Genomic DNA, 57,671 nt, shown 5'->3' with positions numbered 1-57,671 from the left:
TGCGCAGGGGATTGGCCGCGCGGTCTGTGAAGTGTTGCGCAGGCAGGGCGCGCGCATTGTCATCTGGGATGCGGATGAGGGTCTGGCCCAGCAGACGGCCGCTGAACTGGGGGACGACAGCAGTGCGATTGGTGTCGATATTTCTGATTGGGACAGTGTCTGTGCGGCGCGCGATGCAACGCTGGCTGCTGCGGCGCGCATTGATGTCGTGGTGAATTCTGCCGGCGTTGCGGGAATGAATGCCACCGTCGAGGACTATCCGGTGGAAGAATTCGCCAAGATCGTGGCGATCAACCTGCTCGGTACGTTCCACGTCAACAAGGCGGTTGTGCCTTCCATGCGGGATGCGAAATACGGACGGATCGTCAATATCGCCTCAGTCGCAGGCAAGGAGGGGAACCCCAATGCCTCCGCCTATTCAGCGTCAAAAGCGGGTGTGATCGGTTTCACCAAATCGCTGGGCAAAGAGCTGGCAGACCTTGATATCGCGGTGAATTGCGTCACACCTGCGGCAGCGCGCACCCGTATTTTCGATCAGATGAGCCAAGAGCATATTGACTACATGCTGTCGAGAATCCCGCGCGCGCGCTTCCTTGAGGTGACTGAGGCCGCCGAGATGATCGCCTGGCTTGTGTCGCGCGAAAACAGTTTTACCACCGCTGGTGTGTTCGATCTGTCCGGCGGGCGGGCAACCTATTAAAGCGTCATGCGAAAGGTCTCGACCACGTAACGCTGCCTCAAATCAAGGTTTTCAACGCGTTACGTGGTTCAGGCATTTCGTCAGTTGCTCCAGACGGGCCTCAGGCTGCCGCAGGATGACGTGCGGCAGCCCAGGAGATTATTCCGCCGGTTCGGCTGCTTTTACGCCGCGGCTGTCTTTCTCCGCCGAGTAAATCTCCTGCGCGGTTTCCACGGCCTTGGCATGGACCGCCGCCAGTTCGGGGCGCATCTTTTGGGCCCGCATGGCGGCATTCATCGTGGAGTGGTGCTGGCCCTGGAAGTGCGGGAAGACTTCACGTGCAATCAACTCATAGCTTCTGCGCGTGGCATCAAAGTTCGCCCAGTTGTGCGCCAGCATCAGATAGGCACCAAACCCGCCGTTGGATTGCTTCCACAAACGGTCGATCTGCGCCCTGCACATCTCCGGCGTGCCGATTGCGCCAAAGCCGCTGTCGTTGATGAAATCAATCATCTCCTTGGCGTTCTGGCCTGGCATGGACATCTGCGGGAAGGCGGCGATTTCCTGGAAATAGTGGAACCAGTGTTCAATCCCGTATTCCACATCGCGGCGCGCCTGTTCGGCGGTTTCCGCGATATGACACAGGCCCACGAGCCGCCATTTTGAGCGGTCCACCTGTTGCTTGTGATGGCGCGCTTCTTCCTCGATCACGTCCCAATGCAGGGCAAGGGCATCGAACCCGGCGGCCGTTGTCGCCCCGATGGAAATCAACCCGGTCCCATATTTTCCGGCCAGTTTCGGCCCGGTTGGCGAGGCAACGGCGGCAGTGGCCAGATCAAAGTTGGAATAGGGCCGCAGGTGCAGGCGGGCATCTTTCAACGTCCAGCGGTCGTTCTCGAAGTTCACCGGTTCGTCAGAGCGCAACAGACGTGTGATGATGTCCAGCCCATCTGCCAGCAATCCACGGGTGTCTTTCTGGCTCAGCCCGATCATGGCGGCGTCGGTTGGCAAGGATCCGGGCCCAAGGCCCAGCATGGCGCGGCCGCGTGTCAGGTGATCCAGTTGCACGATCTTTTCAGCGACCCAAAGCGGGTTGTGATAGCTGACGGAGACGACACCCGTGCCCAGCTTGATCCGCCGGGTGCGCGGTGCGGCACTGGCGATCATCAGTTCGGGACTGGCGGATATCTCGGACCCGGCGGAATGGTGTTCGCCAAACCACACCTCATCATAGTCGCATCGATCCAGCCATTGCACCAGTTCGAGGTCTTGCTCCAGCGCCAGTGTCGGATTGATACCGGGCTTGTGAAACGGTGCCAGAAAAATTCCAAAACGCATTCGGTCGTTCATTCATGGTCCTCCCTTGATCGCCGCCTGCAAAAGAGGGGCGGCGTGGACGGATGTTAACGGCATAGTTGAAATGGTCAAAATCTTTTCAGGGACGTTCTGGATGGATCTTTGGTATCGGGTGTTGGCCGTGTTGGAGATGAGAGCGGTCAAAAGCCCGCGATCCTGACCGGAAATGAGTGCCATCGCCGGGACAATCCCCGGCGCAAGACTGCCGTATTTCATTCCAGTATTTGGGTCAGTATCCAAGCCCGTCGGCAATTGCGTCGATCAAAAGCGCATGTGTTGCTGCGCGGTCAACTCCGGCAGGGTCTGTGCAGATCGGGTCTTCTCCTTCCTCTTCCAGCATTTGGACGGCCCCCGTTTTGCAGGTGCTCAAAAAGGTGAAATGATGCGCTGAAGCGATTTCGATGTAACGGGCATCGGGCAAGCGTCGGGCCAGATCATTGCCATTTGGCCCTACATCGGCCGCCGCCAGACGATCCGCATCGCCCAGATTGATCAACGTGATGCCGGGCAGCGCAGTGGCGAGGCTGGCAGGGTCAGCGGAGCCGCCAAACCCCGGGTCGATGATCACCGCGCCGCTGATGCGCCGGTCGCGGGTATCTGCGTCAAAGCCGGGATAGTCGGCAAACCGCACACCCCCGAGCTGGAAAAAGGTGCAATCGGCGGCCTCTGGCTCCGTTGCGCAGTTTTCATCCTGCCATGCGCCGATGAATCGCACCCCGGCCAGCCCAAGCGACGTCGCCCCCCCAAGCGAGAAACCAACGGTGCTGATCCTGTCCCGGTCGATGTGGCGCGCGAAGGCAGGATCCGCAAGGATCATGTCCAGCGCTGCCGACAGATCGGAGGCACGCGCTTCAAGATCGACAGAGCGGCGCGGTGAGCTGTCCCCGCTGGTGGAGCCGGGATGATTGACCGCAAGCACCATCGCCCCGCGATCCACCAGACCGCTTGCCAGCCAGCCCAGCGTTTGCGCATTGCCGCCCGACCCGTGGGACAGCAGGACAAGCGGGTGTTGGCCCTGCGCAACCGCAGGACCAATAAAGGCAAAGCTCGGCTCGAAAATCGGGCCGTCCCCGACAGGGGCGCGGTAGGTTGGATTGGCCGCAGGATACCAGATCGACGCTGCAACCGGGGTCGCGCGATGGGCCGCGAACAGATCAAACCGGTCATAACCGGGCAGCATATCCGCCGCGGCGGCATATGCGTGCGACAAGGACAAAAGCGACAAGAGTGCGATACGTTTCATGGGAACCTCCGTTGATGAACGTTGTTGCCCTGATGCGCCAGATCGCGCTCGGCCCGCGTCCTATATTCGGGATTGAGGTCGCCATGATCCGGATTTCGGATAAAAGGGGCTCATGCCGATGTTGCCCATACCCGCCTTCGTGGCGCTTGTTCTTGCCTATCTTGCTGTGCGTCGTTTCCTTGCGCAGGGCAGGCCGGTGCTGGTCATATTTTTGCTGGCCTGTGCCGTGCAATCCTGTCTCGTGGCGCTGGTCCATGGGTATGGTGTGGAATGGTTGCGTCCGGTCCTGCCGGTGAGTGCGGTTGCGATCCCGCCATTGGCATGGATAGCCTTTCAGGATGCCTTGATCGCGCGCTTGCCGGGGCACAAGCTGTTCCTGCATGCTGCTGCACCGGCCTTTGCGCTGTTCTGTCGCCTCTTTGCCCCCGAAACGCTGGATGTGGTCGTGCCGGCGATCTTTGCGGGCTACGGCGCTGCGATCCTCTGGCGCATCAGCACATTTTCCGACATGCCGCTCGCACGGCTGGAGGCCGCAGAAATGCCCGCCATGATCTGGAAAGTCCTCGGTTGGGCGCTGATCGGTTCTGCTCTCAGTGATGTTCTGATCGCGCTGGCTTTCATGACCGGTCACGACGGCTGGACGGGCTGGATGATCACCGCCTCGTCATCGCTCGCGCTGTTGTTGCTGGGCTTGCTCAGCGGCAGCGCGGCAGCATCTGGTGCGGAAACCGATGTGGCCGCGCCGCGCGCAGTGCCCGCGCAGGCGTTTACGGAGGAGGATCATGCAATCCTGAAGCGCCTCGAAGGGTTCCTGTCGCGAGAGCCTTTGCATCTGGACCCGAATCTGAACCTGACGCGCCTTGCACGGCGTTTGCATCTGCCGGAAAAGCGGCTGTCCGCAGCCGTCAACCGCGCCACGGGGTCCAACGTTTCACGCTATATCAATGCCTGGCGCATCCGCCATGCCTGTCGCCTGATTGAAGCAGGGTCCTCCGTCACCGATGCGATGCTGGGGAGTGGCTTCAATACCAAATCCAACTTTAACCGGGAGTTTCGCCGCGTGACCGGGGTTGCGCCATCTGCGTGGCGGGGTGGCGCGGATGCAGCACCTGCCGTGACAGAAATATCTAGATCGCGCAAATCCATGTGATAGGCGCAGCTTGCCTGCGGATCATGCAAGGCGGCGATCTTTCAGACCGAGTAAGAAGCGCCATCAATATCACCGACCCAGCCCCATAGTGCGAGCAATGGCTCATCCGACGTGATGATCCTGTGCGGCTGCTGTGATTTATGGTGCACGAAATCACCCGGTGCCCGGGGGCCGGGCGGTTCATCCTCGATGCCCCAGCAAGCGGTGCCTTTGAGGATCAGATACAACTCCGCTGCGGCGTGCTGGTGTTTGGGGTAGTGAAAACCACCCGTCTGTATCAACAGGCCAATCCGTATATCGGGGGCTGGAAACATGCCGTTTGGGCCGATCAATTCGGTGACCGCGAGCTTTTGCGCCGCTGGCTCAGGCAGTTTTCCAAACCCCGCCTGCCGCCAATGCAAATCGTCGCGACAGCCGGCCAGATGCGACATGAGATCGGACTGCGGGTCTGACAGTAGCTCAGGCAAGATGTGACAGGCTGGGACGGTTGCCGGGGGCAATGTGGGCGGGTGTGATTGATCCACAGCCAGTGCGGCACTGATGCGGCGGGCAATTTCGATGTCATGGCGGCGGACCACTGCGGCTGCGGTCTGCATGAATGCGACCAGCCGGCCAGCGGCGCGCGCAGTGGGTGTGCGCGCGCCTGTCATGCGGCGCGTTGCATGAGCGCTGAGCGGATGCGGGTATGCATTTCCAGGACCGCGCGGCCGAGCGGCAGCCCCTTTGCGGTGATCACGGCGAGGTCATTGTCGATGCGCGGAACGAACGGACGCCACACAACATTGTCCTGCAAATCCGCCTTGCCGTTGATCGGGTCAAGGATCGCGACATAGTCGCCGGCAGCCACGAGGTTGCGCGCAATTGCAAAGTAATAGGCGGTGGCGTTGCGTGTGATGACGGTGTTGCTGTCGGCCAGAAGCGTTTCAAGCTGACGGTCAATCTGGTGATCGCCGGTAATGCTGACAACGGAGCGCCCGGCAAGGGACGTGGGGTGTATCACCTCCTGCGCGGCAAGCGGGTCGTCCTTGTGAACCGCGCAGACACATTCAAAGTTGAAGATTTCCGCATGAAGCCCCGCCACCGGCACAGGCAGGTCAATGAGGCCGATATCGATCTGATGACCGGCAACCCAAGTGGCGATCTGGCGCGAGGAATGGACCTTGATATCCGTCTTGATATTGGGGTGATCTCGTTGGAACGACGCCAGCAGTTGCGGCAGAAAGTTGAACGCGAGCACACCATTCGTCGCGATGCTGATGTGACCGGTCTGGCCTGAAAGAATGCCTGCCGCGCGCTGTTCCACCAGCGAAATCGCCTGCAAGCCCTTCATGACCTCTTCATGCAGCAGCATCGCTTCGGTCGTTGGCGTGAAAAACCCGCGTTCGCGGTGAAACAGACGAAACCCGAGGTCTGCCTCGAAGTTACTGAGCGCGATGCTGACGGCGGGTTGCGTCAGGTTGAGCTTTTCAGCCGCGCGGGACACGGAACCTGCCTCGATCAAGGCGTTGAACACTTCCATGTGCCGGAGCTTCATCGTGCCCACTAGGTCGCTTTTTGCATAAGTGAATCGAATACTTTGATAATTGATTTTAAATTGATTTAATCTCTTCTTGTTTCTAACGTCAACGGGCAGATCCTTTTTCGAAAGCGTGCGCATACATCCCGCGGCGCGATTGATAAGGGCAACCGGGCGTTTGGGGGAGCGTGAGATGGCGTCGATCACGGTGTTCGGGCGGGAGTGCAAGGACAGTTCGTTCTGGCTTGACGGCTTGCCAGCGCTGCCTGTCTTGCCGGATACACCGCTGAAAACTGTCGATGTTGCCATCATCGGTTCGGGATACACGGGCATGCATGCGGCCATCGAAACGGCGCGGGCGGGGCGTTCGACCATGGTTCTGGATGCGCAAGACCCCGGCTGGGGGTGCAGCACTAGAAACGGCGGCCAGATCAGCACCAGCATCAAACCGTCCCTCGAAAAGCTGACGGCCAAATACGGGGCGGCGCGCGCGCGCGCGATCCGCAAGGAGGGGGAGGCCGCACTTGAATGGATCGGTGATTTCGTTGCGACGGAGGGGCTTGCGTGCGATTTCCTGCGCAGCGGCCGGTATCATGCCGCACATACGCCCGCCCATTACGAAGAAATCGCGCGCGGTGCAGAAACCCTGAACCGGACAGAAGGGATCGAGGCCTTTGCCGTGCCCCGTCAAGAACAGCGCCGCGAGCTTGGATCGGACACCTACCATGGAGGTGTGGTCTACCCGCGCCATGCGGCCATCAATCCGGCGAAATACCATCGCGGCCTGTTGGCTTTGGCGCAGGCAGCCGGGGCGCATATCGTCGGGCATTGTGCGGTAACTCAAATCAGGCGAGACGCTTCCGGTTTTGTACTCGCGACCGCAAAAGGGCAGGTGTGCGCGCGCGATGTGGTCGTGGCAACCAACGGCTACACAGGCGGCGTGACCCCGTGGTTGCAGCGCCGCGTCATTCCGATTGGCAGCTATGTGATCGCAACGGAACCCTTGCCGCGGGACCTCGTGCGCGAGCTTTTCCCGACCTTCCGGATCGCCAGCGATACGCGCAAGGTCATCTATTATTATCGCCCGTCACCGGATGGCACACGCGTGCTCTTTGGAGGGCGTGTGTCTGCCAATGAAGCCGATGCCGCAGTCAGCGGGCCAAAACTCTTTGCCGATATGTGTCGGATCTTTCCACAACTTGCGCCATACGGGATCACCCATTCATGGACAGGGCAGGTGGCCTATACGTTCGATGAACTTGCTCACACCGGCACGCATGATGGGGTGCATTATGCCATGGGCTACTGTGGGTCGGGTGTTTCCATGGCCAGCTATCTGGGCAAACGGCTGGGGCAAAAGGTCCTCGGCAAGCCGGAAGGGGTAACGGCCTTTGATGGTCTGACGCACCCGACGCGCCCGTTTTATACCGGGAAGCCGTGGTTCCTGCCTGCGACCGTTGCATGGTATCGCAGACAGGACCGGATTGAGAGTGAACGTGCCGCTGCATCATCTTAGGGCAAGAAGGCGCGGCGGCCATGATGCCGAGTCGCCCCGCAAAACGAAAACAACAAGGAGGAAAATCATGAAAAGAACACTTGGTTTGACACTGGCCGCAACATTGCTGAGCACCGCCGCGCATGCACAGGAAAAGACCGTTACGGTTGCATCGTGGGGCGGGTCATATCAGGAGGCGCAAAGCAAAGCGCTCTTTGAACCGGCGGCTGCAAACACGGGCATCGTGGTGAAACAGGAAACCTATGGCGGCATGTCTGACGTGCGCCTGCAGGTTTCATCCGGTGCCGTGTCCCTTGATATTGTGGCCAGCGGGTCAGGTTCTGCCGCGCGTGCCGCTGCTGAGGGGCTTCTGGAGAAGCTTGATTACAGCGTGATTGATGTCTCGAATTTCTACGAGGGCCTCTACACGGATTACTGTGTCGGTGGGGATGTGTTTTCCACCGTCTATGCGTGGAACACGCAAACCTACGGCGATGACGGCCCACAAAGCTGGGCGGACTTTTTCGATGTGGAAAAATTCCCGGGAAAGCGTGCGTATCGCAACAGGGTCGCCGGCGCGCTTGAGCCTGCCATGATGGCGCTGGGCGTGGCACCTGAGGATGTTTACAAGGAGCTGGATTCTGAAGAAGGGATCGAACGCGCGCTGGACAAAATCCGCGAGCTCAAGCCGAACATCGACGTGTTCTGGTCCTCCGGTGCACAACAGGCACAGCTTATGAAGGACGGTGAGGTTGACATGACCACCGGCTGGAACGGGCGGTTTGACAATGCCGCCAAGGACGGTGCGCAGGTCAAATACAGCTTCAATCAGGCGCTGTTGGATTACGACTGTTTTGCAATCCCGCTTGGTGCGCCCAACAAGGATGTGGCGATGGAATTCCTCGCCGAGATCTCAAAACCTGAGTATCAGGATGATCTGCCTACCTACATTACCTACGGTCCCACCAATAAAGCCGCCTATGAAACCGGTGTGATCACGGCGGAAATGGCGGCGGGCCTGCCATCCTCGCCTGAAAATGCCGCGATGCAGCTGCCGGTTTCGTTGGAATGGTACGCAAAGTGGGAAACCATCGCGGATGAGATGTATCAGGAAATGCTGACTGAGTGATCACAGTCGCCCATACCATGATCTGCGGGCCGTATCGCGGCCCGCAGAATGACCTGAGGAACAGAATTTGAACAACGCACTGCCCATCACGGCCCGGCATGTGACCAAAACCTACGGGTCGGTGCATGCGCTTGATGACGTGTCGCTGGATGTCAAAAGCGGCGAATTCCTGACCCTGCTGGGGCCATCGGGTTCCGGGAAAACCACGCTGTTGATGGTTCTGGCGGGGTTCACACGTCCCGACAGCGGCAGTCTGAAATTCGGCGACGAAGAGGTCATCCGCACCGCCCCCCACCTGCGCGGTGTGGGCATGGTGTTTCAGAACTATGCGCTCTTTCCGCATATGACCGTGGCCGGGAATGTGGGCTATCCGCTCAGGCTGCGTAAAACACCTGCGGCTGAAATCGCGCGGCGGGTCGAAGAGGCACTGGAGACGGTGCAACTGGGCGGTTTCGGGGCGCGGCGCATTGATCAACTCTCCGGCGGGCAAAAACAGCGCGTCGCACTGGCGCGTTCCATCGTGTTTGAGCCGCGCATCCTGTTGATGGACGAACCCCTGTCTGCGCTGGATAAAAAACTGCGCGATCAGATGCAGATCGAATTGCGCAGCCTGCACGAAAAGCTGGGCATGACGACCGTCTATGTGACCCATGATCAGCGGGAAGCGCTGACGATGTCGGACCGCATTGCGGTGGTAAACCACGGCAAGATCATGCAACTGGCCACGCCACGGCAGCTCTATGATTTTCCGGCCAACCGGTTCGTGGCGGATTTCATTGGTGATTCCACCTTTTTGCCGGTGGAGCGGCGGGGCAATCAGATCACATATGCCGGGATGGCGCTGAAATACGCGGGCGATGTGCCATCTGCAGGGCCGCTGCTGTTGATGATCCGCCCGGAACGGCTGCGCCTTGCTGCGGCATCTGAGACTGCGAATGTTTTTCAGGCCAGCGTGTCCAATGTCGTTTATCAGGGCGACAGCTACCTGATGTATGCAACGCTTGCCGATGGCACCGACATCAGCCTGCGGGGCGGTGTCCGTGGCGATATCGTCGCGCATTTGCCAAGCGTTGGTGATCCGGTCGCCCTGTCGCTTGAAGCGGCCGATACTGTGTTGATCAGCGCTGATGACTGACGCGTCCCTCGATCCCCATCAATGCGAAGGCTTGCGGCGGGACGGCGCGCTGGAGCGGCTGAAGCTCTTTGGTCTCAGTTCGCCTGCGCTGTTGATGGTGCTGGTTGTTCTGGTAATCCCGTTGGGGTGGCTGTTCTATGTCTCCTTCATCGGGGCGGACGGGCAATTTTCGCTGGAAAACTACGAACGCATGATCAAGCGCAAATCCTATTCCAGGATTTTCGTGACGACCTTTCAGGTCAGCCTGCTGACCACGGGCTTGTGCATTCTGATCGGCTATCCTCTGGCCTATTTCATGTCACAACTGCCAAACCGCTGGGCAAACCTTGCCTTGATCACGGTGCTGGTGCCGTTCTGGACATCGCTGTTGGTGCGGACATATGCGTGGCTGGTGCTTTTGCAAAAGCAGGGGCTGGTCAACCAATGGGCCATTTCGCTGGGGCTTTGGGACGAGCCGATCAAGATGGTTCACAATATGACGGGCACCCTAATCGGAATGGTGCATATCATGCTGCCTTTCCTGATCCTGCCCGTCTACAACGCGATGAAGGCGATTGACCACGACTACCTCAAGGCCGCCGCCAATCTCGGCGCGAGCCCACGCCGCGCGTTCTGGACGGTGTTCTTTCCGCTGTCGATCCCGGGGCTGTTGGCCGGGTCGTTGATGGTGTTCATCTTGTGCCTTGGGTTCTTTGTAACCCCTGCCGTTCTTGGCGGCGGCAAGGTGATCATGGTGTCGATGAAGATCGTGTCCAATATCGAGTTATTCGTGAACTGGGGCGCTGCGAGCGCGCTGGGTGTTGTGCTTCTGGTGTTGACGGTCGGCATCCTTTGGCTGGCGTCGCGTTTCGTCAACCTGCGCAGTGTAACGGGGGGCGGGCATTGATGCTGAAGTGGTTGAACAGCCGCGCCTCTGAGACCCAGGTCACGCATGGTCAGCGCCTGTGGCTCTATGTTTTTGCCGTGATCGTGATGCTGCTTTTGGTGGCACCGACGCTCATCGTCATCCCGATGTCATTCTCGGAATCCCAATATCTGGAATTCCCGCCTGAAACATGGTCCTTGCGCTGGTATCGCAACTATTTCGGCTCACCTGAATGGATGCAGGCCACGGCCACATCGCTCAAGGCGGCGGTTCTGACCATGCTGGTGGCGACGCCGGTCGGGGTGTTTGCCGCCTATGGCTTGCATACCTCCCGCGTGCGCTTTGTGCGGCTGGCCTATCTGATGCTGATCACCCCGATGATGGTGCCGGTGGTGTTGGTGGCGATCGGTGCATTTTATGTCTTTGTTCAGATCAAACTGCTTTATACCCTCACCGGCCTTGTTCTGGCGCATTCGGTGCTGGCTTTGCCGCTCGTGGTGATCGTGACGGGTTCTGCGCTCAAGAGCTATGACATGAATCAGGAACTTGCCGCGCGCAGCCTTGGGGCGCCGCGGTGGAAGGCGTTCTTGACCATCACCGTCCCGCAAATCCGCTTTGCCATCGTGACGGCGGCGCTCTTGGCGTTCCTGACGTCCTTTGACGAGGTGGTGGTGGCAATGTTCATTTCGGGCGGGGACAACCCGACCCTGACGCGCAACATGTTCAACGCGCTGCGTGATCAGATCGACCCGACGATTGCCGCGATCTCAACGATCATGATCATCATTACCTCTCTGATGATGATCCTTGCGCAGATCTTTGGGCGCAACCCGTCGGATAAGTAGTTTGGATACCGTGGACTATGTCATTGTCGGTGCAGGGTCAGCAGGCTCGGTCCTTGCCAACCGCCTGACGAAAAGCGGCAGATATACCGTGCTGCTGCTGGAGGCGGGGGGAACCGACAGAAACCTGTGGGTCCAAATGCCCATCGGCTATGGCAAGATTTACCATGACGCACGGGTCAATTGGAAATATAACACCGAACCCAATGCGCAGCTTGAGGGTCAGCGATCCTATTGGCCGCGCGGCAAGGTGCTGGGTGGGTCCAGTTCGATAAACGCCATGGTCTATGTACGCGGGCACCCGCGCGATTATGCCGAATGGGAGGCGGTCGCCCCGGGCTGGGGTTGGGATGACGTGGCCCCGCTGTTTCGGCGCATGGAAGACTGGGACGGCCCGCCAGACCCGGCGCGCGGCACGGCGGGCCCTCTGGCGGTGCATGATGTGTGGGGCGAGGTGCACCCGCTGACCCATGCCTATCTGCGCGGCGCTGAGCAGGCGGGTATCCCCCCAAACCGCGACTATAACGCGGGCGAGATGGAGGGTGCGAGTTGCTATCAGATCAATACCAAAGGGGGCCTGCGCGCCTCTGCCGCGCGCAGTTACCTGAGACCTGCGAGAAAGCGTGCGAATTTGGACATTCGCACCCGTGCCCATGCCACGCGCGTTTTGTTCGAGGGCAAGCGTGCGGTGGGGGTCGAATACCGGCAAGAGGGCCAAATCAGAACCGTAAGGGCACGCGCCGAAGTGATCCTGTCGGGGGGGGCCATCGGCTCACCGCAGATCCTGCAACTGTCGGGGGTTGGTCCGGGCGCCGTGTTGCAGGCGCAAGGCTTAGAAATCGTGCAGGATGCCCCCGCAGTTGGGCAGAACCTGCAGGATCATCTGGGTATTGATCACCTCTACCGCGCCCGTGTGCCGAGCCTTAATCAGCAGCTGCGCCCCCTGCCGGGCAAGATCAGGGCGGCGTTGCAATACGCGCTGAAGCGCAAAGGGCCGCTGTCGCTCAGCCTCAATCAGGGGGGCGGGTTCATGCGCCTGTTCGACACATCGACGGGGCCTGACCTGCAGCTTTATTTCTCGCCGCTCAGCTACGCACGCGCGCCTGTTGGCGTGCGCCCGCTGATGAGCCCGGACCCGTTTCCCGGCTTTCTGATGGGGTTCAACCCGTGCAAGCCGACAAGCGTCGGGTATTTGCAGATCCAATCGCCCGACCCGATGGTCGCCCCTTTGATATACCCCAACTATCTGGACACGGCACAGGATCGTGCGCTGATGCTGGCCGGGATCAAATTGATCCGCGAGATCGCTGCGACCCCGGCGATGCAGGCGGTGATCGAAAGTGAAGATTTGCCCGGCGAAGCATGCACGCGCGACGAAGACATCGCTGCCTATATCCGGGAAAAATCATGGACAGTCTTTCACCCCTGCGCGACCTGTCGGATGGGAATGGACCCCGCCGCATCAGTGGTTGACCCGAGGCTGAAGGTGCACGGGGTCGAAGGCCTCAGAGTGGCAGATGCTTCCATCTTTCCAACCATCCCGACCGGCAACACAAACGCCCCCGCGATCATGGTGGGAGAGAAAGCATCCGACCTTATTCTTGCCGATGCCAAACCCTGAAAGGATATCAGATGAAGCTGAAAGCGATTGAGACCTTTACCAATGACGCCGTGGGTTTCGTGCGCGTCACAACGCAGGACGGGGCGCAGGGGTGGGGGCAGGTGTCGACCTATCACGCTGACATCACCTGCACGGTCTTGCATCGGCAGGTCGCGCCCTGGATGCTGGGTCAGGACATCACCGATCTGGATGACCTGCTCGATATCGTGACGGAACGCGAGCATAAATTCCCCGGCTCCTATCTGCGCCGTGCCATGGCCGGTGTGGATACAGCGATCTGGGATTTGCGCGGCAAGCAACAGGGCAAACCTGTCGCTGAAGTGCTGGGTGGCACACCGGGGTTGATCCGCGCCTATGCCTCCTCCATGAAGCGCGACATCACGCCGAGGGACGAAGCGGAGCGGCTGAAAAGGCTGCGCGATACACAAGGCTTTACCGCTTTTAAAGTGCGTGCCGGGGCGGAGGTCGGGCGCAACAGGGATGAATGGCCCGGCCGCACAGAAGAGATCATCCCCACCATGCGCCGTGAATTGGGCGATGATGTGGATCTGCTGATCGACGCCAATAGCTGCTATACGCCCGACCGCGCGATCGAAGTGGGCCATATGTTGCAGGATCATGGCTTTTGCCACTTTGAGGAACCCTGCCCCTATTGGGAACTGGCGCAGACAAAGCAGGTGACCGACGCGCTGGACATTGACGTGACCGGGGGAGAACAGGACTGCGATCTGCCAACATGGCAGCGCATGATCGACATGCGGGCGGTGGATATCGTGCAACCCGATATCCTTTATCTCGGGGGTATCTGTCGCACGCTCAGGGTTGTGGAGATGGCGCGGGCGGCCGGCTTGCCGGTCACGCCGCATTGCGCGAACTGGTCGCTTGTGACGTTGTTTACCATGCACCTTTTGCGCGCCATTCCCAATGCCGGGAAGTATCTGGAGTTTTCAATCGAGGGGCCGGACTATTATCCATGGCAAGAGGGGCTGTTTGTTAAAACACCCTATGAAATCGAAGACGGGCATGCCCGTGTCACGGATGCGCCCGGTTGGGGTGTCGAGATATCGCCGGAGTGGTTGGCCCGGTCGCAATATCAATCGAGCGAAATTTAATGACGATACTGTGTTTGGTTAACATGTTGCGAATCGCGCGTTGTTGTTCTTGTGATGGGTGCCATTGATCGCCCGCGTGTGCTCTGGACCAACGCCGTGATGGGGTTTGCGCATTGCGCAAGGGGGGCGCAAAACAGCCGCGCCGCTGAGGACCGGGCAACACAGGCCGTGATGCAACGAAAACGCCTGCGAATATGTTAAAATGCTTGCAGAAACTGCGCCACAGGTTTATTCGTAGGAATAAATATTTATTCCGGTCGTGCAAAAATAGCTGGGAGACTGCGCGTTATGCTTGATGAGATTTATTCAAAGGTGCGCCCGGGGCCACCGTCGCCCAGCAAAATCTATGTACCGTCGCAGTTTACCTTGCCCCCCGGGACGGAGCGTTACGTGGTCGAGGGCATGGGCGCGGTTTTGATACCCGTCTTTGCGGGCGATACGGTATCCCTGACCAATGACGAAGGTGCGCAGGTCTGCGAAGTCATTGCAGCGGGAAAAGGGGGCAAGATCGACCCGGCGATCCTGAATGCGCCAGCCAATGCACAGGCCGAAGGGCTGCGCCGCTTGTTGGTAAGCAGTGATCAATCCCTGCGCGGGCTGCGCATGGGTCTTGATGCGCGCGGTATCGACCTTGCAGATGCGCCAGCCTTGCAGATATTCGCCAGCGACACGCCCGCCGGAACGCAGGAAAGCCTGCGGGTGGCGCGTGACGGCAGCCTGATCATCGCAGCGCCGGGCGAACCGATGGACCTCGAGCGTCAGAACACAAGCACACCGATCACCGTGATGGTCAAACGCGCCATCATCAAGCCGCACACCAGCTTTGAACTGCCGGACCCGCTTGCCGACCCGGTAGATGACATTCGCGTCCACACCCAAACCGCGGAGGCCTATTTCGTCAAGGCCGGGGACTACATTCAGATCATTGATGTGGATGGCAGGCAGTGCACGGATTTCGAGTGTTTCTCGGCCCGCAAGCTCGACAAGGGGATCGAACATGCCCTGGACGTGACGACCACGCGCACGCTGATGGAGCATGCCTATCCGATGCCGGGATTGCACGCGAAATACTATGATCAGGAAATGCTGCCGCTGGTTGAGGTCGTACAGGACACCTGCGGGCGCCATGATGCCTTTGCATTGGCTTGCTCGGCGAAATACTATGATGATATCGGCTATCCCGGCCATGTGAATTGTTCGGAAAACTTCAATGCGGCGCTGGCCAAGTTCAACGTGACGGGCCGCCCGGGTTGGATGGCGATCAACTTCTTCTTCAACACCTTTCTGGATGAGCACGGGGTGATGTATTCGGATGAGCCGTGGTCCCGCCCCGGTGATTACGTGCTGCTGCGGGCGCTGACCGATATCGTCTGCGTCTCATCTGCCTGCCCGGATGACACGTCTGCCGCAAACGGATGGAACCCGACCGATATCCATGTCCGCACCTACTCTGGAAAAGAGAAATTTCAACGCGCGATTGCGTATCGTCCCACCCCTGAAGCAGAGCCAAAAATGACAAAACAAACCGGATTTCACGATAGCTTTGCCAAGCACACACGTAACTTCATCGAATACAATGGCTATTGGTTGGCCAATTGTTTTGCCGAGGCCGGACCGATTGAGGAATACCACGCCTGCCGCCAGAAATGCGTGATCATGGACCTCAGCCCCTTGCGCAAATTCGAGATTATGGGACCCGATGCCGAAGCGCTGTGCCAGTATATCTTTACCCGCAACATGAAGACCCTGGCCGTGGGCGGGGTTGTCTATACCGCGATGTGCTACGAACACGGCGGGATGATTGACGATGGCACGGTGTTCCGGCTGGCCAAGGACAATTTCCGCTGGATTGGCGGCAGCGACTATGGCGGTGAATGGATCAGGGAGCAGGCTGAGAAACTTGGCCTCAAGGTTCTGATACGTTCGTCCACCGATCAGTTGCACAACGTGGCGGTTCAGGGCCCTGAAAGCCGCGATCTGCTGCGCAAGCTCGTCTGGACAGCGCCCCACAATCCGGAGTTCGACCAGCTTGGATGGTTCCGCTTTACACCGGCGCGCCTGCGCGATGAAACCGGCACGCCCTTTGTTGTTTCACGGACGGGGTATACCGGTGAATTGGGTTATGAGGTGATGTGTCATCCCAAGGACTGCGCAGAGATTTTCGATGCCATCTGGGAGGCCGGGCAGGCGCATGGGATCAAACCCATGGGGCTTGAGGCCCTTGACATGGTGCGCATCGAAGCGGGCCTGATTTTCGCAGGCTACGACTTTTCCGACCAGACCGACCCCTTTGAGGCGGGCATCGGGTTTACTGTGCCGTTGAAGTCAAAAACGGATGATTTCATTGGCCGCGATGCGCTGATCCGGCGCAAGGAAAACCCGATGCGCAAGCTGGTCGGCCTTGAGATCGACAGCAATGTGGATGTGGGCCACGGCGATTGCCTGCACGTGGGCCGCGCGCAGGTCGGGGAAGTGACCTCGTCCATGCGCTCCCCGCTTCTGGGCAAGAACATCGCCCTGGCGCGCGTTGACGTGGCCCATGCCGTTGCGGGCACAGCACTTGAGGTGGGCAAACTGGATGGCCACCAGAAACGTCTGCCTGCGGTAATTGCGCCCAATGTTGCGGCCTATGACCCCGGCAAGGAACGCCCGCGCTCGTGACGCGCTTCATCTGTGATCAAATCGCGGGTCAATCGCAGCAGCAGCGGCACCATGCGGGAAACGGCATTGTCGCTGCCCAACGCTGGCGCGGTGGCGCACCGATGAAGGCGATCAGCACCTTGTGCGCCGTGGCGATCGCGGTTTTTGCTGCGCTGCCAGCCACGGCACAGGCGGTCAAGCTGAAGGCGTATGAGATAGAGATCCTGCTGTCTGGGAACACTGTGTTTGGCCAATGGGACGGTGTTGAGTACCGTCAGTTTTTTGGCGAAGCGGGAGAGACCATTTTCGCATCGTCAGACGCAGGTTCGCTGCAAGGGGACTGGCGCGTAGATGCGCAGCGTGACGAACTCCAGAGCATCTGGCGCAATGCTCCGGAGTGGAAAAGCTGGTTCGTGATGGAATGGGACGGTGATTTCTACTGGGTCAGTAAATCAACCCCGCCGACACCTTTCCGCGTCGAAGAAGGAAACCAGATGGTCAGCGAATAGCATGCGCCATCGGGTTTGCCGTCTCATTTGCCTTCTTGTCGCAGCGTGCATTGGTGGCGCGTCACTGGCCGATGGTTTTTGCGCCGCGCTTGAGGAATACGAGACGTCTGAACAAGGCGATCTGTCGCTTTTTGATGCGGCGGGTCTGGATACTGACCCTGTCTGCGGGGCGTCGCGGGCGCTCTCCGGTTCAGTGTCCAACCACTGCTACTGGGCGTTTCCCTATCGCGCATCACAAAGTCATCTGGCCTTTGACGCCATGGTAAAACGCGTCGCGCTCTGTGCCGATGGCAACGCCCGGGCTGATGGTGATGCTGGGGTCAACCACCCCGACAGCTACGATTTGCGTCGCTTTACGGTCGGAGGCAATATCGTGGATGTGTCGCTCAAGGACAAAGCCGCCTTGCAACAAACAATCGTGTTTCTGCGTGTGTCCGGCGCGCCGTGACGCCAGATTGATGCCCGACGTTACCAGCGGTATCCCTCAAGGCCACGCGGCAGAATGGATCATCCGGCCCGCGCGGTGCCTACTTGTTCTGCGGGTAACTGATGATGGCCAGATAGCGCGCCGGTAGTTTGATCAGCTTTTCCGGGCCGTGAGGGGCATCCGCATCGAAGAAAAGCGTATCCCCCGGTTTGAGAGGGTGCACATCGTCACCGTGACGATAGTCAACCTGGCCTTCCAGCATGTAAATGGTCTCAATCCCGCCATGCATGAACGTGGGAAAAACGTCAGATTCGGCCGTGAGCGTGATCAGGTAGGGTTCGACAATAACGCCGGACGCATTCGAGCCGATATGTCCCAGCAGGTTATACTGGTGGTTAGCGCGGGTGCCTTCGCGATCAATTTCAACGCCTTCGCCGGCGCGGGTGTGTACAGCGACCCGGCTTTCCTCAAAGCGTCGGAAGAAGCTGGTCAGCGGCACGGAAAGGGCGTGTGCCAGCGTTTGAAGCGTCGTCAGCGATGGCGAGGTGTTGCCGTTCTCGATTTTGGAGAGCATCCCGATGGATATACCGGTCAAGGCCGATAACTCGGCGACCGTGATGCCATGTTGCTTACGATGGCCGCGTACTTCCCGGCCAATCGCCACTTCGAGAACTTTTTCACGCTCGCCCTCGCGGATGCTGTGCGGGTTCTGCGCCAGTTTGACTGCCATATCGTGACTGGTTTTTTCAATATTCACAGCTGAGGCGCTTTCTCTTTTATCCCGGCACAAGGTGTCTTTCAGACGAATGGGCCCTGCACCAGACTAGCCATAATTTTCCTGTGATTGCAAAAACTACTATCACGGGTAAACAAACCCAGTGGTCGTATCGTATCTTTTCAGGGGTACCTATCCGTTTGGTCAACCTCAGCTTCGATTGGATTGTGGGCTTGCATCTGTCTTGTGACACCACACAGGACGTTGCTCAAAACGGTGCGGTGAAGGAACTGAACAGAACATGATGTCGCGACCTCTTGCAGCCTTGGATTGACCGAATCACCGAGGTCCGCCGCCGCCGCATACCGCTGCGCGCACCAGACCTACGCGCCCGCTGGGTTCCCAAACGTGTCCAATCGGGCCCATTGACGTAAAATTAACCACTACCTATGCGGGAAACTGCTAATATTTGAGTTTTGGCAACTTTTCGCTTTCGTTTGACTTAAAATTGGCCGAAAAAAGGTTAAGGATTAGTTAAGTTCTTTAAATGCATGTTTAGGGAGACGGTGATTATGGCGATGTTCCACTCTGCTGAAGTCAAAAAGCTTGAGCACTTTGAAGAAGCCCGTGACGGCTTCGCCCCCTACAAAAAAGCCGGAAAGCGTGTTTTTGATCTGGTGCTGGCTTTGGCTCTGATGCCGGTGCTGGTGCCGTTGATTGCCGTTTTGTGGGTTTTGACAAAGCGGGACGGTGGCAGCGGTTTCTTCGGACACAGACGGGTGGGGCGCAATGGCAAGGTATTCCGGTGCTGGAAGCTGCGCACCATGGTGGTGGATGCAGAAACAAAACTGCGCGAGCATCTGAGGGACAACCCCGCCGCCGCCGAGGAATGGGCGAGAGATCACAAACTGGATGATGACCCCCGCATCACCCGGTTGGGGCGTTTCCTGCGCAAAACCAGCCTCGATGAATTGCCGCAAATCTGGAACGTGATCCGCGGCGAGATGAGCTTCGTCGGTCCACGCCCCATCGTGCGCGTTGAATTGCATAAATACGGAACGCACCGCCCTGTCTATTTGTCGATGACACCGGGCATCACGGGGCTTTGGCAGGTGTCTGGCCGCAATGACGTGACCTATGATGAGCGTGTGAACTTCGACGTGGAATACGCCAAGGACATATCGCTGCTGACAGACCTGCGACTGATCGCAAAGACCGGCCTGTCTGTTGTGGGCGCGACGGGTCGGTAGAGGATACTTCGACTGATCACCCGCCTGCCCAAAAACGACCGCATGAGACCCAATTGAATTTGCCTGTGGTATTGCCGGTTCGACGGTTTTAAACAGACCGTCGAAAGGTTTAACACAGATGTCGGCCCAATCTCCTTCCATCTCCGGTAAGATCGAACGCTACTTTTCCCTGTGGCGCAAAGTCATCGCGCTGCTGAAGTACAGCAGCAAGCGACTGGGCATCTTTGTTTTCGTGGCGGCATTGCTGGAAATCATGCTGGCACTTGGCGCGCTGCTGGCCATCAAGCTCGCCGTTGACGATATCACCCAATCTGCAAATTCAGGCGATGGTGTCGATATGGGCCGCGTTCTGGCGGCAATCTCGATCGTACTGGGGTTGTTTTTGGCTGGCCGTATCATGCATTCGGTGGCGAATTATTATCGCGCAGCCCAAGGGTTCGTCGTCAGCGACTACGTGAACAGAGCCATTCAGGAACGCGCGGTCGCGGCTGACCTGAGCTTTTACGACAGCGCGCTTTACTACGACAGTCTTGAGCGCGCGCGACAGGCAGGTGCACAGCGCCCCGCACAGGTCATCGCCAATGCGCTGAACGTGTTTCGGGGCGGCATGATGCTCGCAGGTATTGCGGTTGTCCTCTTCATCGTTGAATGGCGGTTGTTGCCCATCAGTCTGATCGCGGTTGGTTTGATGCTGGTTGTGCAGGTGCGGTTTACCCGGCAGCGGTTTTTGCTCCAACGCCGGCTTGTGCAAAAGGAACGCCACGCTTCCTATGCGGATTGGCTGATGACATCGCAGCCCTTCGCCAAGGAAATCAGGCTATGGGATATTGGCGCGTATCTGCGCGCGCAATACATGAATATCCGCAAGGTCGTGCGCAAGGATTACCTCGCGATTGAGCGCCGGAAATCCATTGCGGAAAGCCTCGTGTCGGTCGTGGGGACGCTGGTGGTTTTTGCGTCTGCTGCGTTCATTCTGTACCGGTTTTCCACAGGGCAGGCACAGCTTTCGGACCTTATCATGGTGGTGCTGCTCCTGGTGCGGGCGGAAACCGCTGGCCGGGATTTCGTGATGAGTCTGTCGCGTCTTTATGACGATCAATTGTTCCTGAACCAGCTCTTTGTATTTCTTGAACTGAAACCCGTCATGGCGAAGGGCGAGGTGGCGCAACCGCTCCCGGCGCAGGCGAAAGAAGGTGTTGCGCTCGAACATGTGACTTTCTCTTATCCGACCTCGGAGCAGCCGGCTTTGGAGGATGTGTCGCTGCGCATCAGGCCGGGGCAGTTCACGGCACTTGTCGGGGGCAACGGGTCGGGGAAAACCACGCTGATCAAGCTTTTGTGCCGCCTTTATGACCCGCAGGAAGGCAGTGTGACCTATGATGGCGTGAATGTTCAGGCATTCGACCCGGTCGCCTACCGCAAACAGTTCAGCGTGATTTTTCAGGACTTCGTTCAATTCGCCTACACCGGGCGTGATAACATTCGGCTGGCGGATCTGGGCCGGGACGGGAACGACGCGCGGCTGCATGATGTTGCGCGACTGACCGGCGCGCATGAGGTTCTCGAAGAACTGCCGCATGGCTATGACACGGTTCTGTCGCGCATGTTCGATGGTGGTGTTGAGCTTTCGGGGGGGCAGTGGCAGAAAATAGCGCTCTCCAGAGCGATGTTCCCCGAATCGAAATTCATCATTCTGGATGAACCAACCAGTGCCATCGACCCGAATGCGGAGGCGGAACTGTTTGACGGCTTCCGTGACAAGCTGGAAGGGCGCGGTGCCCTTGTGATCAGCCACAGGCTGTCGACGATCCGACAGGCAGACTATACTTACGTGCTAGACAACGGTAAAATTGTCGAAGAAGGCACCCACGCGCAACTTATTGGTCAAAATGGGCGCTATGCCGAAATGTTTGAACGGCAGGGGCGTGGCTACCGAAGCTAGACGCTACGTGTTAAACTTTAGGCATGGCGCAGTTTTTAGGCGGAAAACCGACAAATCCTGAGAATAAGCCTTGAGAATTGCTCTGTAAGACCGATATAGTTAATACGCGTTAACTATTTCTGGTTAATATTTAAGGAGAAGTCATGACTAAAGCTGTATACGAAGCGCCTGTACTGCGCTCGCATGGCAAAGTTGAGGCCGTAACAAAAGGTGGTTCCACAGGTTCCAGCCTTGACGCGGCATTCCCAGCTGGCACGCCATTCACAGACTTGACACTGTCCTAAGCGACAGGTCGGGCGTCCTTGTGGCGTCAGTCTAATATAACTCCGCCGGAGTCCGGGTGAACCGGTCTCCGGCATTTTTTTGGATGTTTCAGGAACGCTGTTTTTTGGTTTACGCCATCCCTTTTTCAAGCGATCTTTAAGCGTGTTCTGTTTCTGGTGTCGTACACCAAATATAATTAAAGTGGATCGGCCTTATGGTATCTGAAAATTGTTATGTCGCGCAGTCTGATGTGGTGGATTGCGATATTGGCGGGGACAGGGCGTTGCTGCATCTCCAGACCAACACCTATTTCACGATGAATGCGACCGCGTCGGCCTTGTGGCTGGGCTTGTCCGAACCTAAGTCTTTGAATGAGATGGTTCAGATTGTGACAGAAAAATTCGATGTGACGGATGATCAGTGCAGAGCAGACATCGAAACCCTTGTGGGTCAGATGGTTGAGGCGAATGTGGTCAAGGTCGTGGCGGATGAGGCCAAGTGATACATGCGCGCTATTCGTTGGGCAGGAATTTACACCTTAAGTCTGCTGGTTGTACTGGTGGTACGTGTCGGCCTTTGGGTCACGCGTTATCAACGCATCCGGGCGGCGCTGGTACGTCCATGCCCGGATGACCCGCAACTGGAACGGCGCGCCACGGTCGCGCGCGTGACGCATGCGGTTGCCCGGATCGCGCGATTTATCCCCGATGCCAGCTGCCTGACGCAGACGATTTCCTGTCAGGCGATCCTGTCGTGGAAGGGCATCCCGTCAACCATCACAATGGGTCTGAAGAAAGAGGATGAAACGACGCTCAAAGCGCACGCATGGCTGACTTGGAACGGGCAGGTTGTTCTTGAAGGTAATGAAGGCACCTTGCTCGATTTCAACAAGATCCTGGATCTGCCAACGCCTGTCAGATCGTCCGTCTCTTTATGACGCATTGTTTTGTCTCGCGGATCTCCCTTGCCGGGACCGCTTCACACGCCGCGCCTGCGCGCATTGCGCGTTTGCAGGATCAGGGCTGGCATCTGACGCAGCCAGTGGCTGGCGTGGATGGTGCGACAACCGGTGATGCAGGGGTTTGTAACGCTGCCGGTTGGGTCGCCTTTGGCCTTGCGTTTTTGCATGACCGTGAGAGTGTGGCCCACCACGGTGATGCATCGCCCCAGCAGGCCGCTGAACAGTCGGACCTCGAATTGCTGCTCGCTTTGCGCGTGGCCAAGGGGCCGGATTTTGTGCATGACGTATGTGGTGCATTCTCACTTGTGTTCGTTCACAAGGAGACTGGTCGTTTTGAGGCGTACCGGGATCATTTCGGCATCTTCCCGTTCTATTACACGGTGTCTGATGGCGCGGTGACATGCGCGTCCGATTTGCGCGCGTGTCTGCATGTGTCCGGTATCGCGCTGAATGCCGATGCGACGCGACTTGCCGATTACATCCACGGCGAGGAAGTCGATTTCGACCGCACAGCCTTTGAACAAGTGCTGCGCCTGCCACCAGCGCATCGCCTTGAAGCGGCAGGTGAAGGGGTGACGCCGCGCCGGTATTGGCAACTGGAAATCCCTGAGACTACGGTGAAAAGCGATTGCCCCGCGCGCTTGCGGGACACGCTGCAGACGGCCACCGGTTCATGTCTGCGCCCCGAAGGACGTGTCGGCGCAATGTTGAGCGGTGGGTTGGATTCCTCGGCCCTTGCCGGGTTGGCGGCAAAGGCATCGGTTGCGCCTTTGAAAACCGTCTCTTTCGTATATGGTGCGGATAAGGCATATGACGAAACGCCTTACATCGACGCGGCCAATGAACTCTTCGGCAGTGTACCGCATAAAATTGCGATTTCGGGTGCGCCCCCGCTCGATGACCTTGGCCCGCTGATCGACGAACAGATGGATTTGTTTCTCGCACCAGGCCTTGCGAAATCGCGGCGTATCTACAGCGATGCGCGCGCGTTGGGGTTGACGGCGGTGATTGACGGGCACGGCGGCGATGAGGTCATATCGCATGGATACGGGCGCCTCGTGGAACTGGCGACACGCCGGAAATTCTGGCAGCTTTATCGTGAGGCGCGTGGCGCGGCGCAGGTCCATAGCCTGCCGTTTCTCACCCTTTTCGCCAGCCATATCGCCCATTACAGCGGAATGCGCCCCAGAAATCCGCTGCGCCGCCTGTGTCTGAAGCTGGCACGCTACCAAACAAAGCGGTCTTCCATCGCTGGCTGGTCGGAAAAGCCCATGGCGTTGATCGCGCCCGACCTGCAGCGAAAGATCGGCGCGGAAGAAAGATACGCGCCCGACCCGTTGTTAAAGACGCAGGCGGATTTCAATAGGGCCGAAAGGCTGACGCACCTGCGGGCCTTGAAAGCGCCACTGATGGCGCAGGCGTTTGAAGTGCTCCACCGTTCGGCCAGTGCCGCCGGTGTTCTGCCAAGATATCCTTTTTTCGACCGCCGTGTCGTATCCCTGTGCCTGTCATTTCCTGCAGAAATGAAACTGCGTGATGGCCGCAGCAGATGGGTGCTGCGCGAGGCGATGCGCGGGATCCTGCCAGAGAGCATCAGAACACGCGCGGACAAAGCGGAATTCGGGGATGAGATTTCTGCCGTCATCCATGAGTTTTACAGTGATAAAGACATTGGATTTTTCGCGCCGCTGGGTGATTTCGTCAATGCCGATGCCGCAGAGCGAGTGCGCCAACAGGTGATTGTGCGCGAAGTCACAGACGTGGCTGCGATTAGAGCGTTGTGGCGACTGGCCGTTTTAAGTTATTGGTTTAAAGGGCTTACTGAATGGCGTGAAGCACAGGCCAAGGGGATGCTGATTTGATGGAACCGCATTACTACGCCGTGTTCGGGCTCACGCTCGCGTCTGATTTCATCTGTGATGTGCTGGAACTGGTTGATCCAGCAGAGGCGGGCGACGTGGTGCGTGTGGAACGCACAACAGGCCTTTCCCCGGCCCGCGCCCCCGAATTCGACCCCTATTTCGATATCCAGCCTGACCGGCAATATATGCACTGGAACGCGGTCGGAACATTTTGCATCGATGATCCGTCAACGGTCAGGATCGAGCCGAAGGAAGGCGTATCGGATTATCTCGTGTCGCAGGCGCTTCTGGGTTTGGTGATGTCGCTGGTGCTTGAACGGCGGGGCGTTCTGTGTCTGCACGCTAGTGCGGTATCGGTGCAGGGTCATGCGGCGCTTTTTCTGGGGGACAAGGGGGCCGGCAAGTCAACGACCAGTGCTGCATTGGTGGCGCGCGGGCATGTGCCGATTACCGATGATCTGGTCGCCGTGGGCCAGACCCTGTCTGAAGATGAAACGCTGACGGTGCAGCCGGGTTTTTCGAGCATGAAGCTCTGGCCGGATTCCATCGAGGCGCTCGGCCTTGGCGATGAGGCAAGCGATCGGTTGATTCATCCCTCGCTGCCCAAGGTACAAAAGCGGATGGCAACTCCGATTGCGGAGGATGCGGTGCCCTTGGGCAGCCTGTTCATGCTGCGCAGGAGCGATGAGGTCAGCGCGCCCAAGGCCGTTCGCCTGCCCCCGCACAAGGCGCTTGAGACAGTGTTGCGCTATACCTTTATGGCGCGCTACGGCGAAACGCGGTTGGGGCAGGCCCATCTGATAAGCCACCTCAAACGCTGTGGTGCCGTTGTCTCACAAGCGCCTGTCTTTGAATTACTGGTGCCTGCGGACCTGACCCGCCTTGATGATCTGTCCGAAACGATTGAGCAATTCGTCGATCAGACCACCTGATGCGCGCACCGCCAGTCGCAGACTCCAAACGGTTGACCTTTGTGGCTGCTTGAAGACACGTGCGCGCAATTGTTGGCCACGCTTACATGCGTTTCGCGTCCATCCTGCATCACATGTGCGCTGCCTTTGCCTTTGGTCGCATGCGAGAAGCAATCTGGCATGCCTCAGGTTAAACCCGAAAAGCTATGACCGTGCGCGGTACGGATATCCTAACCGGGCGTGCGGTGGGTTCTCACTTTGCAAGGATATTTGAGGGCATAAGTCCACGCAGAAGCCGTCAATCCTTCAAACCAAAGTGAGTGAACATGTCTGATCCTTTCAAACACCATAGTCCTGGCCTGAATGCACCTGCTTTCGGAGCTTTCGAGATTACGCCGGATGATGCCACACCACTTTTGCATGTGACCCGCGCGGTCTACGTCGGAGCCGAAGGCAACCTGACGGTTACGATGGCACATGGTCAGACCGTTAACCTCGCATCGGTTCAACCCGGCATGATTTACCCGCTGCGCTGCACGGTCGTGCATCAGACGGGGACGACGGCGTCCGGCATTGTCGGGCTCTACTAGAGCGTCTGACGAAATGCCTGAAGCATCAAACATCACGTACCGCGTTGAAATCCTTGGTTTCAGGCAGCGTTGCGTGATCAAGGTTTTTCGCATGACGCTTTAAAAGCGTTTCGCTTTTACTGCTTGTTCGCTGCATTTGCCTGCGGTTGAACGCGAAAACTGACGTGCCTCACGGTAGACGCGACGCGCGACGCGGCCCGGTTCGCGTCAGCCCTGCGCGCAGGCGGTCTGATACACGCGTATTGTGTCCTCGACCATAACCTGCACCGTGCGTGTCATGGCCATGCGTTGGGCCTCAGCGCCAAAAGCATCGCGTTGCCCGGCGTCTGTGGCAAGCTTGATCAGCGGTTCTGCAATCTCGGCTGCGGTGCTGTCTGTCGGCAGCACAAATCCGTTCACGCCTTCATTCACGGTTTCTTCGACGCCGCCAACAGAGGTGGTCACAATCGGCACGCCCGCATGCAGCGCCTCAAGCAGGGTGTAGGGCATCGCTTCGTAGTGGCTGGTCATACAAAAGACATCGAGGCCGGGAAACAGCGCCGGTCCATCCTGCCACCCCAGAAACCGAACCGCGTCTGCGGTGTTGAGCGCTTCTGCGTGCGCACGCAGTGACCCATCGCCGATCACGAGGCCGCGCAGGTGGGGCGCCTGCTTTGCGGCCAATGAAACCGCCTCGACAAAGCGCAGTGGCGCTTTTTGTGCGTCGAGACGTCCGATGAATCCGACCGCCACGTCATCGGGCCCAAGCTCCATGAAGGCGCGCGCCGCAGCACGATCCGCCTCACCGTGCAGCGTCGCTCCATTCACAACTGTCGTCAGCTTTCGCGCGTTGATCCCCAGTCCGACGGCGTGCTGATATTCTGCGGAACTCACAGTGATGATTTGATCCCCACGCGGCGCGAGAATCCGTTCGATCATGCCATAGACGCGCCGGGCCCGGCCGCCCATATCCGGGTCCATCGTGCGAAAAGCATGCGGCGTGTAAATGCGCGCCCCGGGGATACTGCGCGGCAGCAGGCGGATCAACGCGCCTGCCTTGGAGCTGTGACCGTGGATCACATCAAACGGGCCATGCGCCTTCAGCAGCGATTTGAGCGCACGCAGGCTGCTTGCATCGGCCAACCCTACAGCGCGATGCATCGTCAGTTGCAGGTTTTTAATAGTCGGCATGGCCAACAGCCGTGTCTGAAAATCTTCCTGTGCGCGCACCGGTGACCAGATCACGGTGACGTCATGGCCGGACAGGGCCAGCCCTTCGGCAAGATCAAGCGCGTGGCGCCCGGACCCTCCGCCAGAGGTTTCCAGAACAAGCGCAATGCGAAGCGGCTGCTGCATGGTATCAGATGTCCTCAAAAGTTTTTGTCCGGGCTCTCAAAGCGTTCCAAGGGGAGAAGGTCAACCATGCGCCTGTCCTTCGTGATGGGCTCAGGGTTTATTCTGCTTTCTTGCCGCCCCGATCCCGCGTTCTTTCCAACAGGTGCATGAACCTCGGGAAGACATAAAGCCATCGCAAGCCGCGCGGCAGGGGAAAGCGGGTGTATTGTCGGATCGTCGGCTGCCACACGCGCAGGGAGTGGCGCAGCCGTGCTTTGCGAATGAGGCTGGGATCTGCTTGCCAGTCAAACATGAATTCCGCGCCCTTCATGTTGAACCCGATGCGTTTTTCCAGATCGAGGTCACCGGAGAGGTTACGCAGACTGAGTTCCAGAAACTTGAAGCCCCGCCACATTTCCGGGGCGTCATCCCAGGATTGCGCGGGCGACATGAGGCGCTGCATCTCAAGGCTGGCCTCGACAGTACCGCTCTGATTGAGCTTTTGGGCCAGCGCGACGGCCTCATCCACATCAAATTGGGGCGCATTGACCAGCGCATCCAGATCGCTCAGCCAGTGCAGCCGGGACCAGACATGCCGTGCGTGGTGGTGGCACAGGTAGTTGAACAGAAACGCAGGCGGCATGGTCATGAACTCTTTGCCACCGAGCACGGCGGGTATGGCCTGCGCAAAGACATCCTCGCGCGAGAAGATGCCGGAGTATTTGTCCAGCTTGACCTGCAGGTCAATCGCCATGCCTTCCGGCGTCAGAAGGCTCGCGTCATTGCGATAATGGAGTGCGGCGTCAATTTCCGAGGGTTCTGTCAGCGGATGCTCGGCCTGGCCGGGCACGACGAACTTATAGCCTGCGTCGATTGCCGCCAGCACAACGGGGCGCAGCGTTTCGGGGCGCACCAGAACGTCAATGTCGCGGCAAGGCCGCAGGCCGAGATCCGGGTAGTACTGGCTGACCAGGCTGATGCCTTTGAAAAACAACGCCTCGGCCCCAAGCGGATCAAGGCACCTTTCCTTGAATTTATGCTGGGCGGATACCAGCAACATGTTCCTGATGGCCGACGCATTGGCTGCGGTGTTCAGCTCATCATGCACCTTTTGCGGCACGCAATCCGGGGTCATGCGACTGAGGTGCATGCGCATGTTGGGCAGGCTGAAATTGCGCATCGCCGTTGCCACGAAACCGTCCCAGTCGGTGACCTGCCGCGCCAGCGATTCGGCCGCCCGCTGTTCGTCTTGCGTAAAGCCCACTTTGGCAAAGGCCACATGCAGGCGCATTTCCGCTGTATTGAGGCTGGAATCCATGAGGTGGCTACTATTCCTAGGGTGCGGCTACGTTTGCCAGAAAAAAAGGCGCATCTCCATTGATAAGACCGTGAGGCTGTAGCTTCCAGAGCCAAGATGCCTATTTATTTCAATATGCTCGCAGCAATATGGACAAAAGCGCGGCGTTTGTGCTGATCTGGGTCAAAATGGAATGAATAAATCATGATGCGTGTCAAAATGAACGCCCTGTTGACGGGCGCTCACCGTCTGTTTTTGGTGCTGCTGCTGTTGGCAGCGGGTTTTGCAGTGCCGGTTCATGCGGCCAGCCAGGCCGGCGGTTGGTGTGTCGGCGCGCTGCAAACCCTTGCGAACAAAGGGTTGAGCACGCCCGATATGGCGCAGCATCTTTTGTCGCTTCAGGATGTGCCCGTCGTTGAGGAAAACCCCAACAGGCTGGTCTTTGTCTCCAGCCGCGCCGCGCGGGGCGGGAACGGGTCTGAGGCACGTCCGCTGCAGCGCCTGCAGGTGGCATTGAACAATGCGCGTCCCGGGGACAAAATCATCGTCCAGCCGGGCGAGTACCAACCGGTTGTGATGCGCATGTCGGGCACGCCTTCGGCGCCGATCATCATTGCCGGGCAAACCGTTGGCGCCGAGCGCGCAGTCATTGACGGAACCGGCAGGGAAACGCGCGGCTTGATCGAGATCCGCGGGGCCAGCCACATCACTGTCTCCGGGTTTCGTCTTCAGAATGCAGCCCGTGACGGCATCTTTGTCGAAGGCACCGATGAAGGCGAGCGGGATATTCGCATCCTGAACAATGACATTGATACAACCGGGAACGCGGCGATCTATGTCGGTGGGATCGTCATGCGCTATGTCACCAAGGTGAATGAATACCGCCTGTTCGACATCCTCGTACAGGGCAACAGGATGACCAACACGAATTACCCCAAGGGTGTCAACGAAGCTATTTCCCTTGGCGGCGGCGTGGATGGGTTTGTGATCCGAAACAACTACATATTCGATACGCGCCAATATGGGATTGATGCCAAGGCGGGGGCGATCAACGGGTCCATCACAGATAATGTCATGCACGGGATCGAGCGGCACGGCATCTACATTGACGCAGGAAGCCGCACGGTCGCGAATATTGATGTGCAGCGCAACGCCGTGTTCGGCGTTCAGAACGGTATCGTTCTGGCGCGCGAATCCGGCCGGGATCCGCAGAACCCGAACCTTGATCGCATTCGCGTGGTCGACAACCTTGTCTTTGACAGCAATGGCTTTGGCATCATGGCTTACCGCCACAAGGATGACAGCGGGATCGGAAAGTTCAGCAACATCACCATTGCCGAGAACTGTGTGTGCGACGTCAAGCGGGACGCGGTGCGCTTGGGCGGTATTGGTGATTTCGCGCAGGACGTCCGGGTCGAGCGTAATCTGATCCTGTCATCGGGCGGGGATGTCTGGAACAGAATTGGCGCCGAGGTGCGCGAGAATGGCGCCTTTGACTCAGCGCTCAATTGTCCGTCCTGACGTCCTCGTCCAATCGGTTCAGTTGTAGGTAAAGATCACTTCCACAACGTCGCCCGGACGCAACAGCGTGTCTGGCGTGACTTCCGTGCTCGTCTCGCTTGCGCCGTCTTGACGATGCAGGATGTATTGCAGTTCCGTGGAGTCGTCCTGTTCGGCGGTGAAGGTGCCAAGCGCCAGTTCACGGTTGAGGCTGGTCAGACGCGCCCGCGCTTCGTCATAGTCACGCTCGAACTTGGCTTTCTCATCCATCAACGCCTGAACGAAGTCTGCGTCCAGCCCCTGTTTTTCGATCATCAGCGACTGCAATTCGCTCTCTGCGGCGGCCAGATCGGCTTGCGTCGTCAGCAAACGCGACGACGCGTTAAGCGCCCCCTCGCGGGCATTGTCGAGAGAGTTGACCGTGGTCAGCCCCCGGTTTGACAGCTGCAGAACATCCTGCAGTCTTTCTTCCTCGATCTCTGATGCTGTTTGAAACTGCGCCAGCGCGGTTTCAAGAAACTCCGTGCGCTTCTTGGTCAGAACGATCCGCGCTGCATTGTCTTCGCGTTCCCGGTCCAATTGCGCGCGCGCGCCGTCGATCATGCGTCTGAAATTCTCGACATCGCGGCTGTCGAGGCGATCTTCGACGATCCGGTACTCTTCACCAATCGGTGTATCGCTGTCCGCGCCGGACAGCAGAACGTCGATGCGCCAAAGCTCCGCCGCAAGCCATGCTTCGGTCTCGCGCAACTCGGCCTGCCGGGTGCGAAAGTTGGCCAGTTGATCAACGCGTTCCGTTTGCCCCGCCAGCGCGTTCCCGCCAGCCGAGCCGATGGCGGCCCGCACATTGAGCCCCGGCTCAAAGGGGACGCGGCCCGGTGCGGCGACAGCGCCGACCACGGTGACGGGGCGATAGGTGTCGATATCAAGGAAAATGTCCTGTTCATCCAGCACGATGACCGAGGATATGCCGTTCTGGACCGAACGGATTTGCTGGCCTGCGACAGCCAGCGAAATATCCTGCGACAACTCATCGAGCGTTTTGTTCGCAGCCAGATGCGTGCCCAGATAAGGCAGGCGGATTTGACCTGCCGTATCCACCGTGCCGACGTAAGAGTGGTTGTTCAATTCGATGATCTGGACCAGCACACGATCACCCGGTGCCAGACGGTAGGGCTCTGCCGTAGCAGCGGTTGCCAGCGTGCACAGCAGCCCAACTGCAAAAGTGCGTGCCGTACGACCAATAATTTCTGTCAATGACTTACGCATACCAAACACCGACCCCCTTAAAGAACATCGAATTACCCTTTCATGTGACGCGCAGACACTGACCCTGTTTCACGCGTTTTGTCCAGAGCGTGCGGCGTAGGAAATATACTCAAACCCGCTCTGATTTCAAATTAGTATGATTTGGTGGCATGGACTTGGCGAGATTTTGATGATTTTGTCGCCGGGGGTTGACCCTATGGAAACCCTCCACCACGCTTGGACGCAGAACTTTTCCGGTTGCTCTTTTCATGACCATTGCATTTGCCCGACCGCCACTCGCGCGCCTTCTCGCCGGTTCAGATGCTGGAAAATGGGTTGAACATGCATAGCGCGGTGTCAATCGGGTTCAGGCAACATGCGCGTCCCTTGCTGGTTTACATTCTGGGGTGGGGCCGCAGCGGCAGCTCCGTGATGGCAAATATTCTTGGCTCCATGCCTGACGCCGCATCTTTGGGCGAAATGCGCTATCTGTGGGACCGTGGTGTCATGGAAGATGGAATATGCGGCTGCGAGGCCGCGTTTTCAGAATGCGCTTTCTGGCCCGACCTGTCCTTTGGTGCGCAACCGTTGAAGGCTATGGATTCTGAGCGGGCGCGCGCCTTGACGCGTTCAATCGGCAGCGGGGCGCGGCGTCGGCAGTTTCCGGGCCTGCACAACGAACGATCCCGAAAGACGTACTTTGACCGCTCTGCAGGCGATCTTGACCTTTTGATGGGGCTATATGCAGAGGCGTTCGAGAGAAGCCAGAGCCGGGTTTTGATTGATGCATCCAAGAGCCCGTTTTACGCGCTGAACCTGCTTTATGAGCAGCGGTCCTTTGACGTCGTTTTCTTGCATCTGGTGCGCGACCCGCGTGCTGTCTTGCACTCTTGGAAGAAAAGGAAGCCGCGCGAGGATGTCTCCGAAGGGCAGTTGTTTCCGCGATATTCATCCACACGTTCGCTGTTGCAGTGGGCTGTGGTGAATGCGGAATGCGAGCGGTTCGCGCATCTTGCGCCGGACCGCTATTACAGGGTGCGCTTCGAGGATTTTGCCGAGAACTGGCAAAGGGCGCTGGCGACCGACGCTGCGCCACTGTTTGAGCAGGTGCCGGGGGGCAGGGGGGGCGAAAACAGTCGCGCAGCGCTCGTGCACGCCCAGCACTCCATCAGCGGCAATCCTGCACGGTTTATCCTCGGGGAGGTGACGCTTGATCCAAACACCTCATGGCGCGATGAAATCTCGGGGACTGACCGACGGCTGGCGCGGATGATTTGCGGCCCCGCAGCGCGCCGTTACGGCTACGTCATGGGTGCGGTATGAGCCTCACACCGCCTTTTTGCCGCGGGTCAATACCGACAGAATGGACGTATCCACGCCAAGCTTGCTGCGGCACCATGCAACGGTTTGCAGGGTGAAAAGCACGCGCACCACAAATGCGGCCAATGCCGCCCCGACAATCCCGAAGGCGGGCACCAGCACAGGAATGAGCATCAGGCCCACGGCCTCGGATATCAGGGTCATGCGCACCACCGGGCGTTCCCCGTTGCTCATCAACATCAGCGGGCGGGTTGGCCCGCCAAGTCCGATCAAAAGGTAACTGCCCGCCAGAATACTCAACGCGAGCGCGGCGGCTGCGAAGCTCGGATCAAAGAGGGACAACAGATCAGGCGCGAAAAAGATCAGAATGGCGGCCCCGATGGCCAGCGGCCCCGCAATCAGCATTGCCAGTTTTCGGCCCACATCGCACAGGCCGCTGATGTCGTTCTGACTGTGAAGGCGGGCGAAAACAGGGGTCGCCGCAATGTTGATCGCGATGATGGGCAATTGCAAAAGCTGCGATGTTTTCTGTGCTGCGAAATAGGCCCCGATCTGATCCGGCGGCAAGAACAGCGCAGCAGCAGACAGGTTGAGGCTTGCGCCCATCGTGCCAAGGGAGGCAACCCACATCCAGGCCGACACGCCCCACGGCATGGTGACCGAAACCTGCGCGCCCGGGCGGGCCGCAAACTGGTCGCGATAGCGCAGCAGCATGGCGATCAACTGCACAACGACGAGGGCCATCAAAACAAGGGAAATGCCGATCATCGCCGTAAAGGCATCCCGAAACACAAACGGCATACTGGCCGCCCCCAGACAGGCCAGAAGGACGATTGCACGCCACAAGACGTCACGCGGTGCCAGCGCCCACAGAATACTCCCGAAGCCGCGGTATTGGTGTGACACAAGTTCGGCCAGCGCAAAGGGGATGACCAGCGCGCAGGCTCCGATCAGGTAGACAGGATTGACATCAAAGCCCAGCAGCGGCGCGGCCAATCCTGCGCCGAGGATCGCGCCGATGACCAGGACCGCACCGGCCAGCGTGATCAGAAAACTGCGCCGGATGGCAAAGCGCCTGTCCGCTGCGCGTTCCGGGTCATCGCCCAGTGCGGACAGCGTTTTGATGCTCAGCGTGTGTTGCCCAAAGAGTGCCGTGATCGCACCAATCGTGCCAAGCGCGAACATTGAGGCGAAGAGCCCGTATTCCTCGGCCCCCAGGACACGCGCAAGCAGCATGAACATCAGGAACGTCAACCCGGCGCTTGCGACTTTCAGACCCGCAGACAGAACACTGCCGAGCATGAGTTTTTTCATGGTTCACTTGCCCTGATTTTGGTCGTGGTCATTCAGCAGGTTGCCAGTTTCGCCGACGCGCAGCACGTTTGCGCCTGCGCAGCGGGTTCGGGGCAACCAACAGGGTGTTTGTCGTATAGGTCCCGAAGGCCAGCCCACAGACCAGATACATGTGCCGCCAATGGATGGAGCCCACAACCTGCATCAGCACCAGAAGCCCGAGCAAAACCGAAAAGACCAGTGCATATTTTGTCCAGCCGGGCTGTTGATCAACGACTTTCACGATGCAGCGGGCCATCGCCGAGCCATAGATCAGGATCAGCCCAAGACAGGCAAAAAGACCATTGTGCATGGCAAAGGCGACAAAGGTATTATGGGGCAGATATCCATAGACATAGCGCGCCTGAAACGGTCCGATGCCCAGCGGGTGCTCCCAGATTTGGCGGGCGGCATCAGCGACATAGCCAAAGCGCGAGGTGTCATAGGTTTGCAGGGACAGGCGTTGCGCGAAAAAGGAATCCGCAAGGCGCGCCGTGATCTGATCCAGAAACAGCAATATGACGCAGCAGACGATAATCGCGAACCACACAATGGCCGTGAATGTGGCCCGCGCCGTGGGGCGATAGACCAGCAGGGCAAGGCTGAAGACCGACAGTGAGATGAATGCATGGACCCATGCACCGCGTGAGAAAGTCGCGATCAGGGATATGGTCACAAGACCCATGGCCCCGAGCGCCCAAAGACGAAAGCGCGGCGATTCCACCACCACCCAGGTCAGGAACAGAAAGCCCGGCACCAGGAAGGGGCCAAATACGTTTGGATCCTTGAACGTCGCCTTCACCCTGTTTCGCGCGCCTTCACCGCGAAACAGGATTTCGCTGTTGGGGATGAGGTCGAACAGGGCCACAAGCGTCACAAAGGAGGCAAGCACACCGCCAATCGCCATTGCGCCCAGAATAGTGGCAAAGGCCGCATCCCCCCGCGTTTTCACGAAGTAGGCGGTCATCGCAAAAAGCCCGATCATGTAAAATTCGATTGCAACGGCCCGCAAGGCGAACATGAAAACGAATTCTACAAAAACGAGCGATAAAACCGAGAAAGCGAGGTACAGGTAGATGCCCAACAGTGCCGATCCGCTGAGGAAATTGGTCGTGACGGGGCGCGAGAAGCAAAAGATCGCCACCGCGATCATGAACACCAGATCGGTTGGTGCAGGTTCAACCACAACGAAAAAGCTCAGCAGAATGGCAAAGACATAGACGCGCCAGCTCAGCGCGCCCAAAGCGTCCGATACGCTATTCGTCCGGTGGCGGGCTGTCACGGACGCCCTCGCCATGCGGACAGATCGCGCGCCAGTAGGGTTTCCAGCCGGTCGATTTCGGCGGCATGCCTATCGTTCAAAAAGGCCAGCGCGTCAGGTGTGTCGCGCAGCTTTGGCACCCGGTCCTTGCTGAACAATACCTTGTCGACCAGCGCGCTGTCCTTGAGTTTGCCAAGCACCTTGCTCAGGCCAGCGGCCCGCAAGGCGACCGCACCCTGCTTGAGCATCCCGTTGAGATAAGGGTTGCGCGCGGCACGGGCCACATTCTTGGCCCCCTCGTCATCCGCATCGATCATCCGGCGCGATACGCCCATGAAATCATGCAGCGAGTCGGCCGCCGCCTGCGGGTTCGATTTGATATCGTCAAACCACAGGATATGCGTGTTTTCCTTGCCAAAAAGCCGCCATGCGCGTTCGATCGCGTCGGAATAGGCGCTGCAGGTCGACAGCAAACGGTGTGCTGTGTCGGCTTCCTGCTCAAGCGAACCGCGCGCCTGTCCTGTGCGCAAAAGGTGCTGATAGGCGGACCAGTCCCGCTCCGCCGGGTTGCGCAGCGAAAAGAAGATACGCGCATCCGGGACGTGTTGTGCCAGCCGCTCCGCCGCTTCGGGGACAAACAGGTAATCCGTGGTCAGATCACATCGTGCCGTCTGCTCAGGCGTCGCCGTCTCATAGAGCTTTTCATACCAATTGATGCCGCGATCATAGAAATCCGTGAAAAACTGTACGTATTTCCCCTCGGGGACGAAAACCTCCGGGTGCGCGGCCAAAAGGCTGTAAATCCAGGAAGAGCCTGCTTTTGGTGGGCCGCCATAAAAATAATTCGGTAGCGTCATCGCACAATGCCTATCCGTCAGTCTTTGCGTGGTGTTTTAAAGGGCTTACATCTTAACGGCTGCACGGTGCAAGCAATGGCAGGCAGATTCGCGCTTGGTCGGTTAATTTAGCCGATAAGCTGGGCATGTGGCGCGCTTTTCGCGTGCAATTTTCGCCCAAATGGCTGGAAAAGCCATTTGCCCTTTCATGCCCCAAGAAACGGTCTTATTAACGCGTCAGACAATTTTTGGCTTCATACCGGGGCAATGGATGCCTGTGTGATCCCGCTGCCATGGCAATACAAAGTGATGATTGAGTAATTCAGATGCATTATACGCCCAGAAATACCTTCCCCGAACAGCCTGACCAGGATGATTCTCCGGTCGGGATCGTGGCGCTGTGGCGACTTTTGTGGGGTAACAAACTGCGCATCATGGTGCCGGCGTTCATCTTGACGCTGCTGACCGCGATATTGGTGCTGCGCGCGCCTGACACCTACACCGCCGAGGCGCAGATGCTTCTGGCGCGCGGAAATCTCGAGATTGTCGAATTTGACAGTGCCGGTGACGCTGAGGTTACGCAGGGCGCAATCGTGAATGCACTGACCATTCTGGGGTCGCGCAGCCTCGCGCTGCAGGTGATCGAACGGTTGGACCTGACCAATGACCCCGAGGTGAACCCGAATATCGCGATCCTCGCAGACGATCCTGAGGCAGAGATTTACCCCGACAGCATCGTGCGCCAGTTCGCGCTGGATTGGCTGGCCTCGATCACGCAAGTCAGCATTCTGCCGGGGACAAATGTGATCGTCCTGCGGGCGACGACGACCGTTCCGGAAAAATCCGCAGCCATCGCGAATGCCTATCTTGATGCCTATCTCGACTATCAGCTGCAGCGCGGGCAGAGCGAAACCGAACGCGCGGCGGGGGCCCTGAGAACGCGGGTCAATGAACTGCGCCTGCGTCTGGAGGCTGATCAGGCGCTTTTGCAGGATTACAGCGCCAGCGCCACGAGCACCGCGATGGAATCCACGTCTGATCTCGCGGGCGAGGCGGTCAATGTCCGCGCAAGGCTTGAGAGCACGCAGACATCCCTGGATCAACTGAACGCAGCGCTTGCAGTGCTGGATGCAACACCAGAGGGCGATTTCGAGGCCGTGCGGGCGGCCGTTGATCAAAACGAAACGCTCTTGCGCATGGAGCGGACCAATCTGGGTCGGTCTGTCGGTGCTGAAACTGTTGCGCAGGACATTGAAACGCTGCGCGCCGCGGTGCAGGCGGAGCGGTCACGGTTCGAACAACTCAACGCGGCGCTGCGCAACGGGCTTGTCGCCATTGAGGAGCGGATTGCCGAGGCCAATGCCTTCATGGTCGGCCTGCGCCAGTTGGAGGTTGAGGTGGAGACCACGTCACAGGTCTATGAAAGCTCGCTTGCGCGCCTCAAGGAGCTTTCGATTCAGACAGGTTTGCGCGACGCCGGTGCGCAGATCCTCGCCACAGCCGAGGCCCCCCTGCGCACGGATGCACAAGGGCGCCGCCGCATGGTGGCGATTGCGGCTGTGCTCGGGCTCTTTATCGGAATTGCCCATGTGTTGGTGCGCGAAGCGGCCAACGACCGCGTGCGCCGCGTCTCGGAACTGGCGGAAATCACCGGCAGCGACAGCATCGTCCAACTGCCCCCGGCGCATGGCGGCAAGGGAGGCAAGAACACCTCCGGCACGCTGGATCTGTCGTCAGAAGAAGCATCGCCCTTTCTGGATGGTATCCGCGCTTTGCGCCATCGGCTTGTGGCAAGCGCTGACGTCACCGGGCCGATTGTGGCCGGTGTATTCTCATCGGTGCCAAGCGAAGGTAAGTCGCTGGTCACGCAAGCGCTGGCGCATAGTTTTGCCAAGATCGACCGCCGTGTCATCGTTGTGGATGGTGACATGCGTTCGGGCGCTTTGTCCAAAAGCCTTGGCGTTGCGCGTGATCACCCCGGTCTGCATGAGGTCATCGCCGGCGATGTCGATCCATCGGATGCGATCACGACGTTGGACGGGCCCGGATTTGACTTGCTGCCGAGCGGTCATTCTCAGGTTAACCCGGCTGACCTTCTGGAGGTGGAACGGTTCTCGCAGCTGATCGAGGCACTGCGTCAGCGGTATGAGATCATCATCTTTGACACCCCCCCTGTTCTGAGCGCGCCGGACGCCTCGCGCATTGCAACGCATCTGAATGCGCATGTTCTGGTCGCGGGCTATGATCAATGCCCACGGCCAGCGGTCCGCGAGACGGTCGCAGCGCTTGAAACCGCGAAAGTGGAACGCCACGTCGTGGCCCTGTGCGATGCGCCCGAAGCATTTGGCAAGAACTACGGCGCGTCAAAGGGCGTTTTCGCACGATACTGGTCCTGACGGTCTGGCCCATGTTCGTTTCTGACAAAGCACTGCGCTTTGGCATGGTGACGGCAATTGCTGTTTTTGCACAGACAGTGGCACGGCTTTAACGCTGATCCGCGGTGCATCCATGACCCAAGTCGAATTGATCTGAACCCATATCCTGATTGCTGATCGCCAGCGCATGGAGGGTTTTCAGAGTCGCGCGTGAAAGGTGACACATGGTGGGCGGTGTAATGCCGCGCCATGTCACCTGGCTCGTGCCGAGCGCTGCGCGTGCGATGGCCCTTGGCGGCAGCACGCCAAGCGCAGGACCTGAGCGGTTAACCGATCATATCTTCGGGCATCATGGGGCAGGGGGCATTGCGACGCTGATGGTCCATGCCCGATCGGCGCCATCACGCAGGTGGATGTAACGCGGTTTTTGCTGTGACCCTGTCGAGCATGGCGCCCATATGGTCGTGACGCAGGGGCGGGGGATGTGTTTCCCGCCTTGGCCTGACGTTGCCGTTTGGGCTATGCATCCAAGACCGCGTCCATGACCATTGGTCATGGTTGAACCCCGATTAAAGTGAACCCCAGGTCCAACCAGTGAAAATTGCAAGTTACAACATACGAAAAGCTGTCGGTCTTGACTGGCGGCGTGACCCGGACCGGGTCGCGGATGTTCTGCTTGAAATCGACGCGGATGTGGTGGTGTTGCAAGAGGCCGACCGCAGGACGGGCACGCGTGCAGGGGTGCTGCCCCTTGAGCGGCTGGAGGATGAGCTGGGCTATCTCTTGCCCGACTTCTCGGTACGCGCGCTCAGCCATGGGTGGCACGGCAACGCGATACTGTTGCGATCCCGCTATGACAGCCACGCCGCGCGCCGTATTGATCTGCCGTCGATTGATCCGCGCGGGGCGGTGTCCGTGCAGATCTCTGACCCATGTGTCGAGATTATCGGCGTGCACCTTGGGCTGACACCGGGGACGCGGCGCAAACAGGTTGATGTGCTCAGGCAGGTTTTGCAGGATCGCCCCCACCCCGTGATTCTGGCCGGGGATTTCAACGAATGGAACCTCAAGCGGCTTGATTTCGGCACCGATGCGCAGGTCGTCTCCCCGGGGCTGAGCTTTCACGCCGCCCGTCCCAGAGCGGCGCTCGATCGGTTTGTTCTCGGACCCGGTGTGCGCGTTGTGTCATCGCATGTGCATAAATCGAACCTTGCCGCGCGCGCGTCGGATCACCTGCCAATCGTGATCACCGTCGATCTGACAGGGGCTGAGCCATGACCCTGCTTTTACTGGCACATTTCGTGGTTGTGGTCGCTTTCACGACGCGCATCCTGTTGCGCGATGACCTGTCGCCGCCTGCGCGGCTGGCGTGGTTTATCATTCTTGCCGTTGTGCCTTATGTCGGCAGCGGGCTTTATTTCCTGTTCGGTGAGGTTGACCTCGGCCATCATGCGGAAAACCGGCACAAACAGGTTTTTGACGAAATTCGGCCACAGGCGGGTGTGATCTTTGGCGATGCGCAGATCTGCGACGCCCTGATTGACCCTTATTACCAATCTGCCTTTCGGTATGCGAGTTCCATCAACGGCTTCTTTCCCATGACGGGCAATCAGGCGGAGTTGATGGCGGATGACCGTGCCACCAAAGCCGCCATGATCGCCGATATTGATCGCGCCCAGAGCCATGTGCATGTGCTGTATTACATCTGGCTGACGGACGGCACGGGCACCGAGGTGGCGCAAGCGCTGATGCGCGCGGCCAAACGCGGGGTGACATGTCGTGCCATGGCCGACGGGCTGGGCTCGCGCGCGCTGATAAGATCGCCGTTGTGGACGCAGATGAAAGAGGCAGGTGTTCAGGTGGCCGTGACACTGCCGCTCAACCGTCCCATTCTTACACTGCTGACCAGTCGGATTGATTTGCGCAACCACCGCAAGATCACTGTCATTGATGGCAAGATCACCTATTGCGGTAGCCGCAACTGTGCCGATCCGGAGTTTCTGCCAAAAGCCCGGTTTGGACCATGGGTGGACATCATGCTGCGTTTTCAAGGGCCCGTGGTTGCGCAGAATGAACTGTTGTTCATGAGTGACTGGATGCAGGCAACGGGCGAGGCGTTTGAACCTGATGCCGTGACGGTCGAGTGTCTTTCCCCCGGCTTCCCGGCCCATGCAATCGGGGATGGCCCGACCGAACGCAACAGCGCCACGCCGCAGTTGTTTTCCAGCCTTTTCAACTGTGCGCAGAGCACGATAACGCTGACCACGCCATATTTCGTGCCGGATGCGACGGTTCTGGATGCGCTCTGTGCGGCGGCCTATCGCGGCGTGCGTGTAACGCTGATCTTTCCGCAAAAGAACGACAGCTGGATCGTGGCCGCCGCCAGCCGCAGCTATTACCGCAGGCTGTTGTCAGCCGGGTGTCATATCCACGAGTTCAAAGCGGGGCTGCTCCATGCCAAGACACTGACGATAGACGATAAAGTGACGCTGATCGGCTCCTCCAATCTGGATTTGCGCAGTTTCGATCTGAACTATGAAAACAACGTGCTTTTGCAGGACGCGCGCATCACGCGCGAAATCTGTGACAGGCAGGCCGGGTATATCGCGCAATCCGATCCTGTACTTCTTGACACGGTGCTTGCCTGGCCCCGACACGAACGCATCTGGCACAATGTCATCGCCACCATTGGCCCGGTGTTGTGATTGATCCGGCTCAAGGCGTCGTGCCCTATGATATTGCCGCATGAACCGCGCGCGCGATGATGCGTTCCTCATCCGTCGGGATGACCATCACGCGTGTTGATCCCGTCCCGATATCGCGCGCATTGCGCAGGTTTTGCGCCGGGTCAATCTTGATGTTCAGGTACTCCAGCCCTTCAACGATGCGGCTGCGGATGGGGGCTGCGTTTTCCCCGATGCCCCCGCAAAAGATCAGCGCATCAATGCCCCCCAGCACCGCCGTCAGCGCCCCAATTTCACGCCGGGCGCGGAATACGTAGTAATCGATTGCTTCGCGCGCCTGCGGATCGTCCGAGGCCAGAAGTGCGCGCATATCGCTGGTGATCCCCGAAAGGCCCAGAAGCCCGCTTTGGGAATAGAGCATTTCCATCACTTCAAGGGGTGCCATGCCCTTTTGCGTGAGCAGATACAGCACCACACCGGGGTCGATCTGGCCGCAGCGGGTGCCCATGGGCAAACCATCCAATGCCGAAAATCCCATTGTGGAGCCGACGCTTTTACCGTTTGTAATCGCGCACATGGACGCCCCGTTGCCCAGATGCGCAATCACGAGCCGCCCTTTGTGCAGGTCGGGATAGGTGGTTTTGATAACGCCTGTGATGTATTCGTAACTGACCCCGTGAAACCCGTAGCGCCGCACCCCTTCGTCATAAAAGGCGCGCGGCAGGGCAAAGGTGTCATTGACCCACGGATGGCCCCGGTGAAACGCCGTGTCGAAACACCCGACCTGAACGGCATCCGGAAAGGCCGTGCGCGCGGCTTCAACCCCGGCGAGGTTATGGGGCTGATGGAGCGGGGCGAGCGGGTTGAACCGGGCAAGCGCCGCCATCACATCGCCGGTCAGCAGCGTGGGTTTCGTAAAATCCATGCCGCCATGCACAATCCTGTGGCCCACCCCGTGGATGGGCAACCCGCTCAAATGCGGCGCCAGCGCCTGCATCACATGTTCCAGCGCTGCAGCGGGCTTGGGTGCCGCTACCTTCTGTTTGGTTCTTTCCTCGCCGGTGTTCAGGATCAATAGCGCGTTGTCGCCAATCTCATCGACCTGACCGTGCAGCAGCAGGTCAGGTTCTGGCGCATCCCGGTAAAGCCCGAATTTCAGCGACGACGAGCCAGTGTTTAATGTAAGGATACCGCTCATGTGGCGGCGACCCGGCGGAACAAAGCAACGCTTGCACGATACGCGGGGCGCATGTGCATCCGATCCGCGCGGCTTGTCAGTGTGTTTTGCACATGGCCTCCCAAGTGTTTGGCCGCCGGTCTGGACACCGGCGTGTTTTCTGATGGTTATAGTTGCAGCCTCGTGATCCGCTGTCACGCGGGTATCTGACGGCACCCTGTGGCGTGGTGAACCGCGCGCACTCTACCGCCAGTTGGCCAATCAGAAATGATAATCGCCAGACAAGCCGGTGCGCCATTGACTTCCCACGCCATCGCTGGAAAATGCAGGGCACGATGGTTGTTCCGGTTCAGGCCGGGACATAAAAGGGAACGCGGTGAAATGCCGTGGCTGCCCCCGCAACTGTAAGCGAAGAGTGCCTCTGTCGCACGCCACTGACCGAAAGACGGGTTGGGAAGGCAAAAGAGGCGCGCTGACCCGCGAGCCAGGAGACCTGCCATCACAAACGCAACATAAGACCGGGCGGGGTGCTCCGGAAAGGAATGACATGATGACGGCACATGCTGTTATAACGGACAATGATGTAACCTGCACTGGCCGCCCCCATGGGTGAGCGCACAGAGATACTGGTGTGCATCAAATGCAAACGCGGCACCGACGTTACCGACGACGGCGAACGTCCGGGCCAGCGTCTGTTTGATGAATTGCAGGCGCGCGGTCTGCCCGAGGGGCTTGATTTGCGGGCGGTGGAATGTTTGCAAAACTGCGATTCCGGCTGCTCCGTCGCGCTGCGGGGGGGCGGGGACAAGTGGACCTATCTGTACGGAAACCTGCATGAGGCGTCGCATCTGGACACGCTGATCGAGGGGGCCGCCCTTTATCATGAGACCAGCGATGGTCTGATCCCGTGGCGCACCCGCCCGGAACATTTCAAACGTAACTGTATCGCGCGCATACCGCCGCTGGAGGACAACAATGGCTGATCTTGCAAAACTTCCCGTCACCGTGATCACAGGGTTTCTCGGGTCCGGGAAAACCACACTGATTTCGCACCTGATCCAGAACCCCGGCGGCAAACGTCTGGCGGTTGTGGTGAATGAATTTGGCGATGTGGGGGTGGATGGTGAAATCCTCAAAAGCTGTGCGATCCCGGATTGCCCGGCGGAAAACATCATGGAGCTTGCGAACGGCTGCATCTGCTGCACAGTCGCGGATGATTTCATCCCGACCATCGAAGCGCTCATGGCGCTGGAGCCGCGCCCGGAGCATATCGTGATCGAAACCTCCGGCCTTGCCCTGCCGAAACCGCTGCTCAAGGCGTTTGACTGGCCGGATATCCGCTCGAAGATCACGGTGGATGGCGTCATCGCGCTGGCTGATGCCGAGGCCGTGGCCGCGGGCCGTTTTGCCTCGAATGTGGCGGCGGTGGATGCACAGCGCCTTGCGGATGACAGCCTTGATCATGACACGCCCTTGTCCGAGGTCTTCGAAGACCAGATTTCCTGTGCGGATATTATCCTGCTGACCAAGCCCGATCTGGCCGGTGCCGAAGGTGTGGCCAAAGCCAAAGAGGAAATCGCTGCGCGCAGTCCGCGCCCCGTCCCGGTGATTGAGGTCGCCGAAGGGTTGATTGACCCGCGCGTCATTCTGGGGCTGGAGGCCGCCGCCGAAGACGATATGGATGCGCGCCCGTCACACCATGATGGGCATGACGATCACGAACATGACGATTTTGAATCGATCGTGGTGGAGATTCCCGAAGTGTCCGATCCGGCCGAACTGGTTGCCCGCATCGAGGTTCTGGCCAAGGAGCAAAACATCCTGCGCGTCAAAGGCTATGCTTGTGTGAAGGGCAAGCCCATGCGGCTCCTGGTGCAGGCGGTGGGCGCGCGCGTGCGCCATCAGTTTGACCGCCCCTGGGCCGAAAATGAACCGCGCCGGGGCCGGTTGGTCGTGATCGCTGAACATGATGATGTGAGCTATGAGGCGGTGCAATCCGTTTTGGTTCCCGTGCCAGCGGCTGCCGAGTAACCTGCCATGCATGTCGTCTTTCGCGAAAGCCATGGTCTGGAAGAGACGGAAACGCCAACCGATCTGGGGCAGACGCCCGCCGATCTGGTTGTGCTCAGCCTGTCTGATTCAGACCTCGGTGCTTTGGCGGAGGCGTGGCGCAAGGGGGGCGGGCCCGAGGGCAGGCTGCCCGGCCTGCGACTGGCGAACATCGCGGCTCTGAAACACCCGCTGTCGGTCGATACCTATGTCGAACAAACGCTGTGCGGCGCAAAGGGTATCCTCATCCGGTTGATTGGCGGTGTGCCTTACTGGCCCTATGGCCTGCAGCAGATCGAGGCCTTGGCGCGGGCCAAAGGCATTGCGCTGGCCGTGCTGCCTGCGGATGGGCGCATGGATGCGCGCCTTGATGCCGTTTCCACCTTGCCGGTGTCCACATTGCGTCAGTTGCAAAAGCTGTGTGATACCGGTGGTGTGGTTGCGTGGCAGGCGGCACTGGCGCAGATGGCGCTGGCATCGGGGCTTTATGCAGGGCCAGTGCGCGGGGCCAAGACGTTGCCCTTGGTCGGGGGATGGACGCCGGAACATGGTGTGACCTGTCCGGTTCTGGCCAGCGCGGCCACGGACCCGCTGGTCCTGGTCGTCTTTTACCGGTCGTTTCTGGTGGCCGCAGATCTGGCACCGATTGAACAGGTCTTTGCCGCGCTGCGCGCCAAGGGGTTCGCCTTGATGGGGCTGTTTGCGCCCTCGCTCAAGGCTCCGGGGGCTGCGGAATGGTTGACACGTCAGGTGGCCCATCTCAGCCCCGTCGCAATCGTCAATGCGACCTCGTTCTCCGGACAGGGCACGCGCGGCGCCTCGCCGCTGGATGCAGGCGACGTGCCGGTTTTCCAGATGGCGCTGGCCACCTCACGGCAGGCGGCATGGGCCGAAGCAGAGCGCGGCTTGTCCCCCGCTGATCTGGCCATGCATGTGGTGCTGCCAGAAGTTGATGGACGGCTGTTCGCCGGTGTCGCCTCTTTCAAGGAGCCGCAAAAGCGGGACGCGGATTTGCAATACTCGCGCTTTGTGCACCGCCCCCACGCTGAGCGGATCACGGCAATCGCGGATCGCGTGGCGGCTTGGGTCCATCTGGCGTCCAGACCCGCCAGTGAACGCCGCATTGCATTGGTGATGTCCACCTATCCGGGGCGCGAGTGGAACCTCGCGCATGCTGTGGGGATGGACGCGCTTGGCTCTGCCTGCGCGATCCTTGAGGATCTGGCAGGTGCCGGCTACGCGACCGACGGGCACGTTACCGCGCAGGATTTTGAGCGCGCCGACCAACGGCTTGATGCGCGTGACTATCAGGCGCTGCTGGCCAATCTGCCCCAGAGCCTGCGCGACGATCTCACGGCGGCATGGGGCGATCCGCCTGAACACGGTGGTATCGCACTGCCGGCTGTGCGGCGTGGCAATGTCTGGATCGCCCTGCAGCCAGAACGTGGCACACCGCAGAAACGGGATGAAGAATACCACGACCTGTCCCGTGTCCCGCGCCATGAATATGTGGCCTTCTACCTGTGGCTGCGCAGGCAGGTGGATGCTATCGTTCACATCGGGGCGCATGGCACGCTGGAATGGTTGCCGGGCAAAGCGGTCGCTTTGTCAGATCAGTGTTGGCCGGATGCGCTGAGCGGGGCGACGCCGGTGATTTATCCCTTTATCGTGAATGATCCCGGCGAGGCGGCACAAGCCAAGCGCCGCATCGGGGCTGTGACGCTGGGGCATATTCCGCCGCCCCTGCGCCCCACTGCCACGCCGCTGCGGCTGGTGCGGCTCGAAGCTTTGCTGGATGAGTTTTCCAATGCGGATGGGCTTGATCCGCGCCGCCGGGATCTGTTGCAACAGAACATTCGTGACGAAGCGCAGGCGCTCGGTGTGGAACATGAACTGGGGTTGGACGATGTGTCCTGCGCGGCCGAAGCCATCACGCGCATCGACCGCTTTGTCTGTGACATCAAGGACAGCCAGTTTGGCGATGGCTTGCATATCTGGGGCCGCGCGCCGCAGGTGGATACCAGTTTTGATGCGGGCCTTTCCGCGCGATGCGAGAGTGCGGCCCTCCTGGCGGCACTGGATGGCAAACGCATCGCGGGTGGCCCGTCCGGATCGCCCTACCGGGGGCGGCTTGATGTGCTGCCCACCGGGCGCAACCTTTATACCATAGACCAACGCTCCGTTCCGACGCGGGCCGCTTACGAACAGGGCTGCAGGCTTGCGGATGAGTTCGTGCGCAGGCATCTGCAGGACGAAGGCGACTGGCCGCGCAGCCTGATCGTGGATCTCTGGGGGTCGGCCACCATGCGCACGGCGGGCGAGGAGTTCGCGATGGCGCTGTGGCTGCTGGGTGTGCGCCCGGTCTGGGATGATGGGTCCGAACGCGTATCAGGCATCGAGGTGCTGCCGATCACCGAATTGGACCGCCCGCGCGTGGATGTGACCTTACGTGTGTCGGGGCTGTTTCGCGACGTGTTCCCGACACTTACAGCGCTGTTTTCGCAAGCGGTGCGCGCCTTGGCCGCCCGCGATGAAGCGCCCGACTGGAATCCCTATGCCGGGGCTGACACCACGCGCGTTTTCGGCCCGGCACCGGGCAGTTTCGGCGTCGCCGTGGGGGCACATATTGGTGATTATTCCGAGGCGGCGAAACTGGCGGCAGGCGAGGCCTGGCTGGCCGCCTCAAGCTGGGCGTTGGACGGGGAAAACGTTCAGCAGGACGCCGCTGGCATCAAGGCGCGGGTCAGCGAGGCGACTGCGTTTCTGCACTTTCAGGACTTGCCGGAAACCGATGTGCTGCTGGCCGAAGACTACGCCACCCATGAGGCAGGCTTCGCCGCCGCCAAATCCGTCACCGGGGGGCGCGCAGCCCTCTACCATATGGATGCGACCGATTTCGAAAACCCGCGCACCCGAACCCTGACCGAAGAGATTGCCCGCGTGGTTCATGCGCGCGCCACGCAACCGGAATGGATTGCGGGCATGCAGCGGCATGGCTTTCGCGGGGCGGCGGAAATCGCCACGACGCTTGAAAACATGGCAGCCTTTGCCCAGCTTGCCGATGTGGTGCCGGGGCATCTGTTCGATCTCTATTTCGATGCCACTTTGGGCGATGCGGATGTCACCTCCTTTCTGGCCGATGCGAACCCTGCGGCGCTGGCGGCCATGCGGGACCGGTTTGCAGCACTGCATGCGGCGGGCCTGTGGAAATCACGGCGCAACTCGATCCTCGCCTCGCTTGAGGCGGCGGAATGAACCGCGCGCCCCTTGTCAAGGGGTGGTGCCCCGGCGCGCATCGCCCGATGGCCTCGGGCGACGGGCTCGTTGTGCGTGTGCGCCCTCAGATGAGCCGTCTCGACCGCACCCAAGCCTGCACGCTGGCCGAACTCGCGATCGAATACGGCAATGGCGTGATTGATCTGACCTCGCGGGGCAACCTGCAGATCAGGGGCGTGGATCAGGGCCGGCACGGCGCACTGCTGGATGCGCTGATGGACGCGCGCCTTTTGGATGCCACAGCAGAGGATGAGGCGCGCAGGAACATCCTCACAACGCCTTTCTGGGGGCAGGATGGCCTTACCGAAAACCTTTATCCGAGGATCGTGGCGGGGTTGCGGGCCTTGCCGGGTTTACCGGCCAAAATGGGGATTGTCCTTGATACAGGTGCGCAGCCGCTCTTGTCGTTGGCCTCGGGTGATTTCAGGTTCGAACGTGGCGAACAAACCCCCCTGATCCTGCGCGCGGATGGTGCCGCGACGGGTATGGCAATCAGCCCGGACACGGCACTGTCTGCGCTCATTGATCTGGCGCAGTGGTTTGTGGACAGCGGCGGTGCTCAGGCAGGCCGCATGTGCCGCCACTTGGAAAGTAATGCGCTGCCGGAGGGTTTTCAGGGCCATGCGCCGCGTCGCACTGACACAGCGCCGCAGCCGGGCCCCTGCGCAGACGGCTACCTTTTGGGTGCGGGTTTCGGAGCGCTGGATGCACGCGGTTTGATCGGTTTGTTCGCGGATGAAGCGGTCGCAGGGCTGCGTTGCACGCCGTGGCGGCTGTTCCTGCTCGAAGGGGCCTCAAAGGTCGCAACCGACTGTTTCGTCACGAAACCGGGTGCGCATATCCTGAATGTACATGCCTGCCCCGGTGCGCCGCTTTGTGAACAGGGCGAAACCGAAACCCGTGCCTTGGCCGAGGCACTGGCCACCCGCATGCCCAAGGGACAAAGCCTGCATGTGTCGGGCTGTTCAAAGGGCTGCGCGCATGCGGGGCCTGCGGATGTCACACTGGTTGGTGCGAATGGAAAATTCGATCTTGTCAGGCATGGCGCTGCATGGGATGAGCCGTTTGCGCGCGGATTGTCCAGCGACGAAGTTATCAAGGAACTGACGCAGTAACCATGCCTTACCAATACGAGAAAGACGGGGCGGCCATCTATCTGGAGAGCTTTGCCACCATACGTGCCGAAGCCGCGCTGGATCGCTTCGCACCTGACGAAGAGCAGGTCGTCGTGCGCATGATCCACGCCGCAGGTCTGGTGGGCCTCGAAGCGCATGTGAAAGTTGCCCCCGGCATGGTCGCAGCGGCGCGGGATGCGTTGAAGCAGGGCGCGCCGATCTTCTGCGATGCCTATATGGTGAGCGAAGGGGTGACACGCAAACGCCTGCCCGCCGATAACGATGTGATCTGCACACTGCGGGATTCCCGTGTGCCGGACATGGCTGCACAACTCGGCACGACCCGCTCCGCCGCAGCGCTTGAGCTTTGGCGGGATCGCCTTGAGGGCGCGGTTGTCGCCATCGGCAATGCACCAACCGCGCTGTTCCACCTGCTGGAGATGCTCGAAGATCCTGCATGCCCACGACCTGCGGCGATCATCGGCTGCCCGGTTGGTTTTGTGGGTGCGCGCGAAAGTAAGGATGCGCTATGGGCGGCCAATCCGGTGCCCTCGCTGATTGTCGAGGGGCGTCTGGGGGGCAGTGCCATCACCGTCGCCGCCATCAACGCCATCGCGAGCCGCGCAGAATGACCGGCACCCTGTATGGCGTCGGACTGGGCCCCGGTGATCCTGAATTGATGAGTGTCAAATCGGATCGTCTGGTGCGCCAGACCCGAAACATCGCGTATTTCCGCAAGAAAGGCCGGTCGGGCCGCGCGCGGACCATCGTGGACGGGATGTTGCGCGATGATGTGGTGCTCTTTGCGATGGAATACCCCGTCACCACCGAGATCCCGCTGTCTGACCCGCGCTACAACGCATCCCTTTCGGCGTTCTATTCGGAGTGTACCGCGCATCTGCAAAAACTTGTGGAGGCGGGCGAGGACGTTGTTGTCCTGTGCGAGGGCGATCCGTTTTTCTATGGCTCCTTCATGCATGTCTATACGCGCCTGAAAGACAGCCTGCCGATCGAAGTCGTTCCTGCCATCACGGGCATGTCCGCCGCCTGGACAGCGAGTGGCGCACCGATCACTTGGGGGGATGACATCCTGTCGACCGTCATGGGGACGCTGGATGAAGAGACCTTGACCAAGGCGATGACCGAAGCCGATGCATTGGTCGTTATGAAAATCGGGCGCAACCTGCCCAAGGTGCGCCGGGCACTGGCGGCGGCGGGCAAGGCGGAGCGCGCGATCCTTGTGAAATACGCCAGCATGGAGGGGCAGGAAATCTGCCCTCTGGCCGAATTTGGTGCGGAAACGCTGCCCTATTTTTCAATCATCATCGTGCATGGACAGGGCCGCAGACCGTGAGCGGCTGGGTCATCATCGCGGGTCTCGGCCCGGGGCGGGAGAGCTTCGTTATGCCCGAGGTGACGGAGGCCATCGCGCAGGCCACGGATATCGTCGGCTACATTCCCTACGTGCGCCGCATCGCGCCGCGCGCCGGTCTGACCTTGCACGAAAGCGACAACCGGGTGGAACTGGATCGCGCGCGCCACGCTTTGCAGATGGCTGCCGATGGCCGCCGTGTGGTGGTGGTCAGCTCAGGTGATCCGGGTGTCTTTGCGATGGCCTCGGCCGTTTTCGAAGCCCTTGAAGCGGGCGATGCGGCGTGGCGCGCGTTGGACGTGCGGGTTTTACCCGGCATCACCGCCATGCTGGCCGCATCAGCGGCAGCCGGAGCGCCGCTTGGCCATGACTTTTGCGCGATCAACCTGAGCGATAACCTGAAACCATGGGATCTGATCGAAAAGCGGCTGCGACTGGCGGTAGAGGCTGATTTCGCGATGGGTTTTTACAATCCGCGTTCCAAAGCGCGCCCCACGGGTTTTGCGCGCGTTCTAGATGTTCTGCGCGAGGGATGCGCGCCCGAGCGGTTGCTGATCTTCGCCCGCGCGGTTTCGACGGCCGAACAGCAGATTCGCGTGGTGCGGCTTGCCGATGCGACGCCTGAAATGGCGGATATGCGCACTGTGGTGCTGGTCGGCTCATCCCGGACGCGGCTGATCGAACGGGCGGGCGACCCCATCGTTTATACCCCGCGGTCGGTCTCCTGATGGCTGAGCCAGTCCAGCACGTCTGCGGGGGTCGCGACCTCGTGCCGCTCCGGCACAGACGGACGGTCGATCATGATGACCGGCAACCCAAGCGCGCGCGCGGCGGCGATCTTGGCATAGGCGCCGCTGCCACCGGCATTTTTCGACACGACGATGTCGATCCTGTGCTCCTGCATCAAGGCCCGGTCGTCGGGTTCGGTAAACGGGCCACGCGCGACAATCACATTTGCGTCGGGCAGGGGCAGCGCGGCCTTGGGCGGGTCCACCAGCCGCAACAGATAAAAATGCTGCGGGTTGGGCGCGAAATCGGCCAGATGCATGCGCCCCACCGCCAGCATCACCCGCAGCGGTGCGCGCTCGAGCGCGGCGACAGCCCCCGCGATATCCGCAACATGCTGCCATTTGTCCTGCGGTTCGGGCTCCCACTTGGGACGGGTCAGGGCGATCATCGGCACCCCGGCCTGCGCAGAGGCCGCGACCGCATTGCGGCTCATCTGCGCGGCAAAGGGATGGGTTGCATCGACCAGATGGGTGATCTTTTCCGCCCGCATGTACCGCGCAAGACCTTCTGCGCCACCAAAACCGCCAACACGCTGCGGCAAGGGTTGGCGGATCGGTCGTTCTACGCGCCCGGCAAAAGACACGGTGCCTTTGATCCCAGCTTTGGCCAGCGTGTTGGCGAGTGCTGTGGCCTCGGTCGTACCGCCCAGTATCAGCAGGTTTGGCGTCATGACTAAAGCCCCTTGGATCACCATCATCGGTCTGGGCGAAGATGGACCGGATGGCCTGCCCCCTGCAAGCCATAAGGCCCTTGCCGCTGCCGAGGTGATCATGGCGCCGCGGCGGCATTTGTCATTGCTCGACGAGACCACTGCCAGGCTGATCGAATGGCCTGTGCCGTTTTCTGACGGGATAGGGCTTTTGGCGTCCCTCAGGGGGCAAAATGTCGTCGTTCTGGCGTCGGGTGATCCGTTCTGGTTCGGCGCAGGCTCCGTCATTGCGCGTGAATTTGAGGCGGGGGAGTGGCGATGTCTGCCCGCGCCGTCTACTTTCTCGCGGGCCGCGAGCCATATGGGCTGGGCGATTGATCAGACGATCTGCCTTGGCCTGCATGCGGCGCCCTTGACGCGGCTGCGGCCCTATCTCGCGCCGCATCTTCAGCTTGTGGTCTTTTTGCGCGATGGGGATGCTGTGCACGCGCTTGCGCAATACCTGCAGGGCGAAGGGTTTGGCGAAAGCGAGCTGACCGTGATGGAGGCGCTTGGCGGGCCGCGCGAAAAATGCACGCCGCTGCGTGCCGACGACATGCAGCCCCGCACATTCCAGCATCCGGTCTGCGTGGCGGTCAAGCCCAAGGGCGCCGGTGCAGTGATGCCCGTTGCCGCGGGTTTGCCGGATGCGTTTTTTGACACCGACGGCGTGATGACCAAACGCCCGGTGCGGGCCGTAACCCTGTCGTCCCTCGCACCGAAACCGGGGGAGTTGCTGTGGGACATCGGTGGCGGGTCTGGGTCCATTGGCATCGAATGGCTGCTGGCGCACCAGGCGTGCCGCGCCATTTCGGTTGAGCCGCGCGCGGATCGCGTGGGGCTGATTGAACACAACGCAGCGGCGCTTGGGGTGGATCGTTTGCGCGTTGTCCATGGCGAGGCGCCCGATGTGCTGACCGGGTTGCCAAGCCCTGATGCGGTGTTCATCGGGGGCGGTTTGAGTGCGGAAATGATGGATGCGCTGGAGGGACTATTGCCCGTCGGCACGCGCGTTGTGGCCAATGCCGTCACGCTTGAGGCTGAACGCCTGTTGGCGGAAACACATGCACGCAAGGGGGGTGAGTTGTTGCGTATTGATGTGTCGACCGCGCAACCGCTGGGTGCCAAAACCGCGTGGAAGCCATCCTATCCCCTCGTGCAGTGGAGCGGCGTGCGATGATCGTGGCGGGTTTTGGGTTTCAATCGGCGGCAACGGCGGCCAGCCTCAGGGATGCGCTGTCTGAAACGGGGTCACAAACAACCGTTGATGCAATCGCAACCATAGACGACAAGGCCTGTGCCAAGGGGTTTCGGACCCTCGCCGCTGACATGTCTTTGCCGATCATCGCTGTGTCCGCACCGGTCTTGCGCGAACAGGTGACGCATACGCAATCGGCGGCGTCACAGGCGGCGCGAGGCACCGGATCGGTCGCCGAGGCCGCCGCCCTCGCCGCTGCGGGCCCGGGCGCGAAACTGCTTGCACCGCGCGTCAAATCATCCGATGGCAAGGCAACTTGTGCACTGGCGATAGGAGAGGGCGCATGACGGTTCATTTCATCGGTGCAGGCCCGGGTGCGGCGGATCTGCTCACGTTGCGCGGGCGGGATCTGATTGCGGCTTGCCCGGTGTGCCTTTATGCGGGTTCGCTTGTGCCTGAGGCCGTGCTGGAGCATTGCCAGCCGGGGACGCGGATCATCAACACGGCACCCATGGACCTTGATGCGATCATCGCTGAGATTGCCGATGCCCATGCCGCCGGGCAGGATGTGGCGCGGTTGCATTCGGGGGATTTGTCGCTGTGGTCTGCCATGGGCGAACAATTGCGGCGTCTCAAGGCGCTGGAGATCCCCTTTAGCGTGACGCCGGGTGTGCCGTCTTTTGCCGCCGCCGCCGCAAGTCTGGGGCAGGAGTTGACCCTGCCGGGCCAGTCCCAATCGCTGGTTCTGACGCGCACGCAGGGTCGTGCGTCGTCCATGCCAGAACGTGAGACGCTGGCGAATTTTGGTGCGACAGGTGCCACGCTTGCGCTGCATCTGTCGATCGGGAACCTTGCGAAAGTGGTTGAGGAACTGACCCCGCATTACGGTGCCGAGTGCCCGGTCGCCGTGGTCTTTCGCGCCAGTTGGCCCGATGAACGTGTGCTGCGCGCCACGCTCGCCACGGTGCAGGCCCAGCTTGATCCGGACATTTCACGCACCGCCTTGATTTTGGTCGGCCCGGCCATCGGCGGTGAGGATTTCGCTGAAAGCCGGTTATACGCCGCTGATTATGACAGACGTTACAGACCACAATCGGCGCAAAGCCCGTGGTCGGAATGGAGACATGGTGATGACTGACGTACCCCCCGGCCTGCTGATTTCCGCACCCTCTTCGGGGACAGGGAAAACAACCGTGATGCTGGGCCTGTTGCGCGCCTTGCGTGATGACGGATTGACGGTGCAGCCCTATAAATCCGGGCCTGATTACATTGATCCGGCGTTTCACCGTGCAGCCAGCGGGCGGCCCTCGTTCAACCTTGATACCTGGGCGATGGACCCCGTGCTGCTGAATGGGATCGCGGCTGAGATGATGGATGCCGACATCTGCGTCGCGGAAGGGTCCATGGGGCTTTATGATGGGGTGGCCACACAGGGCCAGACCGGCTTTGGCTCCAGCGCGGAGACGGCGATGCGGATGGGCTGGCCGGTGATCTTGGTCGTCGATGTGGGCGGTCAGGCGCAATCTGCGGCGGCCACGGCACTGGGGTTCAAAGCCTATGCGCCGGATTTGCCCTTTGCAGGCGTGATCCTGAACCGCGTGGCCAGCCCGCGTCACGAACGGCTTGCGCGCCTTGGCATGGACAAGGCCGGCATCCCGGTGTTGGGCGTTTTGCCCCGTCGGGGGGATCTGAGCCTGCCGGAACGTCACCTTGGCCTTATTCAGGCGGTTGAACATCCTGATCTGGAAACCGCGATTGCGGGATATGCCGAATTCCTGCGTGCGCATGTCGATCTGTCGGCGATCCATGCGGCGGCTGCGGGTACTGTGCAGCAATCGGGCGGCGGGCTGCCGCGCCCGCCCGCACAGCGCATTGCGCTTGCGCAGGATGCGGCCTTTTCGTTCACCTACCCGCATCTGCTAAAGGGCTGGCGCGCGGCGGGGGCCGAGATCCTACCGTTTTCGCCGCTGGCCGATGAGCCACCTGATGCGGGTGCAGATCTCGTGTGGTTGCCCGGCGGATACCCGGAATTGCATGCCGGGCAATTGGCGGGGGCGTCCCGGTTCCTTGCAGGCTTGCGCGCCCATGCAGAGACGCGCCCGGTACATGGGGAATGCGGTGGATACATGGCGCTTGGTACCGCATTGATCGACAAAGAGGGCAACACCCATGCGATGGCCGGGTTGCTTGGCCTTGTGACTTCTTATGAGAAAAGGAAATTCCACCTTGGCTACCGTCGTGCCGTTCTAGGGGCGGCGATGCCCGGTTTTGCCACCGGTCAGGCGTTGCGCGGGCATGAGTTTCATTACTCGACCATTCTGGAGCAACCGGATGCGGCGCTGGCGGATGTGTTTGATGCCGATGGCAACCCGGTGCCTGAAACCGGGTCGTTGCGCGGCAATGTGACGGGTACGTTCTTCCATCTGATCACGCCAGAGGCAGCATGAGCGGTTTCGTTTCCTTCGTCGGCTCCGGCCCGGGCGATCCGGAGTTGCTGACCCTCAAGGCGGTGGACCGGCTCAAGCGCGCGGATGCCGTTCTCTTTGATGATCTATCCTCCGGCCCGATCTTGACCCATGCGCGGCAGGGGGCTGATCTGGTGAGCGTGGGCAAACGGGCGGGCCGCCCGTCACCGAACCAACAGCACGTCAGCCGCTTGCTGGTCGAATACGCCGAGGCAGGCGGGCGCATCGTGCGGCTGAAATCGGGCGACAGCGGTCTGTTTGGCCGCCTCGAAGAAGAACTCGTGGCGCTGCGCGCCGCCGGCATTGAATACGAGATCATTCCCGGCGTGCCATCCGCCGTTGCCGCTGCTGCTGCTTGCGGCATCCCGCTGACCCGCCGGTTCACCGCGCGCCGTGTCCAGTTTGTGACAGGGCATGATGCATCAGGGGATTTGCCGGATGATCTGGACCTCACCGCACTTGCCGATAAAACCGCCTGCACCGTGGTGTTTATGGGCAAACGGACCTTTCCAAGGCTGGCGCAGGCCCTGATGGCGCGGGGCCTGCCTCCCGAAACGCCTGCCATTCTTGCCGAGGCCGTGGGCACACAGGAGCAGACAATCACCCGAACCACCGTGGCAGCGCTGGTCGATACATTGACGTCAGAGGTCGGATCAAAACCGGCGCTGATTTTCTATGGACCTCTGGCAGAAGGGTAGCGGCCGCTATGATCTCGCATCTGTGGCTCATCGGGATTGGTACCGGCGCGATGTCGCATATCACGCTGGAAGGCCAGCAGGCGATCCGCGACGCGGCCGTGATCCTGTTGCCGCGCAAGGGGGCGGGCAAGGATGACCTCGCCACGGTGCGTCTGAAAATCATCGCGGCCGCTGGCGCGCAGGCAAAGGTCGTGCCGTTCGAGATGCCGGTGCGCGATGATACACTGCCCTATCAGGAACGTGTGGCGCTGTGGCATGATCAGATCGCGCTGGCGTGGCAGGGCGCTTTGGCAGAAACAGAAATCACAGGTCCGGTTGCCCTGTTGGTCTGGGGCGATCCCGGATTATACGACAGCACCCTGCGCATTGCCGAGCGCCTGTCGCCGCGCCCCACGATCCGGGTTGTTCCGGGGGTCACGGCTTTGCAGGCTTTGACAGCCGCGCATGCCATCCCCTTCAACACAATCGACGGGTCGGTCTGCGTCACGACCGGCCAGCAACTGCGCACCCATGCTCTGCCGGGCAACGCAGAGACTGTCGTTGTGATGCTGGATGGTAAATGCAGTTTCATGGCGCTGGATGATCCGGACCTCATGATCTGGTGGGGGGCTTTTCTGGGCATGCCCGAACAGATAACCATCAAGGGTCACCTGCGCGATGTGGGCGCGCAGATCGTGGAAAAACGGGCCAAGGCCCGCGCGGATCATGGCTGGATCATGGATACGTATTTGCTGCGCAAAGGCGACAGATGACGCCGTGAGGGGCCTTTTGCGGACGGGCGGATTTAATAGGGTGTCAAGAGAGGGCGAGCGGTGAAACTGACACAGACACATCGGCAAGCGTTGCAGGATATCCTGACGTGGCGACGCGATGTCCGGCATTTTCGCAACGATCCCGTCGCGCCGGAGGTGCTGGTACGGCTGCGCACTGCGATGGACAGCGCGCCATCGGTCGGAAATTCGCGCCCCTGGCGTATCCTTCAGATCGAAGACACTGCCCTGCGCGCCCGGATCATTGCGAATTTCGAAGAGAGCAATGCCGAGGCAGCGCAGCTTTACTCCGGCAGCGATCAGCAGGCCTATCTGGCGCTGAAACTGGCAGGGCTGCGCGATGCACCCGTGCATCTGGCCGTGTTCACCGATACGGCACCAAATGAGGGTAAAGGCTTGGGGCGGCAGAGCATGCCGGAGATGTTGTCCTATTCCACCGCGATGGCGATCCACACATTGTGGCTGGCAGCACGGGCGGAAAACCTTGGTGTCGGGTGGGTGTCGATCCTTGATCCGGATGACGTCTGTGCCACCTTGGGCGCCCCGCCAGAGTGGTCGCTGACCGGATACCTGTGCCTTGGGTATGCGGAAGCGGAGTCAGACACGCCCCTTTTGCATCAGACAGGATGGCAGGAGGATACCGCGACGCAGTGGATTATTCGCTAACGGGCTGCATCTGACATTTGGCGACCA

Annotated in this window: 52 protein-coding genes and 1 riboswitch (1 of these 53 running past the window's edge); of the genes, 39 read left to right on the top strand and 13 right to left on the bottom strand. The window is 59.9% G+C overall.

Annotated features, from left to right (window positions below; all coding sequences use genetic code 11):
- Positions 1–700, top strand: the 3' portion of a protein-coding gene (locus RD1_RS17730) for an SDR family NAD(P)-dependent oxidoreductase (protein WP_011569945.1). Its footprint begins 41 nt before the window's first position; 700 of the gene's 741 nt are visible here — the last part of the coding sequence; its start codon lies beyond the left edge, outside the window; its stop codon occupies positions 698–700.
- 138 nt (positions 701–838) lie between these two features.
- On the opposite strand, the gene RD1_RS17725 is transcribed toward RD1_RS17730, so the two are convergent.
- Both RD1_RS17725 and RD1_RS17715 read right to left on the bottom strand, forming a co-directional pair.
- Entirely contained in the window at positions 839–2,029 is a 1,191-nt protein-coding gene (locus tag RD1_RS17725) for an LLM class flavin-dependent oxidoreductase (RefSeq protein WP_011569944.1), read from the bottom strand.
- A gap of 235 nt (positions 2,030–2,264) precedes the next feature.
- Entirely contained in the window at positions 2,265–3,278 is a 1,014-nt protein-coding gene (locus tag RD1_RS17715) for an alpha/beta hydrolase family protein (protein WP_011569943.1), read from the bottom strand.
- Between the two features lie 118 nt (positions 3,279–3,396).
- Between RD1_RS17715 and RD1_RS17710 the strand changes: the two genes are divergently transcribed.
- Positions 3,397–4,428 carry a helix-turn-helix domain-containing protein gene (locus RD1_RS17710; RefSeq protein ID WP_011569942.1) on the top strand — a complete coding sequence of 344 codons (1,032 nt, stop codon included), beginning with the start codon at positions 3,397–3,399 and terminating at the stop codon, positions 4,426–4,428.
- A 41-nt stretch (positions 4,429–4,469) separates the two neighbouring features.
- Here RD1_RS17710 and RD1_RS17705 read toward each other — a convergent pair whose 3' ends face one another.
- Positions 4,470–5,078, bottom strand: a complete 609-nt coding sequence (locus tag RD1_RS17705; protein WP_105880279.1) for a dimethylsulfonioproprionate lyase family protein — start codon at positions 5,076–5,078, stop codon at positions 4,470–4,472.
- Positions 5,075–5,962, bottom strand: a complete 888-nt coding sequence (locus RD1_RS17700) for a LysR family transcriptional regulator (protein WP_245897317.1) — start codon at positions 5,960–5,962, stop codon at positions 5,075–5,077. Before RD1_RS17700 ends, RD1_RS17705 begins: the two co-directional genes overlap by 4 nt.
- Before the next feature lie 175 nt (positions 5,963–6,137).
- On the opposite strand from RD1_RS17700, the gene RD1_RS17695 reads away from it, so the two are divergent.
- From RD1_RS17695 to RD1_RS17650, 10 genes are all read left to right on the top strand, one after another.
- Positions 6,138–7,460, top strand: coding sequence for an NAD(P)/FAD-dependent oxidoreductase (locus tag RD1_RS17695; protein ID WP_011569939.1), 1,323 nt, complete (start codon positions 6,138–6,140; stop codon positions 7,458–7,460).
- Between the two features lie 67 nt (positions 7,461–7,527).
- Positions 7,528–8,568 (top strand): polyamine ABC transporter substrate-binding protein, encoded by a 1,041-nt coding sequence (locus RD1_RS17690; protein ID WP_011569938.1) that lies wholly within the window; start codon positions 7,528–7,530, stop codon positions 8,566–8,568.
- 67 nt (positions 8,569–8,635) lie between these two features.
- A complete protein-coding gene (gene potA / locus RD1_RS17685; protein ID WP_011569937.1) occupies positions 8,636–9,703 on the top strand; it encodes an ABC transporter ATP-binding protein in 1,068 nt (355 codons plus the stop codon).
- Positions 9,696–10,589, top strand: coding sequence for an ABC transporter permease (locus tag RD1_RS17680; protein WP_011569936.1), 894 nt, complete (start codon positions 9,696–9,698; stop codon positions 10,587–10,589). The genes potA and RD1_RS17680 overlap by 8 nt, the downstream gene beginning before the upstream one ends.
- Positions 10,589–11,413: an ABC transporter permease gene (locus RD1_RS17675; protein WP_044033247.1), complete on the top strand. Its 825-nt coding sequence runs from the start codon at positions 10,589–10,591 to the stop codon at positions 11,411–11,413. The genes RD1_RS17680 and RD1_RS17675 overlap by 1 nt, the downstream gene beginning before the upstream one ends.
- Before the next feature lies 1 nt (position 11,414).
- A complete protein-coding gene (locus RD1_RS17670) occupies positions 11,415–13,031 on the top strand; it encodes a GMC family oxidoreductase (RefSeq protein WP_011569934.1) in 1,617 nt (538 codons plus the stop codon).
- Positions 13,032–13,042: 11 nt separating this feature from the next.
- The gene (locus tag RD1_RS17665) at positions 13,043–14,143 is read left to right on the top strand and encodes a mandelate racemase/muconate lactonizing enzyme family protein (protein WP_011569933.1); all 1,101 of its coding nucleotides are present in this window, start codon (positions 13,043–13,045) and stop codon (positions 14,141–14,143) included.
- A gap of 288 nt (positions 14,144–14,431) precedes the next feature.
- On the top strand, positions 14,432–16,804 hold the full coding sequence (locus RD1_RS17660; RefSeq protein WP_011569931.1) for a DUF1989 domain-containing protein: 2,373 nt from the start codon (positions 14,432–14,434) through the stop codon (positions 16,802–16,804).
- Positions 16,801–17,292 carry a hypothetical protein gene (locus tag RD1_RS17655; protein ID WP_245897315.1) on the top strand — a complete coding sequence of 164 codons (492 nt, stop codon included), beginning with the start codon at positions 16,801–16,803 and terminating at the stop codon, positions 17,290–17,292. Before RD1_RS17660 ends, RD1_RS17655 begins: the two co-directional genes overlap by 4 nt.
- Position 17,293: 1 nt before the next feature.
- The gene (locus tag RD1_RS17650; protein WP_011569928.1) at positions 17,294–17,740 is read left to right on the top strand and encodes a hypothetical protein; all 447 of its coding nucleotides are present in this window, start codon (positions 17,294–17,296) and stop codon (positions 17,738–17,740) included.
- A 79-nt stretch (positions 17,741–17,819) separates the two neighbouring features.
- Here the strand turns inward: RD1_RS17650 and RD1_RS17645 are convergent, their stop codons facing one another.
- Positions 17,820–18,449 (bottom strand): helix-turn-helix domain-containing protein, encoded by a 630-nt coding sequence (locus RD1_RS17645; protein WP_044033523.1) that lies wholly within the window; start codon positions 18,447–18,449, stop codon positions 17,820–17,822.
- A gap of 557 nt (positions 18,450–19,006) precedes the next feature.
- On the opposite strand from RD1_RS17645, the gene RD1_RS17640 reads away from it, so the two are divergent.
- The 8 genes from RD1_RS17640 to RD1_RS17610 all read left to right on the top strand — a co-directional run bounded on the left by RD1_RS17640 (position 19,007) and on the right by RD1_RS17610 (position 26,214).
- Positions 19,007–19,684 carry a sugar transferase gene (locus RD1_RS17640; RefSeq protein WP_011569926.1) on the top strand — a complete coding sequence of 226 codons (678 nt, stop codon included), beginning with the start codon at positions 19,007–19,009 and terminating at the stop codon, positions 19,682–19,684.
- A gap of 118 nt (positions 19,685–19,802) precedes the next feature.
- Positions 19,803–21,626, top strand: coding sequence for an ABC transporter ATP-binding protein (locus RD1_RS17635; protein WP_011569925.1), 1,824 nt, complete (start codon positions 19,803–19,805; stop codon positions 21,624–21,626).
- 143 nt (positions 21,627–21,769) lie between these two features.
- The gene (locus tag RD1_RS20865) at positions 21,770–21,910 is read left to right on the top strand and encodes a lasso RiPP family leader peptide-containing protein (protein WP_105880277.1); all 141 of its coding nucleotides are present in this window, start codon (positions 21,770–21,772) and stop codon (positions 21,908–21,910) included.
- Positions 21,911–22,104: 194 nt separating this feature from the next.
- Positions 22,105–22,392 (top strand): PqqD family protein, encoded by a 288-nt coding sequence (locus RD1_RS17630; protein ID WP_011569924.1) that lies wholly within the window; start codon positions 22,105–22,107, stop codon positions 22,390–22,392.
- 3 nt (positions 22,393–22,395) lie between these two features.
- Positions 22,396–22,827, top strand: a complete 432-nt coding sequence (locus tag RD1_RS17625; RefSeq protein ID WP_011569923.1) for a lasso peptide biosynthesis B2 protein — start codon at positions 22,396–22,398, stop codon at positions 22,825–22,827.
- Positions 22,824–24,713 carry an asparagine synthase-related protein gene (locus tag RD1_RS17620; protein WP_074958747.1) on the top strand — a complete coding sequence of 630 codons (1,890 nt, stop codon included), beginning with the start codon at positions 22,824–22,826 and terminating at the stop codon, positions 24,711–24,713. The genes RD1_RS17625 and RD1_RS17620 overlap by 4 nt, the downstream gene beginning before the upstream one ends.
- Entirely contained in the window at positions 24,713–25,645 is a 933-nt protein-coding gene (locus tag RD1_RS17615; protein ID WP_011569921.1) for a hypothetical protein, read from the top strand. Before RD1_RS17620 ends, RD1_RS17615 begins: the two co-directional genes overlap by 1 nt.
- 305 nt (positions 25,646–25,950) lie before the next feature.
- Complete coding sequence (locus RD1_RS17610; protein WP_011569920.1) at positions 25,951–26,214, top strand: spike base protein, RCAP_Rcc01079 family; 264 nt, start codon at positions 25,951–25,953, stop codon at positions 26,212–26,214.
- A 207-nt stretch (positions 26,215–26,421) separates the two neighbouring features.
- On the opposite strand, the gene RD1_RS17605 is transcribed toward RD1_RS17610, so the two are convergent.
- Positions 26,422–27,549, bottom strand: coding sequence for a glycosyltransferase family 4 protein (locus RD1_RS17605; protein WP_044033246.1), 1,128 nt, complete (start codon positions 27,547–27,549; stop codon positions 26,422–26,424).
- Between the two features lie 97 nt (positions 27,550–27,646).
- Positions 27,647–28,846, bottom strand: a complete 1,200-nt coding sequence (locus RD1_RS17600) for a nucleotidyltransferase family protein (protein ID WP_011569917.1) — start codon at positions 28,844–28,846, stop codon at positions 27,647–27,649.
- 183 nt (positions 28,847–29,029) lie between these two features.
- Here RD1_RS17600 and RD1_RS17595 point away from each other — a divergent pair, with 183 nt between their 5' ends.
- Positions 29,030–30,346 (top strand): right-handed parallel beta-helix repeat-containing protein, encoded by a 1,317-nt coding sequence (locus RD1_RS17595; protein ID WP_074958744.1) that lies wholly within the window; start codon positions 29,030–29,032, stop codon positions 30,344–30,346.
- An 18-nt stretch (positions 30,347–30,364) separates the two neighbouring features.
- Here RD1_RS17595 and RD1_RS17590 read toward each other — a convergent pair whose 3' ends face one another.
- Positions 30,365–31,594, bottom strand: a complete 1,230-nt coding sequence (locus tag RD1_RS17590) for a polysaccharide biosynthesis/export family protein (RefSeq protein ID WP_011569915.1) — start codon at positions 31,592–31,594, stop codon at positions 30,365–30,367.
- A gap of 411 nt (positions 31,595–32,005) precedes the next feature.
- On the opposite strand from RD1_RS17590, the gene RD1_RS17585 reads away from it, so the two are divergent.
- Entirely contained in the window at positions 32,006–32,896 is an 891-nt protein-coding gene (locus tag RD1_RS17585) for a sulfotransferase (protein WP_245897313.1), read from the top strand.
- A 3-nt stretch (positions 32,897–32,899) separates the two neighbouring features.
- On the opposite strand, the gene RD1_RS17580 is transcribed toward RD1_RS17585, so the two are convergent.
- The 3 genes from RD1_RS17580 to RD1_RS17570 are packed head-to-tail and all read right to left on the bottom strand — an operon-like array spanning position 32,900 to position 36,343.
- The gene (locus RD1_RS17580) at positions 32,900–34,207 is read right to left on the bottom strand and encodes a lipopolysaccharide biosynthesis protein (RefSeq protein ID WP_011569913.1); all 1,308 of its coding nucleotides are present in this window, start codon (positions 34,205–34,207) and stop codon (positions 32,900–32,902) included.
- Between the two features lie 28 nt (positions 34,208–34,235).
- Positions 34,236–35,507 carry an O-antigen ligase family protein gene (locus tag RD1_RS17575; RefSeq protein ID WP_011569912.1) on the bottom strand — a complete coding sequence of 424 codons (1,272 nt, stop codon included), beginning with the start codon at positions 35,505–35,507 and terminating at the stop codon, positions 34,236–34,238.
- Entirely contained in the window at positions 35,504–36,343 is an 840-nt protein-coding gene (locus tag RD1_RS17570) for a sulfotransferase family protein (protein ID WP_011569911.1), read from the bottom strand. The genes RD1_RS17575 and RD1_RS17570 overlap by 4 nt, the downstream gene beginning before the upstream one ends.
- Positions 36,344–36,648: 305 nt before the next feature.
- On the opposite strand from RD1_RS17570, the gene RD1_RS17565 reads away from it, so the two are divergent.
- The 3 genes from RD1_RS17565 to cls all read left to right on the top strand — a co-directional run bounded on the left by RD1_RS17565 (position 36,649) and on the right by cls (position 41,402).
- The gene (locus tag RD1_RS17565; RefSeq protein ID WP_011569909.1) at positions 36,649–38,718 is read left to right on the top strand and encodes a GumC family protein; all 2,070 of its coding nucleotides are present in this window, start codon (positions 36,649–36,651) and stop codon (positions 38,716–38,718) included.
- A gap of 573 nt (positions 38,719–39,291) precedes the next feature.
- Complete coding sequence (locus RD1_RS17555; RefSeq protein ID WP_011569907.1) at positions 39,292–39,975, top strand: endonuclease/exonuclease/phosphatase family protein; 684 nt, start codon at positions 39,292–39,294, stop codon at positions 39,973–39,975.
- Entirely contained in the window at positions 39,972–41,402 is a 1,431-nt protein-coding gene (gene cls / locus RD1_RS17550; RefSeq protein WP_011569906.1) for a cardiolipin synthase, read from the top strand. The genes RD1_RS17555 and cls overlap by 4 nt, the downstream gene beginning before the upstream one ends.
- A 25-nt stretch (positions 41,403–41,427) precedes the next feature.
- Here cls and RD1_RS17545 read toward each other — a convergent pair whose 3' ends face one another.
- Positions 41,428–42,579, bottom strand: a complete 1,152-nt coding sequence (locus RD1_RS17545; RefSeq protein ID WP_011569905.1) for an acetate/propionate family kinase — start codon at positions 42,577–42,579, stop codon at positions 41,428–41,430.
- Positions 42,580–42,877: 298 nt separating this feature from the next.
- Positions 42,878–43,074: riboswitch (cobalamin riboswitch) on the top strand.
- Between the two features lie 89 nt (positions 43,075–43,163).
- On the opposite strand from RD1_RS17545, the gene RD1_RS17540 reads away from it, so the two are divergent.
- The 7 genes from RD1_RS17540 to cobJ are packed head-to-tail and all read left to right on the top strand — an operon-like array spanning position 43,164 to position 51,098.
- Positions 43,164–43,541 (top strand): DUF1636 family protein, encoded by a 378-nt coding sequence (locus tag RD1_RS17540; RefSeq protein ID WP_011569904.1) that lies wholly within the window; start codon positions 43,164–43,166, stop codon positions 43,539–43,541.
- Entirely contained in the window at positions 43,534–44,589 is a 1,056-nt protein-coding gene (gene cobW, locus RD1_RS17535) for a cobalamin biosynthesis protein CobW (protein WP_011569903.1), read from the top strand. Before RD1_RS17540 ends, cobW begins: the two co-directional genes overlap by 8 nt.
- A gap of 6 nt (positions 44,590–44,595) precedes the next feature.
- Positions 44,596–47,862, top strand: a complete 3,267-nt coding sequence (gene cobN / locus RD1_RS17530) for a cobaltochelatase subunit CobN (RefSeq protein ID WP_011569902.1) — start codon at positions 44,596–44,598, stop codon at positions 47,860–47,862.
- Positions 47,859–48,998, top strand: a complete 1,140-nt coding sequence (locus RD1_RS17525; RefSeq protein WP_011569901.1) for a precorrin-3B synthase — start codon at positions 47,859–47,861, stop codon at positions 48,996–48,998. Before cobN ends, RD1_RS17525 begins: the two co-directional genes overlap by 4 nt.
- Before the next feature lie 2 nt (positions 48,999–49,000).
- Complete coding sequence (locus tag RD1_RS17520; protein ID WP_011569900.1) at positions 49,001–49,630, top strand: precorrin-8X methylmutase; 630 nt, start codon at positions 49,001–49,003, stop codon at positions 49,628–49,630.
- On the top strand, positions 49,627–50,352 hold the full coding sequence (locus tag RD1_RS17515) for a precorrin-2 C(20)-methyltransferase (RefSeq protein ID WP_011569899.1): 726 nt from the start codon (positions 49,627–49,629) through the stop codon (positions 50,350–50,352). Before RD1_RS17520 ends, RD1_RS17515 begins: the two co-directional genes overlap by 4 nt.
- Positions 50,349–51,098: a precorrin-3B C(17)-methyltransferase gene (cobJ, locus tag RD1_RS17510; RefSeq protein WP_011569898.1), complete on the top strand. Its 750-nt coding sequence runs from the start codon at positions 50,349–50,351 to the stop codon at positions 51,096–51,098. The genes RD1_RS17515 and cobJ overlap by 4 nt, the downstream gene beginning before the upstream one ends.
- Here cobJ and RD1_RS17505 read toward each other — a convergent pair.
- Positions 51,074–51,829 (bottom strand): cobalt-precorrin-6A reductase, encoded by a 756-nt coding sequence (locus tag RD1_RS17505; RefSeq protein ID WP_011569897.1) that lies wholly within the window; start codon positions 51,827–51,829, stop codon positions 51,074–51,076. The two genes, cobJ and RD1_RS17505, sit on opposite strands and share 25 nt — an antisense overlap.
- Between RD1_RS17505 and RD1_RS17500 the strand changes: the two genes are divergently transcribed.
- The 7 genes from RD1_RS17500 to bluB are packed head-to-tail and all read left to right on the top strand — an operon-like array spanning position 51,828 to position 57,644.
- Positions 51,828–53,027 (top strand): bifunctional cobalt-precorrin-7 (C(5))-methyltransferase/cobalt-precorrin-6B (C(15))-methyltransferase, encoded by a 1,200-nt coding sequence (locus tag RD1_RS17500; RefSeq protein WP_011569896.1) that lies wholly within the window; start codon positions 51,828–51,830, stop codon positions 53,025–53,027. The two genes, RD1_RS17505 and RD1_RS17500, sit on opposite strands and share 2 nt — an antisense overlap.
- The gene (locus RD1_RS17495; RefSeq protein WP_011569895.1) at positions 53,024–53,392 is read left to right on the top strand and encodes a cobalamin biosynthesis protein; all 369 of its coding nucleotides are present in this window, start codon (positions 53,024–53,026) and stop codon (positions 53,390–53,392) included. Before RD1_RS17500 ends, RD1_RS17495 begins: the two co-directional genes overlap by 4 nt.
- Positions 53,389–54,183, top strand: a complete 795-nt coding sequence (cobM, locus tag RD1_RS17490) for a precorrin-4 C(11)-methyltransferase (RefSeq protein WP_011569894.1) — start codon at positions 53,389–53,391, stop codon at positions 54,181–54,183. Before RD1_RS17495 ends, cobM begins: the two co-directional genes overlap by 4 nt.
- Positions 54,176–55,492, top strand: a complete 1,317-nt coding sequence (locus RD1_RS17485; RefSeq protein WP_011569893.1) for a cobyrinate a,c-diamide synthase — start codon at positions 54,176–54,178, stop codon at positions 55,490–55,492. Before cobM ends, RD1_RS17485 begins: the two co-directional genes overlap by 8 nt.
- The gene (gene cobA, locus RD1_RS17480; RefSeq protein ID WP_011569892.1) at positions 55,489–56,208 is read left to right on the top strand and encodes a uroporphyrinogen-III C-methyltransferase; all 720 of its coding nucleotides are present in this window, start codon (positions 55,489–55,491) and stop codon (positions 56,206–56,208) included. The genes RD1_RS17485 and cobA overlap by 4 nt, the downstream gene beginning before the upstream one ends.
- A gap of 8 nt (positions 56,209–56,216) precedes the next feature.
- On the top strand, positions 56,217–56,960 hold the full coding sequence (gene cobF, locus RD1_RS17475) for a precorrin-6A synthase (deacetylating) (protein WP_011569891.1): 744 nt from the start codon (positions 56,217–56,219) through the stop codon (positions 56,958–56,960).
- Between the two features lie 60 nt (positions 56,961–57,020).
- On the top strand, positions 57,021–57,644 hold the full coding sequence (gene bluB, locus RD1_RS17470) for a 5,6-dimethylbenzimidazole synthase (RefSeq protein ID WP_011569890.1): 624 nt from the start codon (positions 57,021–57,023) through the stop codon (positions 57,642–57,644).
- Positions 57,645–57,671 lie beyond the last annotated feature (27 nt).

It is taken from the genome of Roseobacter denitrificans OCh 114, from assembly GCF_000014045.1.
In the GTDB taxonomy this organism is placed as follows: Bacteria; Pseudomonadota; Alphaproteobacteria; order Rhodobacterales; family Rhodobacteraceae; genus Roseobacter; species Roseobacter denitrificans.
This window is presented reverse-complemented; position numbering and strand designations above follow the sequence as displayed.

Bases quoted from the DNA above. Each gene is read 5' to 3' on its own strand.
- RD1_RS17615 (WP_011569921.1), top strand. From the start codon at position 24,713: ATGGAACCGCATTACTACGCCGTGTTCGGGCTCACGCTCGCGTCTGAT.
- cobW (WP_011569903.1), top strand. From the start codon at position 43,534: ATGGCTGATCTTGCAAAACTTCCCGTCACCGTGATCACAGGGTTTCTC.
- RD1_RS17710 (WP_011569942.1), top strand. From the start codon at position 3,397: ATGTTGCCCATACCCGCCTTCGTGGCGCTTGTTCTTGCCTATCTTGCT.
- RD1_RS17690 (WP_011569938.1), top strand. From the start codon at position 7,528: ATGAAAAGAACACTTGGTTTGACACTGGCCGCAACATTGCTGAGCACC.
- RD1_RS17620 (WP_074958747.1), top strand. From the start codon at position 22,824: ATGACGCATTGTTTTGTCTCGCGGATCTCCCTTGCCGGGACCGCTTCA.
- RD1_RS17715 (WP_011569943.1), bottom strand. From the start codon at position 3,278: ATGAAACGTATCGCACTCTTGTCGCTTTTGTCCTTGTCGCACGCATAT.
- RD1_RS17630 (WP_011569924.1), top strand. From the start codon at position 22,105: ATGGTATCTGAAAATTGTTATGTCGCGCAGTCTGATGTGGTGGATTGC.
- RD1_RS17725 (WP_011569944.1), bottom strand. From the start codon at position 2,029: ATGAACGACCGAATGCGTTTTGGAATTTTTCTGGCACCGTTTCACAAG.
- cls (WP_011569906.1), top strand. From the start codon at position 39,972: ATGACCCTGCTTTTACTGGCACATTTCGTGGTTGTGGTCGCTTTCACG.
- RD1_RS17600 (WP_011569917.1), bottom strand. From the start codon at position 28,846: ATGGATTCCAGCCTCAATACAGCGGAAATGCGCCTGCATGTGGCCTTT.
- RD1_RS17680 (WP_011569936.1), top strand. From the start codon at position 9,696: ATGACTGACGCGTCCCTCGATCCCCATCAATGCGAAGGCTTGCGGCGG.
- RD1_RS17605 (WP_044033246.1), bottom strand. From the start codon at position 27,549: ATGCAGCAGCCGCTTCGCATTGCGCTTGTTCTGGAAACCTCTGGCGGA.
- cobM (WP_011569894.1), top strand. From the start codon at position 53,389: ATGACGGTTCATTTCATCGGTGCAGGCCCGGGTGCGGCGGATCTGCTC.
- RD1_RS17580 (WP_011569913.1), bottom strand. From the start codon at position 34,207: ATGAAAAAACTCATGCTCGGCAGTGTTCTGTCTGCGGGTCTGAAAGTC.
- RD1_RS17590 (WP_011569915.1), bottom strand. From the start codon at position 31,594: ATGCGTAAGTCATTGACAGAAATTATTGGTCGTACGGCACGCACTTTT.
- RD1_RS17515 (WP_011569899.1), top strand. From the start codon at position 49,627: ATGACCGGCACCCTGTATGGCGTCGGACTGGGCCCCGGTGATCCTGAA.
- RD1_RS17525 (WP_011569901.1), top strand. From the start codon at position 47,859: ATGAACCGCGCGCCCCTTGTCAAGGGGTGGTGCCCCGGCGCGCATCGC.
- RD1_RS17645 (WP_044033523.1), bottom strand. From the start codon at position 18,449: ATGGCAGTCAAACTGGCGCAGAACCCGCACAGCATCCGCGAGGGCGAG.
- RD1_RS17695 (WP_011569939.1), top strand. From the start codon at position 6,138: ATGGCGTCGATCACGGTGTTCGGGCGGGAGTGCAAGGACAGTTCGTTC.
- RD1_RS17640 (WP_011569926.1), top strand. From the start codon at position 19,007: ATGGCGATGTTCCACTCTGCTGAAGTCAAAAAGCTTGAGCACTTTGAA.
- RD1_RS17700 (WP_245897317.1), bottom strand. From the start codon at position 5,962: ATGAAGCTCCGGCACATGGAAGTGTTCAACGCCTTGATCGAGGCAGGT.
- RD1_RS17625 (WP_011569923.1), top strand. From the start codon at position 22,396: ATGCGCGCTATTCGTTGGGCAGGAATTTACACCTTAAGTCTGCTGGTT.
- RD1_RS17660 (WP_011569931.1), top strand. From the start codon at position 14,432: ATGCTTGATGAGATTTATTCAAAGGTGCGCCCGGGGCCACCGTCGCCC.
- RD1_RS17505 (WP_011569897.1), bottom strand. From the start codon at position 51,829: ATGACGCCAAACCTGCTGATACTGGGCGGTACGACCGAGGCCACAGCA.
- RD1_RS17585 (WP_245897313.1), top strand. From the start codon at position 32,006: ATGGCAAATATTCTTGGCTCCATGCCTGACGCCGCATCTTTGGGCGAA.
- RD1_RS17570 (WP_011569911.1), bottom strand. From the start codon at position 36,343: ATGACGCTACCGAATTATTTTTATGGCGGCCCACCAAAAGCAGGCTCT.
- RD1_RS17595 (WP_074958744.1), top strand. From the start codon at position 29,030: ATGATGCGTGTCAAAATGAACGCCCTGTTGACGGGCGCTCACCGTCTG.
- RD1_RS17610 (WP_011569920.1), top strand. From the start codon at position 25,951: ATGTCTGATCCTTTCAAACACCATAGTCCTGGCCTGAATGCACCTGCT.
- RD1_RS17500 (WP_011569896.1), top strand. From the start codon at position 51,828: ATGACTAAAGCCCCTTGGATCACCATCATCGGTCTGGGCGAAGATGGA.
- RD1_RS17635 (WP_011569925.1), top strand. From the start codon at position 19,803: ATGTCGGCCCAATCTCCTTCCATCTCCGGTAAGATCGAACGCTACTTT.
- RD1_RS17705 (WP_105880279.1), bottom strand. From the start codon at position 5,078: ATGACAGGCGCGCGCACACCCACTGCGCGCGCCGCTGGCCGGCTGGTC.
- cobF (WP_011569891.1), top strand. From the start codon at position 56,217: ATGATCTCGCATCTGTGGCTCATCGGGATTGGTACCGGCGCGATGTCG.
- RD1_RS17675 (WP_044033247.1), top strand. From the start codon at position 10,589: ATGCTGAAGTGGTTGAACAGCCGCGCCTCTGAGACCCAGGTCACGCAT.
- RD1_RS20865 (WP_105880277.1), top strand. From the start codon at position 21,770: ATGACTAAAGCTGTATACGAAGCGCCTGTACTGCGCTCGCATGGCAAA.
- RD1_RS17565 (WP_011569909.1), top strand. From the start codon at position 36,649: ATGCATTATACGCCCAGAAATACCTTCCCCGAACAGCCTGACCAGGAT.
- RD1_RS17485 (WP_011569893.1), top strand. From the start codon at position 54,176: ATGACTGACGTACCCCCCGGCCTGCTGATTTCCGCACCCTCTTCGGGG.
- cobN (WP_011569902.1), top strand. From the start codon at position 44,596: ATGCATGTCGTCTTTCGCGAAAGCCATGGTCTGGAAGAGACGGAAACG.
- RD1_RS17545 (WP_011569905.1), bottom strand. From the start codon at position 42,579: ATGAGCGGTATCCTTACATTAAACACTGGCTCGTCGTCGCTGAAATTC.
- RD1_RS17495 (WP_011569895.1), top strand. From the start codon at position 53,024: ATGATCGTGGCGGGTTTTGGGTTTCAATCGGCGGCAACGGCGGCCAGC.
- RD1_RS17520 (WP_011569900.1), top strand. From the start codon at position 49,001: ATGCCTTACCAATACGAGAAAGACGGGGCGGCCATCTATCTGGAGAGC.
- cobA (WP_011569892.1), top strand. From the start codon at position 55,489: ATGAGCGGTTTCGTTTCCTTCGTCGGCTCCGGCCCGGGCGATCCGGAG.
- RD1_RS17665 (WP_011569933.1), top strand. From the start codon at position 13,043: ATGAAGCTGAAAGCGATTGAGACCTTTACCAATGACGCCGTGGGTTTC.
- RD1_RS17540 (WP_011569904.1), top strand. From the start codon at position 43,164: ATGGGTGAGCGCACAGAGATACTGGTGTGCATCAAATGCAAACGCGGC.
- RD1_RS17650 (WP_011569928.1), top strand. From the start codon at position 17,294: ATGCGCCATCGGGTTTGCCGTCTCATTTGCCTTCTTGTCGCAGCGTGC.